The organism is Granulicatella sp. 572.rep1_STHE, from assembly GCF_001073445.1.
Classification (GTDB): domain Bacteria; phylum Bacillota; class Bacilli; order Lactobacillales; family Aerococcaceae; genus Granulicatella; species Granulicatella adiacens.
The window spans coordinates 1-57671 of record NZ_JVBO01000045.1 but is presented as its reverse complement, the minus strand read 5'-3'; the positions used below and the strand labels follow the sequence as shown (position 1 = coordinate 57671).

The 57671-nt window shown below is 38.2% G+C and carries 53 protein-coding genes, 1 pseudogene and 1 other annotated feature (1 of these 55 running past the window's edge); of the genes and pseudogenes, 6 read left to right on the top strand and 48 right to left on the bottom strand.

From position 1 onward, the window contains the following. A protein-coding gene (locus tag ADH99_RS09720) for an Asp23/Gls24 family envelope stress response protein (protein WP_039849201.1) crosses the window boundary here: on the bottom strand, positions 1–62 show its 5' end (the start). Its footprint begins 301 nt before the window's first position; the window shows 62 of its 363 coding nt (coding positions 1–62); it begins with the start codon at positions 60–62; its stop codon lies off the left edge, out of view. Between the two features lie 247 nt (positions 63–309). On the opposite strand from ADH99_RS09720, the gene rpmB reads away from it, so the two are divergent. Next, positions 310–498 carry a 50S ribosomal protein L28 gene (gene rpmB / locus ADH99_RS09715; RefSeq protein ID WP_006703478.1) on the top strand — a complete coding sequence of 63 codons (189 nt, stop codon included), beginning with the start codon at positions 310–312 and terminating at the stop codon, positions 496–498. A 772-nt stretch (positions 499–1270) separates the two neighbouring features. Here the strand turns inward: rpmB and ADH99_RS09710 are convergent. From ADH99_RS09710 to ADH99_RS09655, 12 genes are all read right to left on the bottom strand, one after another. Then, positions 1271–1660 carry a bleomycin resistance protein gene (locus tag ADH99_RS09710; protein WP_005607249.1) on the bottom strand — a complete coding sequence of 130 codons (390 nt, stop codon included), beginning with the start codon at positions 1658–1660 and terminating at the stop codon, positions 1271–1273. A gap of 106 nt (positions 1661–1766) precedes the next feature. Next, entirely contained in the window at positions 1767–2438 is a 672-nt protein-coding gene (locus ADH99_RS09705; protein ID WP_049554501.1) for a thiamine diphosphokinase, read from the bottom strand. 11 nt (positions 2439–2449) lie between these two features. After that, the gene (gene rpe, locus ADH99_RS09700) at positions 2450–3094 is read right to left on the bottom strand and encodes a ribulose-phosphate 3-epimerase (protein WP_049554502.1); all 645 of its coding nucleotides are present in this window, start codon (positions 3092–3094) and stop codon (positions 2450–2452) included. A gap of 16 nt (positions 3095–3110) precedes the next feature. Then, the gene (gene rsgA / locus ADH99_RS09695) at positions 3111–4001 is read right to left on the bottom strand and encodes a ribosome small subunit-dependent GTPase A (protein WP_049554503.1); all 891 of its coding nucleotides are present in this window, start codon (positions 3999–4001) and stop codon (positions 3111–3113) included. A 139-nt stretch (positions 4002–4140) separates the two neighbouring features. Next, entirely contained in the window at positions 4141–8568 is a 4428-nt protein-coding gene (locus ADH99_RS09690) for a GbpC/Spa domain-containing protein (protein ID WP_049555941.1), read from the bottom strand. A gap of 731 nt (positions 8569–9299) precedes the next feature. Further along, the gene (locus ADH99_RS09685) at positions 9300–10487 is read right to left on the bottom strand and encodes an acetate/propionate family kinase (protein ID WP_049554371.1); all 1188 of its coding nucleotides are present in this window, start codon (positions 10485–10487) and stop codon (positions 9300–9302) included. 53 nt (positions 10488–10540) lie between these two features. Continuing rightward, complete coding sequence (locus ADH99_RS09680) at positions 10541–11509, bottom strand: class I SAM-dependent methyltransferase (RefSeq protein WP_049554370.1); 969 nt, start codon at positions 11507–11509, stop codon at positions 10541–10543. A 359-nt stretch (positions 11510–11868) separates the two neighbouring features. Beyond that, on the bottom strand, positions 11869–12159 hold the full coding sequence (gene rpmA / locus ADH99_RS09675) for a 50S ribosomal protein L27 (RefSeq protein ID WP_005607260.1): 291 nt from the start codon (positions 12157–12159) through the stop codon (positions 11869–11871). Between the two features lie 22 nt (positions 12160–12181). Beyond that, a complete protein-coding gene (locus tag ADH99_RS09670) occupies positions 12182–12514 on the bottom strand; it encodes a ribosomal-processing cysteine protease Prp (RefSeq protein WP_049554369.1) in 333 nt (110 codons plus the stop codon). 5 nt (positions 12515–12519) lie between these two features. Further along, on the bottom strand, positions 12520–12828 hold the full coding sequence (gene rplU / locus ADH99_RS09665; protein ID WP_005607264.1) for a 50S ribosomal protein L21: 309 nt from the start codon (positions 12826–12828) through the stop codon (positions 12520–12522). 15 nt (positions 12829–12843) lie between these two features. Further along, positions 12844–12919, bottom strand: a sequence feature (ribosomal protein L21 leader region). A gap of 611 nt (positions 12920–13530) precedes the next feature. After that, positions 13531–15150: a chaperonin GroEL gene (groL, locus tag ADH99_RS09660; protein WP_049554368.1), complete on the bottom strand. Its 1620-nt coding sequence runs from the start codon at positions 15148–15150 to the stop codon at positions 13531–13533. Between the two features lie 14 nt (positions 15151–15164). After that, entirely contained in the window at positions 15165–15434 is a 270-nt protein-coding gene (locus tag ADH99_RS09655; RefSeq protein WP_005607270.1) for a co-chaperone GroES, read from the bottom strand. 151 nt (positions 15435–15585) lie between these two features. Here ADH99_RS09655 and ADH99_RS09650 point away from each other — a divergent pair, with 151 nt between their 5' ends. Next, positions 15586–15849, top strand: coding sequence for a hypothetical protein (locus ADH99_RS09650; RefSeq protein WP_039849205.1), 264 nt, complete (start codon positions 15586–15588; stop codon positions 15847–15849). Between the two features lie 73 nt (positions 15850–15922). On the opposite strand, the gene ADH99_RS09645 is transcribed toward ADH99_RS09650, so the two are convergent. Beyond that, positions 15923–16312, bottom strand: coding sequence for a DUF1310 family protein (locus ADH99_RS09645; protein WP_005607274.1), 390 nt, complete (start codon positions 16310–16312; stop codon positions 15923–15925). Between the two features lie 292 nt (positions 16313–16604). Further along, positions 16605–16973: an EXLDI protein gene (locus tag ADH99_RS09640; protein WP_005607275.1), complete on the bottom strand. Its 369-nt coding sequence runs from the start codon at positions 16971–16973 to the stop codon at positions 16605–16607. Between the two features lie 183 nt (positions 16974–17156). Here ADH99_RS09640 and ADH99_RS09635 point away from each other — a divergent pair. Next, positions 17157–17334: pseudogene (locus tag ADH99_RS09635) on the top strand (tyrosine-type recombinase/integrase); the annotation flags it as partial. Between the two features lie 95 nt (positions 17335–17429). On the opposite strand, the gene ADH99_RS09630 reads toward ADH99_RS09635, so the two are convergent. Then, positions 17430–18059: a redox-sensing transcriptional repressor Rex gene (locus ADH99_RS09630; protein ID WP_039849269.1), complete on the bottom strand. Its 630-nt coding sequence runs from the start codon at positions 18057–18059 to the stop codon at positions 17430–17432. Positions 18060–18316: 257 nt separating this feature from the next. Here ADH99_RS09630 and ADH99_RS09625 point away from each other — a divergent pair, with 257 nt between their 5' ends. Next, positions 18317–20266 carry an ABC-F family ATP-binding cassette domain-containing protein gene (locus ADH99_RS09625; protein WP_049554366.1) on the top strand — a complete coding sequence of 650 codons (1950 nt, stop codon included), beginning with the start codon at positions 18317–18319 and terminating at the stop codon, positions 20264–20266. A 91-nt stretch (positions 20267–20357) separates the two neighbouring features. On the opposite strand, the gene ADH99_RS09620 is transcribed toward ADH99_RS09625, so the two are convergent. The 5 genes from ADH99_RS09620 to uvrB all read right to left on the bottom strand — a co-directional run bounded on the left by ADH99_RS09620 (position 20358) and on the right by uvrB (position 28017). Continuing rightward, positions 20358–22103, bottom strand: a complete 1746-nt coding sequence (locus ADH99_RS09620) for an ABC transporter ATP-binding protein (RefSeq protein WP_049554365.1) — start codon at positions 22101–22103, stop codon at positions 20358–20360. Next, on the bottom strand, positions 22100–23830 hold the full coding sequence (locus tag ADH99_RS09615) for an ABC transporter ATP-binding protein (protein ID WP_049554364.1): 1731 nt from the start codon (positions 23828–23830) through the stop codon (positions 22100–22102). The genes ADH99_RS09620 and ADH99_RS09615 overlap by 4 nt, the downstream gene beginning before the upstream one ends. Positions 23831–24347: 517 nt before the next feature. Then, positions 24348–25340 (bottom strand): aspartate-semialdehyde dehydrogenase, encoded by a 993-nt coding sequence (locus ADH99_RS09610; RefSeq protein ID WP_049554363.1) that lies wholly within the window; start codon positions 25338–25340, stop codon positions 24348–24350. Between the two features lie 37 nt (positions 25341–25377). After that, positions 25378–26022 (bottom strand): MmcQ/YjbR family DNA-binding protein, encoded by a 645-nt coding sequence (locus tag ADH99_RS10145; protein WP_005607282.1) that lies wholly within the window; start codon positions 26020–26022, stop codon positions 25378–25380. A gap of 12 nt (positions 26023–26034) precedes the next feature. Then, entirely contained in the window at positions 26035–28017 is a 1983-nt protein-coding gene (uvrB, locus tag ADH99_RS09600) for an excinuclease ABC subunit UvrB (RefSeq protein WP_049554362.1), read from the bottom strand. A gap of 181 nt (positions 28018–28198) precedes the next feature. On the opposite strand from uvrB, the gene rpsT reads away from it, so the two are divergent. Beyond that, positions 28199–28453 carry a 30S ribosomal protein S20 gene (rpsT, locus tag ADH99_RS09595; protein WP_049554361.1) on the top strand — a complete coding sequence of 85 codons (255 nt, stop codon included), beginning with the start codon at positions 28199–28201 and terminating at the stop codon, positions 28451–28453. A gap of 447 nt (positions 28454–28900) precedes the next feature. On the opposite strand, the gene ADH99_RS09590 is transcribed toward rpsT, so the two are convergent. The 24 genes from ADH99_RS09590 to ADH99_RS09475 all read right to left on the bottom strand — a co-directional run bounded on the left by ADH99_RS09590 (position 28901) and on the right by ADH99_RS09475 (position 55026). Further along, positions 28901–29179, bottom strand: coding sequence for a hypothetical protein (locus tag ADH99_RS09590; protein WP_049554360.1), 279 nt, complete (start codon positions 29177–29179; stop codon positions 28901–28903). Between the two features lie 40 nt (positions 29180–29219). After that, positions 29220–30239 (bottom strand): DNA polymerase III subunit delta, encoded by a 1020-nt coding sequence (gene holA / locus ADH99_RS09585; protein WP_049554359.1) that lies wholly within the window; start codon positions 30237–30239, stop codon positions 29220–29222. 47 nt (positions 30240–30286) lie between these two features. After that, positions 30287–32614: a DNA internalization-related competence protein ComEC/Rec2 gene (locus ADH99_RS09580; protein ID WP_049554358.1), complete on the bottom strand. Its 2328-nt coding sequence runs from the start codon at positions 32612–32614 to the stop codon at positions 30287–30289. Next, complete coding sequence (locus tag ADH99_RS09575) at positions 32611–33255, bottom strand: helix-hairpin-helix domain-containing protein (RefSeq protein WP_049554357.1); 645 nt, start codon at positions 33253–33255, stop codon at positions 32611–32613. Before ADH99_RS09575 ends, ADH99_RS09580 begins: the two co-directional genes overlap by 4 nt. A gap of 59 nt (positions 33256–33314) precedes the next feature. Continuing rightward, entirely contained in the window at positions 33315–34358 is a 1044-nt protein-coding gene (locus ADH99_RS09570) for a SepM family pheromone-processing serine protease (RefSeq protein WP_160313177.1), read from the bottom strand. After that, positions 34345–34878, bottom strand: coding sequence for a pantetheine-phosphate adenylyltransferase (coaD, locus tag ADH99_RS09565; protein ID WP_049554355.1), 534 nt, complete (start codon positions 34876–34878; stop codon positions 34345–34347). Before coaD ends, ADH99_RS09570 begins: the two co-directional genes overlap by 14 nt. Position 34879: 1 nt before the next feature. Next, complete coding sequence (gene rsmD / locus ADH99_RS09560; RefSeq protein WP_049554354.1) at positions 34880–35455, bottom strand: 16S rRNA (guanine(966)-N(2))-methyltransferase RsmD; 576 nt, start codon at positions 35453–35455, stop codon at positions 34880–34882. A gap of 511 nt (positions 35456–35966) precedes the next feature. Continuing rightward, positions 35967–36398: a NusG domain II-containing protein gene (locus ADH99_RS09555; RefSeq protein ID WP_049554353.1), complete on the bottom strand. Its 432-nt coding sequence runs from the start codon at positions 36396–36398 to the stop codon at positions 35967–35969. Further along, positions 36382–36816, bottom strand: a complete 435-nt coding sequence (locus tag ADH99_RS09550) for a hypothetical protein (protein ID WP_049554352.1) — start codon at positions 36814–36816, stop codon at positions 36382–36384. The genes ADH99_RS09555 and ADH99_RS09550 overlap by 17 nt, the downstream gene beginning before the upstream one ends. Before the next feature lie 180 nt (positions 36817–36996). Then, the gene (locus ADH99_RS09545; RefSeq protein WP_049554351.1) at positions 36997–37917 is read right to left on the bottom strand and encodes an ABC transporter permease; all 921 of its coding nucleotides are present in this window, start codon (positions 37915–37917) and stop codon (positions 36997–36999) included. An 18-nt stretch (positions 37918–37935) separates the two neighbouring features. Beyond that, the gene (gene opp4B / locus ADH99_RS09540) at positions 37936–38898 is read right to left on the bottom strand and encodes an oligopeptide ABC transporter permease (RefSeq protein WP_049554350.1); all 963 of its coding nucleotides are present in this window, start codon (positions 38896–38898) and stop codon (positions 37936–37938) included. 2 nt (positions 38899–38900) lie between these two features. Beyond that, on the bottom strand, positions 38901–39845 hold the full coding sequence (locus tag ADH99_RS09535) for an ABC transporter ATP-binding protein (RefSeq protein ID WP_049554349.1): 945 nt from the start codon (positions 39843–39845) through the stop codon (positions 38901–38903). Further along, entirely contained in the window at positions 39845–40846 is a 1002-nt protein-coding gene (locus tag ADH99_RS09530; RefSeq protein WP_049554348.1) for an ABC transporter ATP-binding protein, read from the bottom strand. Before ADH99_RS09530 ends, ADH99_RS09535 begins: the two co-directional genes overlap by 1 nt. Positions 40847–41157: 311 nt before the next feature. Next, positions 41158–42942, bottom strand: a complete 1785-nt coding sequence (locus ADH99_RS09525; protein ID WP_049554347.1) for an oligopeptide ABC transporter substrate-binding protein — start codon at positions 42940–42942, stop codon at positions 41158–41160. Positions 42943–43136: 194 nt separating this feature from the next. Beyond that, positions 43137–44936, bottom strand: a complete 1800-nt coding sequence (locus ADH99_RS09520) for an oligopeptide ABC transporter substrate-binding protein (RefSeq protein WP_049554346.1) — start codon at positions 44934–44936, stop codon at positions 43137–43139. 299 nt (positions 44937–45235) lie between these two features. Beyond that, positions 45236–46216 carry a hypothetical protein gene (locus tag ADH99_RS09515; protein ID WP_049554345.1) on the bottom strand — a complete coding sequence of 327 codons (981 nt, stop codon included), beginning with the start codon at positions 46214–46216 and terminating at the stop codon, positions 45236–45238. Continuing rightward, a complete protein-coding gene (locus tag ADH99_RS09510) occupies positions 46203–47390 on the bottom strand; it encodes a hypothetical protein (protein ID WP_049554344.1) in 1188 nt (395 codons plus the stop codon). The genes ADH99_RS09515 and ADH99_RS09510 overlap by 14 nt, the downstream gene beginning before the upstream one ends. Before the next feature lie 11 nt (positions 47391–47401). Next, the gene (locus ADH99_RS09505) at positions 47402–48289 is read right to left on the bottom strand and encodes an ATP-binding cassette domain-containing protein (RefSeq protein ID WP_049554343.1); all 888 of its coding nucleotides are present in this window, start codon (positions 48287–48289) and stop codon (positions 47402–47404) included. A gap of 382 nt (positions 48290–48671) precedes the next feature. Next, a complete protein-coding gene (locus ADH99_RS09500) occupies positions 48672–50465 on the bottom strand; it encodes an oligopeptide ABC transporter substrate-binding protein (RefSeq protein ID WP_049554342.1) in 1794 nt (597 codons plus the stop codon). 258 nt (positions 50466–50723) lie between these two features. After that, entirely contained in the window at positions 50724–50966 is a 243-nt protein-coding gene (gene acpP / locus ADH99_RS09495) for an acyl carrier protein (protein WP_049554341.1), read from the bottom strand. A gap of 180 nt (positions 50967–51146) precedes the next feature. Next, positions 51147–52040, bottom strand: coding sequence for an ABC transporter ATP-binding protein (locus tag ADH99_RS09490; RefSeq protein ID WP_049554340.1), 894 nt, complete (start codon positions 52038–52040; stop codon positions 51147–51149). Beyond that, positions 52033–53079 (bottom strand): ABC transporter ATP-binding protein, encoded by a 1047-nt coding sequence (locus tag ADH99_RS09485; RefSeq protein ID WP_049554339.1) that lies wholly within the window; start codon positions 53077–53079, stop codon positions 52033–52035. Before ADH99_RS09485 ends, ADH99_RS09490 begins: the two co-directional genes overlap by 8 nt. Before the next feature lie 10 nt (positions 53080–53089). Continuing rightward, on the bottom strand, positions 53090–54082 hold the full coding sequence (locus ADH99_RS09480; protein ID WP_049554338.1) for an ABC transporter permease: 993 nt from the start codon (positions 54080–54082) through the stop codon (positions 53090–53092). Further along, positions 54082–55026: an ABC transporter permease gene (locus ADH99_RS09475; RefSeq protein ID WP_049554337.1), complete on the bottom strand. Its 945-nt coding sequence runs from the start codon at positions 55024–55026 to the stop codon at positions 54082–54084. Before ADH99_RS09475 ends, ADH99_RS09480 begins: the two co-directional genes overlap by 1 nt. 147 nt (positions 55027–55173) lie before the next feature. Here ADH99_RS09475 and ADH99_RS09470 point away from each other — a divergent pair, with 147 nt between their 5' ends. Beyond that, positions 55174–55491 carry a hypothetical protein gene (locus tag ADH99_RS09470; protein ID WP_049554336.1) on the top strand — a complete coding sequence of 106 codons (318 nt, stop codon included), beginning with the start codon at positions 55174–55176 and terminating at the stop codon, positions 55489–55491. 40 nt (positions 55492–55531) lie between these two features. Here ADH99_RS09470 and ADH99_RS09465 read toward each other — a convergent pair whose 3' ends face one another. From ADH99_RS09465 to ADH99_RS09455, 3 genes are read right to left on the bottom strand one after another with little or no spacing between them, the layout of a single operon-like run. Further along, positions 55532–55831, bottom strand: a complete 300-nt coding sequence (locus ADH99_RS09465; protein ID WP_005607343.1) for a YlbG family protein — start codon at positions 55829–55831, stop codon at positions 55532–55534. A 12-nt stretch (positions 55832–55843) separates the two neighbouring features. Beyond that, positions 55844–57058, bottom strand: a complete 1215-nt coding sequence (locus ADH99_RS09460) for an FtsW/RodA/SpoVE family cell cycle protein (RefSeq protein WP_244266355.1) — start codon at positions 57056–57058, stop codon at positions 55844–55846. A 12-nt stretch (positions 57059–57070) separates the two neighbouring features. Continuing rightward, positions 57071–57343, bottom strand: a complete 273-nt coding sequence (locus tag ADH99_RS09455) for a DUF1507 family protein (protein ID WP_005607346.1) — start codon at positions 57341–57343, stop codon at positions 57071–57073. Positions 57344–57671 lie beyond the last annotated feature (328 nt).

Sequence of the window (57671 nt, the reverse complement as noted above, 5' to 3'; positions counted from 1 at the left end):
GTTGCAATGACTTCATTGCTCAGTTCAATTTGTCCATTTTCTGTTTGAATTTTTACTGTCATACGAATACCTCCCATTGAATGTATAAAGGTTTCTGCCTATTTTTAGACAGATTGACACATTATTTCTATACTATAATATCACATTCCTACACGATTACCTAGCTTTTTATCAATTTTTAAAAAGGGGTTAATCTCTATAACCGACTCACTTGCAATCTTACTTCAACTATGCTAAATTATTTAAGTATATGATTTAGTTCAAAATTATATCAGCTGATAATGAATTAAATAAAGGAGGAGAATGAAAATGGCTAAAGTATGTTATTTCACTGGACGTCGTTCTGAAACAGGTAACACTCGTTCTCACGCTATGAACGCTAACCGCCGTACTTGGAAACCAAACTTACAAAAAGTTCGTGTTTTAATCGACGGCAAACCTAAAAAAGTATGGGTTTCAACTCGTGCATTAAAATCAGGTAAAGTAGAACGTGTTTAATACAGAGCACTATTAAAAAGAGCTTAGGCGATATCCCTAAGCTCTTTTTGTTTTTCTAAAAATAAATAAGCCGAAGGCTTGAAAAGATAAATGAAACTGCTAAAAGACATTCAAAGATATTTGAAGGAATGCATAGCGGAATTTAGTGTAATGGTACCGGCAGGAGCCTAAAGTCTCCTCGCCTACCAAGCTTCAAACCAAGGCTAAGCGACAAGTCGCTAAGCCTTGATAATTCACATTGGTTACTTATTCATTACACTAACCGCTATTTCCTCAAATATCTTTTTCTGTCTCTAGAAGTTTTCGCTCTTTTCAAGCCTCTTATAAACCAAAGAGTTAGGATCCGCCACTCTTTTCAACTCTACTTTACCTGAGATTAATGCCAGGAAACCAAGGGACCATGGGTGGTGCTTCTCATGGAGTTAGGTGGGTGTGCATTTTTTTGATTTATTTTTCAAAAAAATGGAGTTTGTGAAAAGGTTATAAGATAGAGGTTTGAAGCAGTCTCAAAGGAAAGAAATCTATTTTCATTATTTGTAAATTTATCCGTCTGTTGAGGTTTTATCCGCTACAAAAAGCTTAAAAATAAGGATGATAGAGGCTCTATTATTGAAAACAACGGTGAACGAAAAAATTCCAAAATTCACTTATAAGTGAATTTTGGAATTTCAACTAAGATTGTGAAAAAACATCGCACGAAACAGTGCGATGTTTTGTTCTATTTTATATTATATGTTGCTTTATCCTCTGCAACCATTGAAACTGGTATTTGTTAATTTGTAAATCTCAACAAATACCCATTTGGATCTTGTATTAAAAACTCTATTTGCATTTCTTCTATCCCATTAACTTGATATATGTTTCTAGTTAGTTCTCTGTATAATTCTATATTCAAATTATTCACTAATTTATAAAGCTCTTCAATATCATCAACAGCTATTGAAAAATTTATTCCTCTTCCTAATGGATATACTAGTTCACCTATATTCCAACCATCATCGTGAATTTGTTCAAACATAAACTGACTATCTTGAAATGACATGAAAACAAATTTATCTTCAGTACGTTCATATTCAATTTTAAATCCTAATTCTCTATAAAATTTTTTAGTCCGTTCAATATCAAAAACTGACAATTCAGGAATCATCCTATTAAAATTCATGTTTCCTCCTCGACAAATTATAAATTCCCAGCTCTACAAGCGAAGGATTTAATTATTTTTTCTTTTTTGGTGTAAGTAATTCATCCTAATTGTGCGATATTTTATCTTATCTCCAATGATCTCGGGTTTGGGCGACTAGGATAAGTCCTTTTGCAAAGGAAATGGTCATCTTGTCTGCTGTAAATTCATTGCTGACAAGTGCCACTGGGTATTCGTAGCTTTTTGAATCGAGGGTGTATTTAACATTTTGTAGAGTTAAATTTTCCACAGGAGTCATACTAATAAAGGAAAGGTACTTCGTAAAGTCCATCTTTTCAATCGTGTACGTGCCTGGCTGAATGAAATTCACGACATTCGTTGCATCCTCGAATACCACATATGGAATCAGCGGTGCTAAATCTGGTCGCATCATCGTCCACAAGGTACTAATTGCGTGGTCCACTCGTCCGCCAAAAGAACCGAGTACATGAATCGGTATACCTTCGTAATGCTCCTTCACCCATAACAAGGCTGCCTCAAAATCCGTATCGTCTTTTTCAGAAGGGAGCTGGACAATAGTACCTGCTGCTTCATGAATCAAGTCGCGCTGTTCTTTAGTGACAGAATCAAAATCCCCAATCGCTACTTCCATGGGAAGATACTGATCTAGTAAACGTAGAGCGCCACCGTCGACGCCGACAAAACGGAAGTCTTCATAAGATTTGCCGTATCGATTTTCTAAGAGCGCCTTGATATCCTCTTTGGTGTTGGGTCCTCCCAAGACAATCACAACTTCCATCTTCGTCCCTCTTATGCTTCTTTAATTGAGTCAATCGCAGCTTTGATATCGTCTGCGTAGTAAACATATGAACCGGCAACGGCAACGTCTACCCCTGCTGCAGCGCAAAGTTTCGCTGTTTCGCCGTTCACTCCGCCGTCCACTTCGATTAAGTAGTGGTAGCCTTTTGCTTCGCGTAATGCGACTAATTCGCGGACTTTATCTAATGTTTCTGGAATGAATGATTGTCCTCCGAAACCTGGGTTAACCGTCATCACTAATACTAGGTCCACTTCGCTTAAGACTGCAGAGATGGCACTAACGGGTGTTCCTGGGTTGATTACGACACCGGCTTTTACGCCTTCAGCTTTAATCGCTTGAAGCGCGCGGTGGATATGTGGTGTTGCTTCCACATGAACAGAGATATAGTCTGCTCCTGCTTTTGCGAATTGCGGAATGAAACGTTCAGGATTTTGGACCATTAAATGACAGTCTAATACTAAATCTGTTACAGGGCGTAATCCTTCAACGATGTTTGGTCCTAATGTTAGGTTTGGCACGAATTGTCCGTCCATCGCATCGATATGAATCCAGTCTGCTCCTAATTTTTCGACTTTTTTAACGTCTTCTCCTAATGTTGCAAAATTTGCGCTTAAAATGGATGGTGCTACTTTCATGTTCTGTCTCCTCTGACTATTTTTTTCGTTTATATACTGGTTTTCTTTGATCCAGTTCTTCATAAAAATTCAAATAATGGTCGTATCTCTCTTGCCAAATGTCTCCTGATTCCACTGCTGCAATCACGGCGCAATTCGGTTCATGTTGGTGCGAACATTCTCTGAATTTACATTCATGTTCTACTTCGACAAACTCTGGGAATAAATGTGGTAAATCTTCCTTCTCAATCCCCATAAAATCAACCGTGCTGAATCCCGGAGTATCCGCAATCCACACGCCTTCGATTTCATGAAGCGATACATGACGAGTCGTATGGCGTCCACGCCCTAACGCATTCGAGATTTCTCCCGTTTCTTGGTTTAAATCTGGAATCATCTCATTAAGAAGCGTTGATTTCCCTACTCCAGATTGTCCAAGAAAAATCACTTTCTGACCTTTCAAAGCTTCCAAAAATTGCGTCTTATCTTTCATCACTTCTTGTCCAAAAAAGACAGGGTATCCGATTTTTTGATACTGTTTCCGGATGTCCTCAAGCTTTTCTAAACCTTGCGCTGTTAACAAATCGGTCTTAGTAACCATGATGATTGGATGCACCTGTAATCCTTCAAGGTATACGAGGAAGCGATCCACGAGATGCGTTGAAAATTCTGGTTCAACCGCAGACATCACAATAATGCCAACATCGACATTGGCTACAGGTGGTCGGACTATTGTGTTTTTTCGTGGTAGGATTTTCGTGAGCGTTCCCTCTTGAAGATTACTACTTTCAAATTCAACCACGTCTCCTACTAGAGGCGATTGTCCTCTTTTGCGGAAAACTCCACGCGCACGAGTTTGATAAATCATTCCATCGGATTCAATGTAATAAAATCCACTCAGCGCTTTAATAATAACTCCTTGTGACATAAGTGCTCCTTAAAAGTGATTTATTCCTATTATAAAGGTTCTGAACGTTCGTTACAATTGATGTAAAGTTTTAGCCCAATTTCTCGTAGAATAAAAGAACCCCATAAGTTAGAAACGAGCCTAACCTATGGGAATTCTATTATTGATTTGTCTTTTTAGAGCGTTTAAACACGAGTCCAAAAGCAGAAAGTCCAATTGCCCATCCAAATAAATTGAATACTTGTAAATCTTGGGCACTTGTTCGTGGAAGTTCAGCTTTAGGAACTTCCTCTTCTACTTTGTCTGGATCTTGTGGCAGTGTTAACTCCGGAAGATCATAGCTTGGCGCATCATTTGGCACCTCACCAATCACACCCTCCGGTAACTCTACACTTGGCGCATCTTTTGGCTTTTCACCTACGACTAATTCGTAGTAATGAGTTGTAATCCCATCTTCTACTTTTGTTTGTTTCGTAAAGTAGTATTTTTCACCCTGTAAGAAGGTTGGAGCTGGTTTCGTTCCTACGACCGTTTCCGCAATTTCTACTTCTTGATTGTTCTCAATCGTCACGAAACGAGTGATTTTCAACTCTTCTTTACGATTTGGATCTTCTAAAGGCTTAGCCCCTAACACTAAATCATAGTAATGAGTGGTGATGCCGTCTTCTGTCTTCGTCTTCTTACTGAAGTAGTACTTCTCGCCTTGTAAGAACGTTGGTGCTGGTTGAGTTCCTTCAACAGTTGGTGCTACTTCTACTTCTTGTTCGTTTTCAATCGTTACAAAACGCGTCACGATTTTTGGAGAAGATTCATTCGGGTCACCAGTAGGCTTCTCTCCTGTTACTAAATCATAATAGTGCGTCGTAATACCATCTTCCGTCTTCGTTTGTTTATTGAAGTGATATTTCTCTCCTTGTAAGAACGTTGGCGCAGCTTGAGTGCCTTCAACGGTTGGTGCTACTTCCACTTCTTGTGTGCCTTGAAGCGTCACAAAACGGGTCACCGCTTTTTCCTCTTTTTGGTTTGGCTCAACAGCTGGCTTCTCTCCCGTTACTAAATCATAGTAGTGGGTCGTGATGCCATCTTCCGTCTTTGTCTTCTTACTGAAGAAATATTTTTCGCCTTGTAAGAACGTTGGCGCTGGTTGAGTTCCTTCAACAGTTGGCGCTACTTCTATCTCTTGTGAGTCTTGAAGCGTCACAAAGCGTGTCACCGCTTTTTCCTCTTTTTGGTTTGGTTCAACAGCCGGCTTGTCACCTGTTACTAAATCATAGTAGTGCGTCGTAATGCCGTCTTCTGTCTTCGTTTGTTTATTGAAGTAGTATTTTTCACCTTGTAAGAACGTTGGCGCAGCTTGTGTGCCTTCGACAGTTGGTGCTACTTCCACTTCTTGTGTGCCTTGAAGCGTCACAAAACGGGTCACCGCTTTTTCCTCTTTTTGGTTTGGCTCAACAGCTGGTTTGTCTCCCGTTACTAAATCATAGTAATGCGTCGTAATGCCGTCTTCTGTCTTCGTTTGTTTATTGAAGTAGTATTTTTCACCTTGTAAGAACGTTGGCGCAGCTTGTGTGCCTTCGACAGTTTCGGCTACTTCCACTTCTTGTGAGTCTTGAAGCGTTACAAAGCGCGTTACCGCTTTTTCTTCTTTTTGGTTCGGTTCAACTGGAGGTTTATCACCTGTTACTAAATCATAGTAGTGAGTGGTAATCCCATTTTCCGTTTTCGTCTGTTTATTGAAGTGATATTTCTCTCCTTGTAAGAACGTTGGAGCTGGTTGAGTTCCTTCGACCGTTTCAGCTACTTCGACTTCTTGTTCATTTTGAAGCGTTACAAAGCGCGTTACCGCTTTTTCTTCTTTTTGGTTTGGCTCAACTGGAGGTTTATCGCCTGTTACTAAATCATAGTAATGCGTGGTCACCCCAGAAACTGTAGTCGTAATGCCATTATAATGGTATTTTTCACCTTGTAAGAAGGCTGGAGCTTCGTGCACGCCTTCAAGCGTTGGAGAAATTTCTACTTCAGTGCCGTCTTGAACAGTAACAAAGCGAGTAGACTCTCTTTCTGTTGATTGAGTGTAAATAACATGGTATAGAACCGTTTGACTTCCATCACCCATTTCAACACCTTCTCCACCTGCGACTTCAACATTTTTTCCAGTCCATTGTGCAGGAATCTTTTTCTTATAATCTTCCATCAAATTCGCTGACTCACGCCAGTACGCATTCGTTACCCCATAAAATGGATAGGCTGATTTCCAACGAGTCGGTTTCCATCCAGATACTCTTGGATGAGGAACTTCTTTTGTCACTAAGCCAACAATCTGACGTTTTTCTCCTACCCGTTCTAATACTCCTTCGCTGTTCGGACGATAATTATAATATTCATACACATCATTACTCTCTTTCGCATTGACTCGCTCTCCGTTTCGAGTAACAAATAACTCCCCATTTTCATGGAAATTTCGATATAATTCTTCCTGTTCAGCTTTTGTTAATAGTCCATCAAAATAGTAATCAGAGCTAGAATGATGTTCTAGATCTTCTACTTTTAATTTAGTGAACGTCTGTACATTACTTGGCGCAATTTCTCGACCTGTATCATCCGCATAAGTGATATGTTGATGGTATTCTGTCTTTTTCAAGACCTTATTAGGAACTTCCGCAATCCATCTTGTTGTTTGTACTTTCGGAACATTAATCAATTCATCGGGATCTGTTTCATCCCCTTCAGGCGTTGGAACATCTAATGTATCGTAGTTTAGATCCATTGAGACATATTCTCCAGTTTTCCCAAAGGTCGTGCTGAAAGTAAATTGATTCGTTTTGCTTGCGACTGCTACCGTTCCGTAATACTTGGTTCTTCGGCTATTCTGCCATCCGTATTTGTCAAGACTATCGCCTGCATAGTGGAAATGAGATCCATTTTCCACATACATATTATCGCCAACTGAATATAATTCATTTCCTTGGCGTGTAATAGAAGACCCTGGAATTGGAACAATTTCATCTTCTGCCCCGATTGTCACAGATTTCTTTTCGTCTATTTGTTCATAATTAAATATTGGAACATAAACGACATGCTCATATCCCTTATCTCTACTAATATGATAATGGCCTTTAACGACTCCTTGAGCATCTGTTTCCGGAATGACTTCTTCTGTTATTTCATCGCCTAAGATTGGTGTATGTGTTTCCGTCCATCCTTGCACTCGGTGGAACGTTACCTTTTGATTTTCGTCTCGACGATAGACGCTCCATTGTGACGTGTACGCTTGAGAATAGTTCATATATTGATCTTCAATTTGATCATTGTATTGAATACGCGCCACTAATCCAGTAGGGGTATAGCTGTCTAAAACTTTACGACTGGTACCGTGCGTTAAATCACTAATCGCATATAAATTACTTCCTGTATTATTTACAATTTCGTGTCCATTTTCATCGTAGTAACGAATCTTCACATTAATCGTTAAAGGCTTATCTGTTGCACGGTCTGCCCCAGCTGTCACACTCAGTTTTCCACCTACATTTTTAATCCAAAGTAACGCTTTTTGCTCTTCGTAAGGGGAGCTAACCAATGTATACTCATGATCCATTCGAGTCACTTGCTTGCGTTCTCCATCAACGGTTAAATACGTACCTTCCAATCCTCGTTCAGAAACGGTGACGGGTTGCCCTTGTTTTAGAACCGCCACTTGTCCATTCGAATGTTCTTCTGGAGCATTCGTCGTTGTTTGCATATTTTTAAAGCTCAATTCGTCTAAACTATTAATATATTTTACAGCTTCTGCAGGATAATATTCTGAGGCGGACACGATGGTTTTAGCCCCGTATTCATACCCGCGAATCACCGTTTGATTGTTCACAGCTTGTCGTAGGTCGTTTCCTTCGAATTGGTAACTTTGAAAATCTTCCGTAGCATATTCATGTTCTTTCGATTCACGTTCATACTGTAGACGATTTGAAATGCGATTCTTTTTATAATTCTTTAGTCTTTCTTGATTATTTTCAATGAAATTTTCAATGATATTAGCTTCATATGAAGATTCTCCCGAAATATCATCGGAACGTCCGACAATGCGATCGGTATATTCAATTTCAAATCCAGCTTTTTTTGCTTTTTCGATGGCGTTATAATAAGAACTTGATAATCCGCTATTTGGAATATCATTCAAAACAAGCCGTTTAGTGGCTCCTTTTACCTCTACATTTCGAGGATCACTTACCCCTACATTTGTATACTCATTGGACTCTGGATGTTCCCGGTTATCTTCAGGAACACGAGGAGTATTCGTACGATCTTTCTCCTGATCTTTCGGACTTACTGGTTCAAAATTTGGTCGACCTTGATTTGGTTGATCGTTTAAAGATTCGCCAGGTTCTGGTCTGGCAACGGATTCTCTAAATTCCATTTCTGTCGTTTCGCTAGCTGAAGTCGTTGGCGTAACTTGTTCTGAAGGCACTTCATCCGCAGCAACTCCCGGAAGAAGTAATAGATTTGCCCCAATCATGACTGAAAAAACACCTAAAGTGGTTTTTCTAATCGAAAATTTTTCTTTTTTCCCTAACATTTCTTTATAGCTTTTCAAGTGATTTCCTCCCATTTCTAAACTATTTTAAAAAAATCCCCATCGAATCAACACCCCTGATTCTCATCCTACCTTTTACGATTCAATCCAGTTCCCCCGTTCCCGAATAAAATATATATGTGATTCGTTCACTTTAAATAAGTGAAACTATTTCCAAAAAATTCAATGAATCATTACATAAAATAAATTATTTTCACCAAATCTTCAAAAACACTAACAGTCCCATTTTAGTACAAATGGCTTTAAAATAAGAAATACTTTGCTTACAGCATAAAAAGGTTCCATATTTTTTTAAGGTTAATGGAATTTTCCACCCCTCTTAAAAAAATATAGAACCCCTTTAATTCAAATATTTTTCCATTTTCCTCAAAAGCACTTTTCTCTTAGTTAACTGAGAAGGATTTACACCTAACTTCAAAAGCACTTGTCGCGTACTCAATGAGGAGGATTTACGCAATCATCTCCAAAAGCACCTGTCTCGTATTCTACTGAGAAGGATTTACGCAATCATCTGCACCTTTGAAGAGAAACGGATAAACCTTGGATTTTATAGTAGGGATAGTAGGGAATAAGAATCGAAATGAAATAGAGCCCCACAGCGGATGTTCCGCCATGGGGCTCTTTGAATTCGATAGGCAAGAGACTACAGGCTCGAGCCGGTCTCCTACAATCACTACTATAAACAAATCCAAGGATTTAGAAGTTTCTCTTCAAACCTTCGGTTTGTATTATTATTTGCGTAAACGTTCGATGTCTCGCGCAATCTCAACCTCTTCATTAGTTGGGATGTTTAATACTGTAACTTTCGCACCTTCAGAAGAAATGATTGCTTCTGAACGAGTATCGTTACGCTCAGGATCGATATCGCAACCGAACCAAGTTAAACCATTGATGATACGAGAACGAATTGATTTAGAGTTTTCACCGATACCAGCAGTGAAGACGATAGCGTCCACACCGTTCATAACAGCAACATATTGTCCAATGTATTTTTGAACGCGGTCAACGAAGATTTCTACTGCAACTTTAGCATCTTCGTTTGTTGCACTTGCGGCTTCAACGTCACGCATATCGCTTGATACACCTGAAAGGCCTAATAGACCTGATTTTTTGTTTAAGATGTCAACCATTTCATTAACGTCTGTAATGTTTAATTTGTTCATTAAGAATGCTACTAATGAAGCATCGATATCACCAGAACGAGTACCCATTGTAACCCCTGCTAATGGAGTGAATCCCATAGATGTATCTACAGATTTTCCGCCATCAACCGCAGTAATTGAAGCACCGTTTCCTAAGTGGCAAGTGATGATCTTTAATTCTTCAACTGGTTTACCTAATAATTCAGCAGCACGGCATGAAACATAGCGGTGGCTTGTTCCGTGAGCTCCGTATTTACGAGCTTTGAAGTTTTTGTAGTATTCCATTGGAATGCTGTATAAATAAGCTTTTTTAGGCATTGTTGTATGGAATGAAGTATCGAATACAGCAACACTTGTAATGTCTGGTAAGATGTGTTTGAATGCGCGCATTCCTACCGCTTCTGCTTTGTTGTGTAATGGAGCAAATTCTGCTAAGTCTTCTACTTGTTGGATAACAGTGTCATCTACTAAAGCTGAATCTTTGAATAATTCTCCTCCGGCAACGACACGGTGACCCACACCAGTGATTTCATCGAATGAAGAAATAATGTTTAAAGCTACTAATTGTTCTAATAATTTTTCTACCGCAACTTCGTGGTTTGGAATATCTTCTACCACTTCAAATTTTTGGTCGTCTCCATAACTGATTGAGAAGATTGAATCTCCTAATCCGATACGTTCTACTAACCCTTTAGCAACCACTTCTTCTTGTGGCATATTAAATAATTGGAATTTCAAGCTTGAACTTCCTGCATTAATCGCGATTGATTTTGACATGCACATTCTCCTTTAATTTAAAATTAAGCCCGCATCTGGGTCTAACGGATTCATTATAACATTTCTTGTGCCCATTTTTCGAATGTTAGAGTGAATTTTCTGAATTTTTCTCTGTTTTTAAATTCTGGGATATCCCCTAGAAGGACTTGGCTCACTTGTTTAGCAGATTTCCCTCGTTTTTGTACAATGAGTAAAGACTTACTAAACTGCACATCTTTAAATAAATTGCGTGGGAATGAGAGCATTGCTTGTACATATGTTTCCTTTTGCAAGTAAGCCAGTAACGTTTCCCCTTCGACAGTCTCAAATAGATTTGTCGGAACGATGAACAATCCGATTCCAGCTTCCTTCAAATAACGAATATGCTGTTCGATGAGTAAATGATGGGCAAAAGAATGACCTTCTTCATTTTTTGTCTCAAAACGAGCGGCATTGGCATCGACTGGATAATATCCAATCGGCAAATCACTCACTACGAAGTCTTGTGGATCCACAAGTAAATCTTGTAATCCATCTTGCAAGGAAGTCTTCACATCCAATTGTTCTAATGCGAAGGCTTGTAAAGCTAAATGCACAAGCACTTCATCATTATCAATAGCCGTCCCTTGGGCTGTTTTACCAGCAGATTGTAGGAATAACAAAATTGTACTTAGTAAGTTCCCACTTCCTGCCGCAAAGTCCGCAATTTGTAGCGTCTTATCTTTCTTCGTCATTTGGTCAATCATATACGCTACGAGTAAGCCAATCGCATCTGGAGTCATTTGATGGTTGGTTTGTAAGCCATCTTCTTTAGCAGCTTTCAAGAACGCGAATTGAATCATCCGGCGAATTTCTTCACTCGAATAACTTGCTAAATCTAATTGTTTATACGCTTTGTTAAATTCTTGGACCACTTCGTTACTTGGCAGGCCTTCGACTTGTTGCGCAGTGTTGTCATTGACAATATTTTGTAAGGTTTCCCCTAGCGCTTCTACATTCGAATAGCCGATTTCTTGATGAAGCAGCTCTACTGCTTTTGCCAATTCCTCGAATGCTTGAATTTCTTTTCCCGCTTCGATAAAAATCCCTCCTTCTATTTTTAAGAGTTTCTCTGCTTTGAATAATATGAAATAGGTTCATTCACATTTTTTGCTAACAAAACTACGCAGAACGTTCAGATTCTATAATAGCAATACTAGCGATGTACTCAATGTGAATGATTGACTCTGGAAATTCATTTCCTAGAGTCAGTTTGAAGCTTGAGAGGAAGGAAGACACAAGGCTTCCTCCGATACAGCTAGTATAGCAATTATAGAGAAATCTGGAAAGTTCGCAGTAGTTTTGTCACTTCTCAAATTTCCTAAAAAAAAGGATGTGACTGAATGTCACATCCTACTCATTATTATTCAGCAGCAACTACTGGATAAACAGATACTTGTTTTTTGTCACGGCCTTTACGTTCGAAACGTACGATTCCGTCAACTTTAGCAAATAAAGTATCGTCTCCACCTCTACCTACGTTTTCACCTGGATGGATTTTTGTTCCACGTTGGCGGAATAAGATTGAACCACCTGAAACGAATTGTCCATCAGCACGTTTAGCACCTAAACGTTTTGCTTGTGAGTCACGTCCGTTTGATGTAGAACCGCCCCCTTTTTTATGGGCGAATAATTGTAAATTCACTTTTAACATAGTTGTGCACCTCCTTGATTGATTATGCAACAGTTACAGCTAGAAAGTTTTGATATTCCGATTGAATATCTTCTAACCCTAGTAATAGACTATTTAATAAAATTTGAGTTGTATGTTCTTGGTCTTTCGTCAAGTCCTCTACAACTTCCATATATAAGTAACCACCTTCAACCTCGTCAACTTCGACAATCGGTTGATATCCTGCTAACTTTTCAATGCTGTTCACAGTTGTAATGGCCAGAGCCGATACCCCTGCGCAAACGATATCCGAACCATGTTCACTATAGTTTGCATGTCCAGTCATTTCAAAGGAAACAATTCGCTGGTTCTTTTTGTGTACAGTCACTTGAATCATCGTGATTAAGCGTTGATTGCGTCAATAACAACTTTTGTATAAGGTTGACGGTGACCTTGTTTACGGTGTGAGTCTTTACGACGTTTGTATTTGAAAGTTACAACTTTCTTTTGACGGCCTTGTTTTTCAACAGTTCCTTCAACAGTTGCACCTGCTACGAATGGAGCACCAACTTTAACGTCATCTCCACCTACAAATACTACTTCTTCGAAAGTTACTTTGTCGCCAGCTTCTGCGTTTAATTTTTCAACGTAGATTGCTTGACCAACTTCAACTTTAACTTGTTTTCCACCAGTTTTTACGATTGCGTACATATTGCACCTCCTATATTTTAGACTAAGACTCGCCAGTTTAAAGTGCCGATTCCGGTCTTTTGTACTCTAATCCGAGCGGTTGTAGCTGTGGTGCTTCACAATTACAACACGACTATTTTAGCAAAAATGTACGCCCCCGTCAACCATTGTGACTAGCATCTCCGTAAGTTCCTTTTAAAGCTTTTGAGGTGAGAAACTACAGGCTCAAGCCCGTGCCTCGTTGCATATACTATAGAGAAATCCTCGAGGGTTCGTAGCATAACTCGCCTTCTCTATTCCATCCTCTTTTTTATAAGTGTTACCAAAAAAATTGTTCAAAACAGAGAACCCGAAGGATTTTATAGTAGCAGTAAATCCTTCAATGTTCGAAGTTTTTTCTACCCTCTCTATTCCTTCCTCTTTTTATATAACAACTCAACAAAAGTGTTCAAAACGGAGAACCCCGAGGATTCCATAGTATTGGCAATGGGAGTAAGCATTCAAAGTGAATTATGGACTCTTAAAAATTTATTTTTTAGAGTCCATTTGAATCTTGAAAGAGCTTGAGACTTCGGCTCAAGCCGGTGCCTCATTGCATATACTATAGAGAAATCCTCGAGGGTTCGAAGTTTTGAACGAAGTTCATTTTTTAGTAAGCACCTTTCGGTGTTTTATTCCAAAAAGAAAAAGAGGGGTGAAAAAATTTCACCCCTCGTCCTTAGTTTACATCATACCCATGCCTGGATCCATTCCTGGCATTGGTGGTGCTACTGGAGCTGGTTTGTCAGCTACCACAGCTTCTGTTGTTAATAATAATGCTGAAACAGATGCAGCATTTTGTAGTGCAGAACGTGTTACTTTCGTTGGGTCAACAATACCTGCTTCAATCATGTTTACCCATTCATCTGTAGCAGCATTGTATCCAATGCCTTTTTCTTCAGATTTCAAACGAGCAACAATGACTGAACCTTCAAGACCAGCATTTTCTGCGATTTGACGTAATGGTTCTTCTAATGAACGAGATACGATTTTCGCACCTGTCGCTAAGTCGCCTTCTAATTCAAGAGCATCTACTACTTTTTGAACGTTCACAAGAGCGGTTCCCCCACCTGAAACGATTCCTTCTTCAACCGCTGCGCGAGTGGCGTTTAAGGCATCTTCAATGCGAAGTTTTTTCTCTTTTAATTCTGTTTCAGTAGCGGCACCGACTTTAATTACGGCAACCCCACCTGATAATTTAGCAAGACGTTCATGTAATTTTTCACGGTCGAAATCACTTGTTGTATCTTGTGCTTGTGCGCGAATTAAAGCAACACGGTTCGCGATTAAGTCTTTAGAACCTGCACCTTCCACGATTGTAGTGCTATCTTTAGAAACCACAACTTTACCAGCTGTCCCTAATTGCGCTAATGTTGCGTCTTTTAATTCTAAGCCAAGGTCTTCTGTAATGACTTGAGCTCCTGTTAACACAGCGATATCTTCTAACATCGCTTTACGACGGTCACCGAATCCTGGAGCTTTTACAGCTACCACGTTAAATGTTCCGCGTAATTTGTTTAATACTAATGTTGGTAAAGCTTCTCCATCTACGTCATCCGCGATGATTAATAACGCACGTCCTTGTTGAACGATTTGTTCTAATAATGGAATGATTTCTTGGATGTTTGACACTTTTTTATCTGTGATTAAGATAAATGGATTATCTAAAGTTGCAATCATCTTGTCGTTATCAGTTACCATGTATTGTGATAAGTAACCACGGTCAAATTGCATTCCTTCTACAACATCTAATTCTGTTTCAATCCCTTTAGATTCTTCGATTGTAATAACGCCGTCGTTCCCCACTTTTTCCATAGCTTCAGCGATTAATTCACCAACTTCAGCTGAACCAGAAGAAATTGCCGCCACTTGTGCGATGGCTTCTTTTGATTCGACTGGACGAGAAATGCGGTGTAATTCTTCAACCGCTGCTTTTGTCGCAAGTTCAATCCCTCGACGGATGCCTACTGGGTTTGCGCCAGCTGTTACGTTTTTCAATCCTTCACGAACGATGGCTTGTGTTAAAACTGTCGCTGTTGTTGTACCGTCACCGGCAATATCGTTTGTTTTGGATGCGACTTCAGCCACAAGTTTTGCACCCATATTTTCGAAATGATCTTCTAATTCGATTTCTTTAGCAATCGTGACCCCATCATTTGTAATCAGCGGAGACCCGAATGCTTTTTCTAATACAACATTACGTCCTTTTGGTCCTAATGTTACTTTTACTGTGTTTGCTAAAACGTCCACACCGCGAAGCATGGCACTTCTTGCATCTTCTGCAAATTTAATATCTTTCACCATTGTGATATCCTCCTTTATTCAACAATTGCGATAATGTCTTTTTCTTTCACGATGATATATTCTTGACCATCCAATTTAACTTCTGTGCCTGAATATTTCTCGAATACGACTTTATCGCCAACCGCCACTTGACGGTCTTCTGCAGCAGTGAATTCACTTGTCGCGATTACTTTTGCAAATTGTAATTTTTCTTGAGCAGTGGTTGGTAGGAATAATCCCCCAGCAGTTTTTTCTTCTTGCTCTACCATTTGAATAACAACTCTATCTTTTAAAGGCTTTAACATATAAAATCCTCCTTACTCTTTTTTAGCACTCGAAAACCATGAGTGCTAACTCATAGTTTTATAATACTCATTTGGTCAGGAAAAATCAAGAATAAATACTTGCTTATTTCTCAAGAATTATGTAAGATTTTGACAAGAAAGGATGATTGTGATGACACGAAAAAGTTTCTTTAGAAAACTATATTTTGAAATCATATTAGCCGTCCTCTTTATCTTTCTAGCAACGACGCATTATCCTGGAAATGGATTTGACTTTATCACATTATTCTGCTGTCTATTCGCAACGACAAGCATCGTAACAAGTATCAACATGCTTCGCACCTATAACGAGTTGAAAAAACTCGCCAACCTCATCGAGAAACTTCCCGATGACGAGGATTCACTAGACGATAAAGAACCAAAAGAAAAGCACTAATCACTGCATCAACGCAAACGATTAGTGCTTTTTATGTTTTTAATTCTTACTTTGTACGAAAAGTTCTCATTTCTTACTGCTTATTTTTTATCAAGTCTGAGACTTCCTTTGAGTATCCCGTTGAGGAATGTTCGAACTGTCCTGTATTTAGATTTTTAGTCAGACTAAAACTCATGCTTAATTTCTTATTGGAGTTTAAGTATATTTTAAAGTATATTCCTCCCATAGGGTTATGCTGAATAGACTCTACATCAATTTCATAAGACTCAATAGCTCCGCCTTCTTCCAACGCTTTGTTGTCTAAGTCTTTTAATTGATTTTCAATCGATTCCTTCACTTGCGCACTTTGAACTAAAGTGACCATTTCATGCTTCTTTACCAGATTCAACGTTACAAATCCACCGATGATTAACGCGATTACCGCAACGATTCCAAGCATTCCACTACTGAATTTCTTTTTCATTTTCTTCAGCCCCCTTATGCATTTAAAGGTTCTACTTGTTTTGTATAGTATATCATGAATTTTCGCATTTTTTGAATACTCTTATTTTTATACAAAAAGGCACTGGTCCTATGTCAAGATTTAGTACAAATTAAAATGAGAGGTTCTACCTGCTAAGATGCCAGAAGAACATTTGTCTTATTATAAAGTGCTTCAAGCTCGTTTCGACAAAGTGTAACAGTATAATTATCCAAGTTTCTTATAGATCAACCTGAAAAGGTTGCTTATATAATTAATATAAGTAAATACAGTACTATATATCCAATCTTTCTACGATCTCTCCATTTTTTTCTTTCAGTATGAGCTTTTTAATAATCTTTTCATCAAGGTACTTTGAAAACGAATTTAAGTCCTGTGATACCTCAAATACGATATTTCGTTTCATTTCATTTGTATCAAAATTAGAATCATATTTTCTCTTATCACTCCAATAATTCCAATTCACATCTGTTCTTTCATAGTAAACATAATTTTTCTTTTTAGTACTATAAATCCTTTTAGAGGTCAATGTCTTTTTGTCTTCAGATGTAAAAACATCAGAATACAGCTTTATTCCATAAAAAACTTTGTATTCGCTGATTTTATCATTGGAAACATTTAGTTTAATTTCTTCATAGTCCATCTTATACTCACTCCTTATATTTAAATATTTTTAGGTAAAGCCGGTACTTTTTAAGACTTAATATTCAATATATTTTTTTCTTTTTATTCTAATACTACAAGTGTATAATATTTACAGCAAAAAGACAATTGGTCCTTTGTCAAGATTTAGTACAAATTAAATTGTATTAAAAATGGGTTCGAAATCATTTCTATTCATGGTTTTAGGCACACTCATTATAGCTTACTTTTTTGAAAGTGGCGTACCTATGAAAGATGTTCAAGAACGGTTAGGACATTCTGATATTCAAACTACTATGAATATCTATACACACTTAACAGAAAATAGTGCTAAATTGTTTGCGAATTATGTGGGGTTTTAAAATATCTAAACACATACCTAAACATACTAGACAATTAAAAAAAATAGGCATAATAGAAACCTTGTTATAAAGGCTTTTCTATCATGCACTATCTTCTATTTTTGATTATCGAGGAAATAAATCAGTGTTTGAAGTTCGTTTGTTAAGTCCACGTTTTGAACTCGAACGTTTTCTGGAGCGTTTAATCGAATTGGTGTGAAGTTTAAAATGCCTCGAACATTTGCTTCTACAATACGATCTGCTGTATCTTGCGCCACATCTTGAGGAACGGTTAGAATCGCTACTTGAATTTGTTGAACTTTTAATTGTTCAATCATTTCATCCATGCTATACACAGGAACTCCTGTTTGAATCGTTCCGACGATATCAGGGTTCACATCAAATGCTGCACTGATTCGAACATTATTGCTTTGGTGGAAATTGTAGTTTAGTAACGCTTGTCCTAATTTACCAACACCTACTAAAGCTACATTTGTTAAGCGATCTTGGTTTAACGTATGGCTGAAGAATTCCAATAAGTATTCTACATCATATCCATATCCACGTTTTCCTAAAGCTCCAAAATAAGAAAAATCACGACGAATCGTTGCGCTATCTACTTTTACAGCTTCACTTAATTCAGTTGATGAAATACGACGTTTTCCTGCATCATGCAAGAAACGTAAATAACGATGATAAATTGCCAAACGTTTTGCAGTTGCACGTGGCACTTCGATTTCTTTCATTTCTTTATAATCTTTCATGTCTAAGACTCCTTTTCTTTTACATCCATGCGTATTCTATCACAACGATGTGAATTTTCACAAATACTTTGTTTGCTCCTCACTTACTCCTATAAAATCCGCTTATATACAGCAATACTTGTACGATTTTATTCACAACCTGTTGTTTGTGAATGTGAAAACAATCTTGAATTCTTTTCAATATTGTCCACCTCTTTTTTATGATAGAATGAGATGAATACTCACTGAAAGGACCTATCATGATACTACTACAAGGACAAGGACTCGCTCGAACGTTTGCAGATGAAGTCCTATTTGAAAATATTACGATTCATATTCAAGAAAATTCGCGGATTGCCATCGTCGGACGTAATGGTACTGGAAAATCAACGCTGTTAAAAATGTTGGCTGGTATCGAAGAACCTTCTCTTGGCTCTGTCTCAAAGAAAAAAGACTTATCCATCGGTTACTTAGACCAATATGCGGCCATCGATTCAACAAAAACCGTTTGGGAAGAGATGATTCATCTCTACGAAGACGTAGAAATTTTGAAGAAACAAGCACAAAAAGCGGCTGAACAACTCGGAGATCCCGACCTTCTTAGTGACCCTGCAGCCTACGAACTTGCCTTAAAACGCTATGACCAACTGCAAGAAGATTTGAACCAAAAGAACGCGTATGGATACGAATCCGAAATCCGTACCGTCCTTCATGGATTCCGTTTCTATCCAGAAGACTACGACCAACCGATTCAATCGCTCTCTGGTGGTCAACGTACTCGTTTAGCCTTAGCGCGTATTTTATTAGAGAAACACGACTTACTGATTTTAGACGAACCGACGAACCACCTGGATATTGAAACTTTAACATGGTTAGAGGACTATTTACGCTCTTCCAATTGCGCTCTTGTGATCGTATCCCACGACCAATATTTCTTAGACCGTGTGTGTAATGAAGTTTACGAAATCAGCCATAAAGCCTGTGAATATTATAAGGGAAACTACTCACATTACTTAGAAGAACGCGAACAACGCTATTTACTGAAGCAAAAAGCTTACGAAAAGCAACAACAAGAAATTCACGACTTAGAAGAATTTATCGCGAAAAACTTGGTGCGCGCCTCAACCACAAAACGTGCGCAATCGCGTCGTAAGAAGCTCGAGAAAATGGAACGCTTAGAAAAACCAAAAGGCGATCAGCGCTCTGCTCGATTTGAATTTACCGTGGAACGCGAATCCGGAAACCAAGTATTACAAGTAAACGATGCTTATATCGGCTATGACCACGAAGCCTTGAGCGGTCCGATTTCCTTCCAAATTCGCAAGCGTGAAGCCATTGCGATTGTGGGGCCCAACGGAATTGGGAAATCAACCCTCTTGAAGTCGATTACGGGTGAACTTCCTTTAATCAAAGGATCGATTGACTTAGGAGCTGGCGTTCAAGTTGGTTACTATGACCAAAACTTGGCTGGCCTTTCTACCAACCAAACCGTTCTAGAAGAGCTTTGGTCTCGCCATTCAACGATGCCTGAAAAAGATGTGCGTTCGATTCTTGGAAGTTTCCTATTCTCCGGAAGTGACGTTGAAAAAACAACCGCTCAACTCAGCGGGGGTGAAAAAGCCCGACTAGCCCTCTGCAAACTGTCACTGGAGCATGATAATTTCCTACTGCTCGACGAACCAACCAACCACTTGGATATCGACAGTAAAGAAGTATTGGAGGATGCTCTCATCGATTACGATGGTACGATTTGTTTCGTATCGCATGACCGTTTCTTTATCAACAAGATCGCAACGGCCATTCTTGAAATCGAAGAAACAGGAAGCACACTCTATTTGGGCGACTACGACTACTACCTTGAGAAAAAGCAAGAGAAAGAAGAACTCGCCGCACTGCAAGAAGCCAAGAGTGCTGAAGCAACAACAGCTCAGCCGATGACAGAAGCCAAAGCTAGCTACCATGCCTCTAAAGAAGAACAACGTCAAATCCGAACGCTCACTCGACGTATCGAGCAACTCGAAACCGAAATGCATGATATCGAAACGGCGCTAGAACAAGTGCACGAGGCGATGACGCTGGAAGAAAACTATTCTGATCCAGATAAATCTGCTGCCCTCTCAACTGAAGAAGCTGCCCTTCTTGAACGTCAAGAAACGCTTCTCGCCGAGTGGGAAGAAGCATCTCTAGCGCTAGAAGAATTCAATCCATAATCATTTAAAATTATCATATATGATAATTTTCTACTTTCAGCAAATCAAAGAAGCGTAGACTCTATAAAAAGAGTCTACGCTTCTTTTTAGTTTAATGTTGCCACTGACTTTGATAGAGATTGTAGTAAAAACCACGTTGCTCCATCAAGCTGGCATGATTTCCTTTTTCAATGACATGTCCGTCTTTTAAGACGAGAATCACATCTGCTGTACGAATCGTCGACAAGCGGTGCGCTACGATAAAGCTCGTGCGTCCTTCCATCAAATGTTGGAAAGCTTCTTGAATTTTCAATTCGGTACGTGTATCGATAGAAGACGTTGCTTCATCTAAAATCAGCATATTCGGTTGTCCCATCATGACACGCGCGATGCAGAGCAATTGTTTTTGCCCTTGTGAGAAGTCCCCACCGTCATCTGAAATCACCGTATCATACCCTTGGGGAAGACGGCTCACAACCCCATGAATATGGCAGAGTTTAGCGATGCGAATCATCTCTTCTTCGTTAATCGTCGGGTTTCCCATCGTGATGTTCTCACGAACAGTTCCCGTTTGAAGCCACGTTTCTTGAAGCACCATTCCGAATCCATTACGCAATGAATGGCGCATGATGTCTTCAATCGAATGGCCATCGATGGCTAATTTTCCACTATTAATTTCATAGAAACGCATCAATAAGTTAATTAATGTTGTCTTCCCACTTCCGGTTGGACCGACAATCGCCACGCGTTGCCCTGGTTTAACATCCAGCGAGAAGTCTTCAATCAGCGGTTGGCCTTTCACATAAGAGAAGTCCACATGGCTAAATTCCACTGCTCCGTCAAAGCTTTCTGGAGACACAGCACCTTCCCGCTCTGGACGTTCAGAAGGTTGTTCTAATAGTTCAAATACACGGTTGGCACAAGCTATCGCATTTTGAAGTTCGGTAATAACCCCTGAGATTTCATTGAATGGTTTCGTATATTGGTTAGAATAACTTAAAAAGGAAGAAAGTTGTCCCACCGTTACGCCTCCTTGAATGACAAAGAAGGCTCCAAAGACGCCTACTACGGTGTACACCATATTGTTCACAAACCTTGTACCTGGATTAGTAATCGCTGAATAGAAAATGGCCTTTAGAGAAACATCCGTTAACTCCTTATTAATCACCGAGAAGTCCTCGATGACTTTTTCTTGTTGCTGGAAGGCCGTCACCACTCGTGTCCCCTCAATCATCTCATTCATATAGGCGGTTTGGTCTCCACGAATTTCAGATTGTTGTTTAAAGAAATGATAGGATTTTTTCGCGACAAAGCTAGCCATTACAAAGGATACTGGCGTTATCACCACTACCACGAGCGTTAGTGTCACATTCACGCTCAGCATAAACACTAAGGTTCCTAGTATCGTCATCACACCTGTAAACAACTGCGTGAATCCCATCAACAGTCCATCCGCAAATTGATCCGCATCCGCGATGATACGGCTCTCGATTTCTCCAGCTGGATGAATATCTAAATAACTGAGCGGTAATGTCTCGATTTTTTCAAGCGCGTCTCTACGAAGGTCACGCACAACCGAGTAAGTCATCTTGTTATTGCTAAGGTTCATAAACCACTGCGCAATAGCTGCCACTGCCGTAAAAAGTGCAATCTGCCATAGGATGGCAAATAGTCCTTCATAGAAGACTTGCCCGGTGTCCAGCATTTGGTCCACGGCTTCCCCGACTAATTTTGGAATCATTAACGTCCCAAATACATTCACACTTGCCAAAAGAATGGACGCTACAAAGTAAATTCGGTAGCGACGGATGTAGCGGAGGACTTTACGGACGGTTTCCCATTGAGTTTTCTGTCTCACGCTTCATCCTCCTTTGGAAATTGTGAATAGTAAATTTCTTGATAAATTTCGTTATTGGCTAATAGCTCTTCATGCGTGCCCTTGCCGACCAGATTCCCTTCATCAAGCACAAGAATTAAGTCTGCGTACTGCACAGAAGCCGCCCGTTGCGACACGATAAAGGTTGTTGGACGTGGCGTTTGGTTCTTGATGGCCTCACGTAATTTTGCATCGGTCGCAAAGTCTAATGCCGAAGCACTATCATCTAAAATTAAAATTGGTGCTTGTTTCGCAATCGCACGGGCAATCGTCATCCGTTGCTTTTGCCCACCTGATAAGTTGCGTCCATTTTGTTCAATGCCATAATCCAGTCCGCCTTCTTTCGTTTCAACAAATTCGCTGGCTTGAGCGACACCGAGTGCCTGTTCTACGACTTCACTTGAAGCAGATGCATATCCAAAACGGACATTGTCGGCAATCGTTCCACGGAAGAGTTGCGCCTTTTGCAAGACCATTCCGACTGCGCCACGAATCGATGCAAATCGGTAGTCACGAACGTTTTCCCCGAACACCTCTACACTTCCCTCGGTCGCATCATAGAAACGAGGAATCATATTCACAAGAGACGATTTCCCACTACCAGTTCCCCCGATAACGCCGATAGTTTGTCCTTTTAAAGCAGTGAAAGAAATATGGTTGAGGGCTGCATTTTGGTCCCCTTGATATGTCAGCGTCACGTCTTTAAACGCCACAGCCAACTCATTATCTGTATGAACGTCTTTGGTTCCTTCGACCATATCCGGTTCCATCGATAAAATATTGTCAATACGCTCAGCACTCGCAACGGATTTCGTCATTAACACGATAAGATTGGCTAATTTTACAAGCTCCACTAGAATTTGTGACATATAGTTTGTTAAGGCGATGACGTCCCCTTTCGACAACGTTCCTGTATCCACTTTTATCGCCCCACTATATAAAATGACGATGAGCGCTACATTCACAATCACAAACGTAATAGGGTTCATAGCTCCTGATAGAGCACTCACCTTTTGCTGCGCCTGATTCAACGCTTCGGTATCTTCTCTAAAGGTATGAATTTCTTTTCCTTCACGGTTAAATGCTCGAATCACACGAACGCCTAGTAAATTCTCGTGCACGAGACGCATAATACGATCTAGTTGCCCTTGAACACGGCGATACATTGGAATCGTCCAATAAATAATCCCGAATACAACGACTGCTAAAATCGGCACCGTAATGGCAAACGTCCACGCCATTTCCACATTCACGACAAATGCCATTACAATCGCCCCACCGACGATAAACGGTGAACGTAGCAACAGACGCAGCGCGATGTTTAACCCGTTTTGTACAAGATTCATATCGCTCGTCAAACGTGTCAGTAAAGTGTCATTTCCGAGCGCATCTAGTTGCGAGAAACTGAAGTATTGAATCTTTGAAAAGAGCGCCTGCCTCACATCGGCCGTAAATCCAGTCGCCGCTTTTGCTGCATAATATTGGGCCGTAATGGACACGACGACCCCTAAAATCCCAAGGACGATTAAAATGGCTCCTTGACCAAGGATTAAAGAGGTATCTTGGTTTCCAATTCCTTTGTCAATGATGACTGCCATTATAAGCGGTACTAATAACTCCAAAATTGCTTCGAATAATTTAAATAAAGGTGCCAATATTGTTTCTTTCAAATATGGCTTTAAATAAGGTTTTAATCGATTCACAATCATACTTCCTTTTACATCAATAGTACTTTTATTGTATCACAATTTATGCCGTGCAAAAGCAGAATCCCTCGCTTCCTGTTTTTGATTATAAAGGATGTAACAATTATGTTACGTAACAAAAATGTTACGCTCACCTTTAAATTTCTAAAAATGCATCATTTTTAATACGTATCATAAACGATACATCTCATTTTTCCATCCTCAACAAAACCTTTTTTAACCTAACCGTTGAGTGTAGTGGAGTAAATAATCATTAGAAGACTGGGTAACTTTTGCTTATTAGAAAGTTGATTACGAAAAATCTTACGGATTCTATAATAGCCATAACGTGGAATGGCATTAAATGCGCAAAAGGGAGCGTAGGAATTTTATTCCGTACGCTCCCTTTGAGGCTTTAAAGGTGAGAGACCTAGGCTCGAACCGGTGCAACGTTATAGCTATTATGAAGATATCCGTAAGGATTTGGAGTAATCAACATTATTCACTATACTGTCACCCAAGTGCCCAGTCTTCTATTTCATTATTTACGTAAATTGTGCGCTTCAATGTACTCCGCAATTTGGATAGCATTGCTCGCAGCACCTTTACGAATATTGTCGCCCACACACCAGATGTGGAAGCTGTTTGGTTGTGAAATGTCACGGCGAATACGTCCCACGTACACTTCATCATGTCCAGTTGCTTGTAATGGTGTTGGATACACATTTTCCTCAGGTTTATCTAATACGATTACGCCTGGTGCTTTTGCTAATAATGCACGAATTTCTTCCGGTGTTGTATCTTTTTCGAAAGTCACATTGATTTCTACAGAGTGTGAGTTATATACAGGTACACGCACACAAGTGGCTGTCACAGCTACATCGTCTGACAAGCCAAGAATCTTGCGAGTTTCTTGAATCATTTTCATTTCTTCTTTTGTATAGCCGTTTTCTAAAAATACATCGATATGAGGCAATACATTATTGTAAATTGGGTGTGGGTAGTTTGTTGGAGCCTCCCCTTTTTCCCCGTTTCTTAAATCGTTAATCCCTGCTTGTCCAGAACCTGAAACAGCTTGGTAAGTTGTATAAGCCACACGTTTTAATCCAAATGCATCATGCAATGGACGTAATGGCACTACCGATTGAATCGTTGAGCAGTTTGGATTTGCAATAATTTTGCGCTCTAATGTTGGTGCGTTACATTCCGGTACGACTAAATCAATCTCTGGATCCATTCTCCATGCGCTTGAGTTATCGATGACAATCACGCCGTCACGTTCTGCGATGGGCGCAAATTTCAATGAAGTGCCGCCTCCTGCTGAGAAGATGGCGTAGTCAATATCACGCTTGAAGGAGTCTTCCGTTAATTCTTCGACTACATACTCTTTTCCTCTAAACTGTAGTACTTTTCCTGCTGAACGTGCTGATGCAAGTAGATATAAGTGGTCTACTTGTAAATCACTTTCTTCTAAACGTTCAATCATTTTTGTTCCAACGACCCCTGTCGCTCCTACAATTGCAATATTTACCATAAAAAAATCTCCTTTTGCTAAAACGCTATGTTGAAAATTATAACGAACCTCTTTTAGAAAGTAAAGAATTGTCTTTCTTTGCAACACATTTGTAGCTGAAATAAATACACTCTTTGATGAGTGCTTCATCTGTGCATACATTCAGCGCAATTGAAATCCAATGCTTTTTATTCATATGATACACTTCAAAGAAACCTTCATTCGTTAATAGCTTTTCCTTCGTGTCAGGATCAATTTTCACATTCAAGATTAACACTCGCTCTTCACTTGCAACCCCTAATTTATGGAACGGGATTTCCGTCATCAAGGCATAGCACTTTCCTTGCTCTTCTACTCTAAACATCGTCGCTGAAGACCTTTTGAACGGTTGAGAACTAAAAGGGACAATATTGCAATGAATCCAATCCGTCCATTTTTCCTTTGTGGCGCTCAGTTCTCCTTGAAGAGGATGAATCCACTTGGTAGCAATTTCACCGGCTTCTTCTCGAAGAGCTTGGGCAATACTACTTCCTGTTGTTTCTACATCAAACAAAGTGTATCGTTCATTAAACTCATCTAAAACAATGATTTCTAATCCTTTTTCTTTTGTGGCACTGACAATATAGAAGGAGAAACCTTCTATATTGCTAAGAATTGTTTCTCCTTCATGTTCTGTCAGGTCTTCTTTTAAATTCCATTTCATTGAATAAACCTCTTATAATTTATACTCAGCTCTTAGCTCTAAAATCACATCACGCAGATCAGCCGCTTTTTCGAAATCTAGTGCTTTGGCAGCTGCACGCATATCCAATTCAAGCAACTCGATGGCTTCGCGTCTTTGTTCTTGCGACATTTTCTTGAAGTCTTTTGCGGTGCTTGGAGCATCTTCTTTTTCCACTTCATGTGTAATCGCGATTAAATCACGAATATTCTTCACGATGGTCTTCGGAACGATGCCGTGTTCTTTATTATAAGCCTCTTGCACACTACGACGACGGTTTGTTTCATCAATCGCTCGTTGCATAGAGTCGGTAATCTTATCGGCATACATAATCACTCGGCCATTTGCATTTCGTGCGGCACGTCCAATCGTTTGCACTAAAGCTCGCTCACTACGTAGGAAGCCTTCTTTATCGGCATCTAGTATCGCCACTAGAGAGACTTCTGGTACGTCTAGACCTTCACGAAGCAAGTTGATTCCGACCAATACATCGAATTCTCCTAATCGCAAGTTTCGGATGATTTCAGTACGTTCCAATGTCTTAATATCACTATGAAGATACTTCACTTTAATGCCTACTTCTTCTAGGTAATCGGTTAAATCTTCAGACATTTTCTTCGTAAGCGTCGTAATAAAGACACGCTCATTCCGTTCAACACGTAAATTGATTTCACTAATTAAGTCATCAATTTGCCCTTTAATTGGACGAACTTCCACAGGTGGATCGAGCAAGCCTGTCGGACGAATGATTTGCTCAGTGACTTTTGGCGTATGTGCTAATTCATATGGACCTGGAGTCGCCGAAATATAAATAATTTGTGGAACTTTCTCTTCAAATTCTTCAAATCGTAACGGACGATTATCTAGCGCACTTGGCAATCTAAATCCGTACTTAATTAACTGCTCCTTACGCGCTCGGTCCCCATTATACATTCCACGAATTTGAGACATTGTAATATGAGACTCATCCACCACAAAAAGTGCATCTTTTGGAAAGAAATCAAGCAATGTATACGGTGGTTGACCTGGCTTTCTTCCATCCATATGGCGAGAGTAGTTTTCAATCCCATTACAATATCCCATCTCAAGGAGCATTTCAATATCGTAATTGGTTCTTTGCTCTAAGCGCTGTGCTTCGAGTAACTCATTATTGTCCCTTAATTCTTTTAAGCGGAGGGCGAGTTCTTCTTTAATCGTTGCAACCGCCTTAGAGATTTGGTCTTCATTCGCGACAAAGTGAGTTGCAGGGAAGATTGGAACATGCTCTACCGTTGCCTTAATTTCTCCCGTCAACACATCTACTTCTTTAATCGCTTCGATTTCATCTCCAAAAAACTCGATTCGAAATGCCGTCGCATCATGTCCAGCGAGGAAAATTTCGACTACATCGCCTCGAACTCGGAATGTTCCCCTTCTGAAATCATAGTCGTTGCGCTCAAACTGCATTTCAACTAAACGACGCAGCAATTCATCTCTTTCTATTTCCATTCCTTCACGAAGAGACAATACATGATCGCGGTAGTCTTCTGGATTTACCAACCCATACATAGAAGATACAGAAGCAACTACAATGACATCTCTTCTTTCTAAAAGCGCGCTTGTCGCAGAGTGGCGCAACTTATCGATTTCATCATTGACACTCGATTCTTTTTCAATATAAGTATCACTAGAAGGCACATAGGCTTCTGGTTGGTAGTAATCATAATAAGAAACAAAATATTCGACCGCATTCTCTGGAAAGAACTCTTTTAACTCTCCATATAATTGCCCTGCTAATGTTTTATTATGAGCTAACACTAATGTCGGTTTATTTACTTCTTTAATTACATTAGCAATCGTAAATGTCTTCCCAGTACCTGTCGCACCAAGAAGTGTCTGTTCTTTAACGCCCTTATTAAGCCCTTCCACTAATTCCTGGATGGCCTGAGGTTGATCTCCTTGTGGCGTATACGGAGCCACTAGTTTAAATTCATTCATACCTTCACCTCTTTTTTCGATTCTTTTCCATTATACCATCAATAAACAATATTTACCGCCAGCTTGCACACTCCCAACCCTGTACCTTGCTTGCATTTCATACTGGACTTTTGTATAATAGTCCGTGTTGGAAACAACTGATCAGTGATTATACATGTAAAATGAAAGAGGGGTGAACCCATTGCCAAATATCGCATCACAAATCAAACGTGTTCGTACTAACAAAAAGTCAACACTAGCAAACAACTCACAAACTTCTGCTATGCGTACTGCTATCAAAAAATTCGAAGCTGCAGTAGCTGAAGGTGCTGAAAATGCTGAAGAATTATTACGTGCTGCTCACAAAGCAATCGACGGAGCTGCTTCTAAAGGATTAATCCACAAAAACAAAGCTTCTCGTGACAAATCACGTCTTACTGCAAAATTAAGCAAATAATAATTAGCCTGAGAATTGATCTCGGGCTCTTTTTTTATGCTCAAAAATAGGAACGCCTCACGGGTAACGAATGAAGAGCTTGGAACATCCCCTTCGAACTCCTCTGGATTTTTCATCGGTATCATCATCATGGCACCACCTTGAGCCGAAGTCTCAAGGTTAGCAAGCTTCAAACTGAGGCTAAGTGAAATTCACTAAGCCTCAGTAATTCACATTGCTTTCTAGTTCATGACGATGATTCCGATGAATCCAGGGAGTTCTTCGTTTGTGTTCTACTCTAATACGGTATCCGTGAGGCGTATATTATTAGAGATGAAAAAGAAGTCCGAACAATAGGACTGCTCCGGGAAAGAAAAGAGAGCCCGGGCAATTCAAAGGTTAAGGGAAAGAAAAAAAGAGAGTGCCGGGGAAAGAGGTTTGGATTCCTCCCCTGGCACTCTGCTTTTATTAGACAGATAAGTCATCGATAAATTGTTTGGCTTCGGCTAAGCCCATTCCTGTTTCGTCACGTAAGTCTTTGATTGCTTGAATAAGGCGACCGTCGCGTTTTAATGTACGTAAGTGTTCTTCGAGTTCTTCTGGGATATACTCTACTTGTTCGTTAGATGAACGATTAGTATTCGAATAGGAACTTTCTCTATTAGAAACATTGTTTGTTTTTACCTTTACATAACTTAGTAATACTAACACTACAACTGCAGCGATAATAATAATCATTGGACTCATACATATTCCTCCATATTGTATATTTGAATTTTATTGTTTTCTACGCGCAAAACTGTAAGATAAACCATTCCAGTTGCATCTCTTTAATGCCTACACTTGTCTTTAGAGCATATTCTGTGTCGACCAATTGCATAAAGGCCTTTTCTAAAAGGGGCAACCCAAATCTTCTGGATTGTTGCAGGGCTATCTTCACACGGTACGGATGTACGCCCAGTGTCTTTTGGATTTCTGGCTCTTGATACCCTTCTCTTTTCAAGTAGGACACTTGAAGCAATAATCGAAACTGACCTAGAAGAATCGCATTCATCTTTAAGGGGTCTTCTTTTTGTAGTAACATATCGTGATAGATTTGGAGCGCCTTGACTCCTTCTTTTTTCAAAATCGATTCCCCGAGTTCAAAAATATTCTGTTCCAATGTTTTGGCGACTAAACTCTCGACTAATTCCAGTGGTATCATTTTTGTATCAATGGAAGCAATCATCAGTTTATCCAATTCTTTCATACTATTCGTTAGTGAATATTGCGTTTTAACGAGTAATGTCTCCAGCGCTTCTTCTTGGATTGTGTACTGGTGGTTACGCAGAGAATCTTGAATATACTGTTTAACATCTCTCTCCGTTAGTTCACTAGCATCTAATAAAACCGCCACTTTCTTTAACTGTTTCACGATTTTCTTTCGTTGATCCAACTTATCATACGGAGCAAAGAATACCATCACAGAACTTTCCATCGGATTTTCTAAATAGGCTTGCAACCTTTCTAATTGATGATCCATTGATTTTTTCTCTTTTTCCCCTGTAAAAAAGCTTGGATTATCAACCAGTACTAATCTTCTCTCTCCAAAAAAAGGAACCGACTCTGCATCTTGAATAGCTGTTTGAATAGAGACTTCCTCCATATTGAATCGTCCCACATTCAAGTCTTGATCTTCAGGAGCCACAATGGTCTCTAAAAACACTTTCCGTGCAAGTTCTTGTAAATACGGTTCTTTTCCTTGAACTAAATAAACCAGATTCACTTGCCCGTTTTTAATGCGATCGAGTTGTTTCTCAAATTCCATCTTTCCGCCTCCTGTCCTTTAAGTTTATCTTGAAACGTGGACTTTGTCTATTCTTTCAATTTTTGACGTTTTTTCGAGAGTTTCGTAGAAATTTCAATCTGTTCTTTTCTAAAATCAAGACGAATTTGTCCATCTTGATCCGTGCGGAAAATATGAGCGTGTATTCCATTTAACCTTCCTATCGTCTCGATTGAAGGATGGCGATAACGATTATTCTTCCCGCAAGAAACCAAGGCAATAGAAGGGGAAGCTTTTTCTAGCAATGCTTGGCTTGTAGACGTTCGGCTTCCATGATGCCCCACTTTCAAAATTGAGAAATTCAAGTTGGGAGCATCCTTTAGAATATTGTCTTCTACTTTTTCAGAAGCATCGCCAGTGAGTAACACGGTATGCTTTTGAATCGTTAGAAGCGCTACAATTGAATCGTCATTTTCGCCTTTGGAAGTATCTTTTGGCCACAGAATTTGCCACTTCATTTGGTTCCATTTCCACTCATTTCCCGAAGAAACCAACTTCCACCGTATAGACGGATAGTCTCTTTTCATTTGTTGCATCAACGGAAGTTTCTCCATCCCTCTTCCAATCACCATTTCTTTGATTTTAATATGCTGTGCGATTGCTTGAAGATTTCCGACATGATCTTCGTCTCCATGAGAAAGCATTACTTGCGACAATTCTGAAAGTCCTTCTGCTTGAAGAGCAGGAATGACGGTTGTGTCTCCTTGAGGTTTTCTCTTGCGCCTTTTCCATTCTTCTTTGGAGGCAAAATCGCTCAATCCACCCGTATCGATTAATGTCGCTTGATTCCATCCTGGAGCCATTACTAAAATCGAGTCTCCTTGTCCGACATCTATCATTATTAATTCATTTCCCCAATGATAGGGAACTTCTATCAGAAGTAAAATAAGAGCCCCCAAACAAAAGAGTCCTTTTTTTACCGTCATCTTCCTTCGTTCATATAGCACAAGAGCGAAAAGAATCAGCAAAAAATAACCGATCCACTCCCATGATTCCCAAATCCCAAATGTAAACTTTGTAAAAGTGAACTTCTGACAAAAGGTTAATACTTGAGTGAGCCCCGAAAGAAGCGCTTCTCCTAGAAAGCAACTAATAGCCACAAAATCCCCCCACCCCGATAATACCGCAATCAAATAAATCGTTAATAAGGGGAATAGAACCCCTTCAAACAATAGGGAGAATAATGCAGTAAGGACGATGCTGAGAATATTCCAATAAAAGAAATATTGACAGACGAGTGGCAAAGCTATAACACTCACTCCTATTGGAATCCACAATGAAGCGTTGACTTTAGGAAGCACACTCTTTTGCCACTTGGATAATAAAAGAATTACTGCGCTAAGAACATAGCTTAATTGAAACGCGACATTCCAAAGAATTCCTGGCCAAAGGAGGATTGAACCAATCACCATCCCTAAAAGGCTCCACAGTTGAGAGTGATGACGAAGAGGTGTCCATCGTTTCAAAAGAATCGAGAGAATCACCATTCCAATCGCGCGTGTCCCACTAATGCCCCATCCGATAACAACCCCATAGAACAGAACAAAGCACATTAATACACCATCCGTTTTCTCGCGGGTAATCCCGCACCTCCAACAAAACTTTTGCAGAACCGAAACCATTAGCGAAATATGAAGCCCCGAAATCGCTAATACATGCAGGATTCCTAATTGTTTGTACTGTTCCCAAACTTCTTCATCAAAACCTGATTTATCCGCAAGAAGCAATGCTAATGAATATTGTTTGACCTGGTTTTCCTTCTGCGTGCGCACTTGATGTAGCAACCAGAAACGAAGATTTTCAATAGCAGCATGGATTCCTTTGACAGCGACTTTTCTACTTGATAGGCTCTCAATTTTGAAAGAATGAAGAATCCCCAAACTCAAATAGTGATTTTTCGCATCGAAATTCCCTTTATTTCGAGCAAGTTCGATTTCCTCAACAGTTCCTTCGACAGATACCTTTACCACATGATTCAGTTCTAGAAGCACCTTTTGCTCCTCTTCTGAAGTAAACGTATAACGAAAAAATACTCTTTCACTCTTTCCTTCTGCTTCTAGAAGTGCAGTTCCTGTTAACAAATCCCCATTCACTTTGAGGTGATGGGGATTTAATATCATTTGCCCATGAAGAGGTTGTGAAGGGTGAAAAGGAGTTTGTGTAATAGCCTGGACATAATAGAATGAGCGAATAGAAAAAATTCCAACGACTATTAGACCCATTGCTTTTTTTCGTACTGATTGTTCACGGATAAGACCCACTACGATTAGCAGTAAAGGAAGAACAAAACCTACTTTCCCGACTGAAAAAACAATCATCGCCGTCCCAATCACGCATGCAAGAACAAAGTAAATCATTGGACAATCACTCTTTCCTGAAATGATTCATATAATTTCTTACCAATCCCTCTCACTTTCATCAGCTCTTCTTTGTTTTTAAAGGACCCATTTTTCTTTCGATATTCTATAATGGCTTCTGCCTTTTTCTCCCCAATCCCTTTTAATGTCTTCAATTCTTCAACGGTTGCTGTATTAATATTGACTTTACCTTCTTTTCCAACTTCCTTTTTTTGAGACGTGGGCGCTTGATCGAGCTCCGAATTCACTTCTTCTCCCTTTTTGGGGACTACAATCACCATTTGATCCTCTAAGAGTTGCGCTAAATTCAATTTTTGATCATCTGCTAATGGAGTGAACCCTCCTGCAGCCTCAATGAGATCTTTCACTCTATTTTCTGCTTTCATTTGATAGACTCCGGGGTGGTGAACTTCTCCTTTTACATCTACATAAATGACGGTCGAAATAGTTGTTTTATCTTCTACCTCTTGAGGCAGAATGGTTGTCTCCGCTAGGGATGTGGCAGCTTCTTCCACCTCTTCCCCTTGGCGATTCATCCAAAAAAGCCCCATCCCGATAATGAGGCAAATACATAAAACACCAACTTTTATTTTCGAATCCATTTCTTCCCATTTATCTTTCCATGCATCAAAAAAAGCCATTTTTCTCACTCCTTAAAAAGATTACTCCAATTAAAGATATGAGAAAAATGACTCTCCTGTTATAGATTTTTTAGAATCTCAATCGCTTCTTGTAAAGTTTTCACAGGATAGATTTTAATATCTGTCCCTAACTTTTCAGCTGCTTCTTTGACTTCTTCGTAATTTGTCTTTATATCTGGATAACGCTCACGCATCTCATCCGTAATTTCATCATCCGGTGCTAGGAAAACAGTCGCTCCGGCTTCAATCGCAGCTACTAATTTTTTATCAATCCCACCGATTCTTCCAACTTTTCCGTCTAATTCAATCGTTCCAGTTCCCGCAATATTATGTCCTTTTTTCAAATGGCTGTTTGTAATTTGATTATAGATTTCAAGCGTAAACATTAAACCACCTGAAGGACCACTAACACCATGCGGATCAAATTCAATCGACGGATCCGAAGTTACGTCTTCATCAATCTCTCCATCAAATCCTAAACGAATTCTACCAGTACGACTGTTCATTTTTAATTGTTCCCGAATGAGTTGGGATTTTCCATCGCGTTTGACCATCAGCGATAAATAATGACCTGGTTTCAATGAAGAAAGATAATCTTGTAGTTCTTCAAGACTCTCATCCGTATTTTCAAGTCTCTTTCCATCAATTGTTTCAATGATATCTCCGACTTTTAATTTATCACGGAAATTAGAATTTTGATCCACTCGAGTGACAAAAATACCGTTGACTTTACTTTCTACTGACTTTCCAGCTGCTTCAAAGGCGACACGAACTGCTTTTGAACGAGCATTTCGCATACTGAACTCTTGTAATTGATTATATTCTTCTGGAGTATAGTTTCCAAATACTTTTTCTTCAGGTAAAATCTCATGATGTTTGAAAAATTGTTTTAAAGAAGTTAGGACGGTTGCTTGCTCTACATAGACCGTCAGCACTCGCAGTGTCCCTTCATCTTCATCTTTTGTCCCATTGACCGTTAGAAACTGAGATACATCTTCAGCCGTTCCGGGAGATTCAATGACGTAAGGAATGGGAATGAATGAAATAATCGCTAACAGAATAACTGTTAAAATAATATAAAAAAATTTCTTAGTCTTCGACATTTGTAATCTCCTCATCCATTCTAATTTTTCGTTCTGGCGTATCCTTATACTTTTCTTCTAAGGCGCTTTTCACAACTTCAGGGACAAAAGGACTGACATCCCCACCAAAACGTGCCAATTCCTTCATCATCGAAGAGCTTACAAAGCGATACTCTTCCTTACTGAGCAAAAGAACCGTTTCAACTTCCCCGTTTTGAACACGGTTATGGGATGCAAGAGTCGCTTCATATTCGAAGTCAGTTGCATTTCGAACCCCGCGCACAAGAACGCTTGCTCCTAACTTGGCTGCAGCCTCTACGGTTAATCCTCCGCTTACGGCTACCACTCTAGCATTGGATACATGCGCAATCACTTTTTCAACCAGTAATTTTCGCTCGTCTAATGAAAATAAATAATTTTTCTGAACATTATGAGATAAAACCACAATGACTTCATCGAAGAGCTCACTGCTTCGCTCGATAATATCTAAATGCCCATTCGTAATCGGATCGAAGCTTCCTGCTACTACCGCTTTTCTCATACTAAGCCTCCTCTTCGCTAGTCGCACGGTCAAAGAACACTAAGGCTGTAATCCCGTACTCCACGCGCTTATATTGCTCAAATTCTAAAATTCGCTCTGGAAGTTGCACTTCCTTGTCCACCTCGCAGACAATCACACAGTCTGAGGAAAGAAGGTTGAGTTCTTGCAACTGCTCAATGTCTTTTACAATTTCTTGCAAGCGATACGGTGGGTCCATAAACACCAACTCGAACGGTTCAAACGCTGGGTCACTTGCAATGGTTTTGAGTCCTTGTTTCACGTTTTGTCGTTTTAAATGAAATTGCTCGGGCGATTTTGTAATCTCGATATTTTGCTCAATCGTCTTTTGTGCAAGGCGATTATTCTCGAATAGAAACGCACGGTCCATCCCACGAGAAACGGCCTCAATGGCAACGGCTCCACTTCCACTGTACATATCGAGCATGACTCCTCCGTCAAAATAACCGCCTAAAATATTGAAGAGCGATTCTTTTATCTTGTCAGTCGTCGGACGAGTATTTTGGCCCGGTACTGCCTTTAAGCGTCTTCCGCCAAATTCTCCTGAAATAATTCGCACAGTGCATTCCTCCTTATTTCACTATAATACCATATTCCAGCGCTCTTTCGTGAGTTTTTTATAAAATAAGTGCATCAACTGCTTGAAGGATTTCTTTTGGTGCTTCTTGAGTGATGGGGGAATGACGATGAATCGAATCCTTGCGGATTTTTTATAATAGCGGTAATGGGGCACCGGCTTGAGCCATGGTCTCAAGCTCTTTCAAGATTCAAACGTACTCTAGAAAATAAATTTTCAAGAGTACGTAATTCACTTTGAATGCTATCCCCCATTACTGCTATTATAAAATCCGCTTGATTCTCCTCATCGTCTACTTCATAGAGAATATCTTACTAGTAAGATATTCTTACTCAAAAACTCCGAAATAGGCTTGGGTTATAAAAAATGCACTGTTTGATTTTAGTCTATTTGGCAAACGCTAAGGCAACGGGCAAAATGCTCTCCTCCTTGGAACGGGAACTGTCGAGAAATCAAAAAAGTCCGCTACAACTGCAGCGAACTTTACATTGTTTTATAACGGAATAATGGTGTCATTATCACTATTGGCAGGTTCGGTTGAGACAATTTCAATCATCAAGCCATGCGGTAAGCAGATGCTGGTCTGCCCTGGTTTAGAAATCCAGCCCGTATTCACAGCAATCTGATCAGGGCTATTATCCTCTTTATCTCTAATTCTAGTTCCATCAACTTCGATAATATTATATTGATTATCATGAGGTTCAAAATAAAACTCTTCACGAGGCGTGTTTTCGCTCAACTCGATGCGCTGAACTTCCTCCCCATCAATGGTAATGATGGCATATATTTTGGCTTCCTCTTTGACGGTTGCTTGTTGGTAAGCATAAATTGCATTTGGTAAAAATGATAAGACCAATAACACGAGCACAATAATAATGTCGAATGGCTTTATCAAATCAGAATACTTCTTAAATATCGTTCTCATCCTTTAACTCTAATAATGTTCTTCGTACTTCTGAGGCAATTTTTGAACCAATCACGAGTAATTCATACAAAGTGAAAGTTTCAAATGGAGTTACTCTTCCCACATAGCGAATAAAAAGTTCACCGTCTGGATCCATGAGTAGCGTATAGTAGGCCACTAACTCCTGGTTTAAGCGATTAATGGTAAAAAGTACATCGAATAAATCTAAACCTAAGTCTTTTCCATTTCCGATTCCTTCATAAGTGATTTGGTAATCGGTACGGTCCTGGCTATCATCAAACAAGACGCTAAACGGAAACTCATCTTCTCCTTCTGAATAGAGACCCAGAAACGCAATTCCGTCATTGCCTAAATCTTTCTTATCCAGTTTCAATTCACGGTTCTTTAGTACCGTTTCAAATGATTCACTTACGTACATCGTGGCCACTCCTTTCTCCATTTGTATTCTCTATTTTACTAGATTCCCTTCTATTTCACAACCAAACATCAAAAACCTAAACTTTTCTTCTCTATTAGGTACGAAAAAATTTTCTGTTTTGCCTTTTGCGCACAAAAAAAGAGACTGAAGTTTCCTTCAATCTCTTTTGCTGTTTTATGATTAACCTAAACGTTGGCGAGAATCCGCTGCACGTTGTAAGGCTTGACCAACATAGTTGATACATAACATCATGATTAAGATTAAGATTGTGGCTGGTAACCAAACCCATAATTTGTTTTCAATGATGTCCGCATTTTTCGCTGCAGAAATTAATGTACCAAGCGATGGTGTTGTAAATGGCAAACCAAAACCTAAGTAAGTTAACCCTGTTTCAATACCAATGTTCCCTGCTAAACGTAAGATTAAGTTAACGATAATTAATGAACTTAAGTTTGGCAAGATTTCACGGAACATGATTCGTAAGTCACTTGAACCTAAAGTCTTAGATGCATTTACATAGTCTAAACTTGCTTCTTGAAGAGTACGTGTTCTGAATAAACGAGCAGAACCTACCCAATAGAAGGCTGTCATGATAAATACGAAGTGGAACATTGTGTAGTTTGGAATCACTGTTACGAACACGATGATGATCATCAATGTTGGTAAGATCATGATAAAGTCAACGACACGCATTAAAGTTGTGTCCACCCATTTACCGTAGTAACCAGAAATCAATCCAACGATGATACCGATGATACATGTCAAGATTGTAACTGAGAAACCGATTAATACTGAGTTACGAGCCCCGATAATTAATAAGGCTAAAACGTCACGACCACTTTCATCTGTCCCTAATAAGTGAGCATTTGTTGGTGCTTTATAACGACCTAAAATGTTTACTTTAAGAGCTGTATCTTCATTAATAAACATTGGTCCAATAAAGATCACTAAGAAAATTAACACTAATAAAATTAACGCTGTTAAGGCAATTTTATCTTTTAAAAACTCCCGTACAATAACCTGAAAACCAGCAGGCGGTGTAGATACGGTGCTTTCTTCAACGACAGTTTCTTCAACTGTATTTACATTATTTTGCTCCATTTGCTACTCCTCCTTTTATTATTGTACACGGACACGTGGGTCTACAATACTCATAATAATATCTGATAATAGCGTACCTAAAAGTGTCGCTGTACCAAATAGTAATAGTAACGCTAAGATTACTGAGTAGTCACGTCCTAAGATTGATGATACGAATAAGTTCCCCATCCCTGGATATGAGAAAATGTTTTCGATAAACACAGAACCACCGATTAAACCAGTGAATTCATATCCTAAGAAAGCTGCAATCGGTAAGATTGAGTTACGGAAGATGTGGCGGTTGAACACAACATTTTCAGGAACCCCTTTCGCACGTGCAGTACGAACATAGTCTTGGCTTTTCGCATCGATAACCCCTGTACGTAAGTATTGAATCGTACCAGTAGTTGAAAGAATCGCCATCGTAAACGCTGGTAGAATTAAGTGGTGGAATTTGTTCAAGTAGTAAGCTAATGTTCCGCTCACGACGTCTGAATCGACAGAACCACGAGTTGGGAACCAACCTAATGTATAACCAAATAACCATAATAATAATAAGGCGAATACGAATACTGGGATTGAGTAAGTAATGAATGTATATACTACGATTGCTTTGTCAGCCCAAGAGTTTTGGAAACGACCTGCAATCATCCCTAATGGTAATGCAATTAAGTAAGTTAAAATCAATGTTAATAATGATAACCAAACTGTGTTACCAATACGTTCACCGATTAATTTTGTAACTTCATATTTGTAAGTATAACTTTGACCGAAGTCTCCGCGGAAAGCTTTAGAAATCCAGTTCCAATATTGTACAGGAAGTGGATCATAGAATCCAGATTTCACACGTAAAGCTTCAATTGTATTTGGATCCGTTTCTGGAGTAATTAAACCTGTAAATGGATCCCCTGGCATCATCTTCGCGATTAAGAATGCTAACACACTAAGGATGAAGATTTGTGGCAACATCAATAACACACGACGTAAAATGGTTTTCCACATAATTAGTTTCCTCCTTTTGGATTTAATGCAACAGCATGTGTGTCTGAGATTTTTTGTAAGTCGAATACACGACCGTTTTCATCATAATAAAGTTTTTGATTTTCTTGATAGAATTTCTCAGCTTCTTTACGACGAAGTTTGTTTGCTTCACGGTTTTCTGGATCGATAACCGGAATCGCAGATAATAGACGTTTTGTATAAATATGTTGTGGATTTGCATAAATATCTTCAGCACGTCCAGTTTCAACGAAACGTCCACGGTACATAATAAATAACTCATCACACATATGTTTCACAACCCCAAGGTCATGTGAGATGAATAGATAACTTAAGTTAAATTCATCTTGGATACGTTTCATGTAGTTTAACACTTGCGCTTGTACAGATAAGTCTAACGCTGATACTGGTTCGTCGGCGATGATTAAACGTGGGTTACTTGCTAAGGCACGAGCAACACCGATACGTTGTCTTTGACCACCTGAGAACTGGTGTGGATATTTTAGTAATGCTTCTTCAGATAATCCGATGATTTCCATTAATTCGATGACACGTTTTTTCTCTTCTTCTGGAGATAAACGTTCGAAGTTTCTTAACGGCTCAGCTACGATATCTAAGATACGTTTTTTAGGGTTAAAACTTGATAGTGAATCTTGGAAGATCATTTGTACGTTACGGTTATAGTCTGAAGTACGACGACGTGCTTTGTTTGTTACATCTTGCCCTTCGTAAATTACTTTACCGCTTGTTACGTGTTCTAGACCAATAATCGATTTACCGATAGTTGATTTTCCAGAACCTGATTCTCCAACAAGACCGTAAGTTTTCCCTTCTTCAATTTCAAGTGACACCCCGTCAACCGCATAAACATGATCCGTTACTCGGTTAAAGAAGCCACTACGAATCGGATAGTGAACTTTTAAATCTTCAATGGTTACAAAACCGCTCATTATGCTTCCTCCCCTTCAAAATGGAAATGTTTATAACATGTACAACGAACGAAGTGATTTGGCCCAACTTCGTGAAGTGTTGGATCTTCTTCGTGAGCGTCCGCTGAAATCCACGGAATACGTGGAGCAAAACGGCAACCTTTACGTGGTAATTTTGGTAATGGCGGCACTGTTCCTTTGATTACGTGTAATTCTTGACCTTCTGAACCCGCTTGTGGGATCGATTGTAGTAATGAACGAGTGTAAGGATGTTTTGGATTTGTAAATAATTCAGCAACTGGTGCCACTTCTACAAATTGTCCAGCATACATCACGGCTACACGGTCAGCAGTTTCTGCTACTACCCCAAGGTCGTGAGTGATTAAGATGATACCTGATTCAGTTTCTTTTTGGATATCATTTAATAAGTCTAAGATTTGCGCTTGGATGGTTACGTCTAAGGCAGTTGTTGGTTCATCAGCAATGATGATTGGTGGCTTACATGATAATGCAATCGCGATAACCACACGTTGACGCATCCCACCTGATAATTCATGTGGGTATTGTTTGAAAGTACGTTGTGGGTTTGGAATCCCTACTTGTCCTAACAATTCTAATACACGTTCTGTACGTTCTTTTTCATTTAAATCTGTATGATAATAAAGAGCTTCGTCGATTTGAGCACCAATCGTCATCAAAGGATTTAATGAAGCCAATGGATCTTGGAAAATCATTCCGATATCATTTCCGCGAATTTTGTTATATAACGCTTCATTTAAGTTTACTAAATTCACATCATTATAAATAATGTCTCCAGTAATCTTTGTGTTGTTTTTATTGTGTAATCCCATGATAGTTGTCGCTAGTGTAGATTTCCCACATCCTGACTCCCCAACAATGGCCAAAATTTCATTTTTTTCTAATGTAAGTGATACATTATCTACTGCATCATAAAAATCATCTTTGATACGGAAACCAACGTGCAAGTTATTGATTTCTAATAGTGGCTTATCAATTGTCAAATCCGATTCCTCCTTATTTTTTGTAGTGTAACTATTTGTATTTTAAAATAATAAACATTGCTTCTATTATACGTTGCTTCCAGCTTGAATGCAAATTGTAAGACAATTCCAGCGCAAATACAACGTATTTTTAGTTTACCATGAATTAGACTTGAATGCTATTATTTATGAGCAAAAAATTAACTTTTCTCATGTTATTTTAATTTTGATTGATTCTAAAAAATGAAACAATAATCTTCCAATTGATCTTTCTTTTAAAGCTTTTTTCTATAGGAACAAAAAAGACTGGCTGAGCCAGTCTTTTCGAAACCTTATTTCGCTGCTGTATCACTCGTTAATTCGACTTGATATAGAGCTGATTTTTTATTACCTAAGTTAACATCGTAGTATTTCACACGTTTGTTAACAGCTGTAATCGATTCTCCGACTAACGTTGGGAAGATAAACGCTTTATCATGAACGTATTTTTGCCATTCTTTGTAGAACTCAATGTTTTTCGCTGAGTCAAAGGCTTCTGTTGAACTGATTTTCTTCATGATTGCAGTTCCTTCTGGATCTACATAACGTTCAAAGTTAAATTTCGCTGTTTCCCCGAACAATCCTTCTGGGTTTGGATCGTAACCTGTTGACCATCCTGCTGCAAACACATCGATTTCTGGATCATCCGCTTGGATTTTATCATAGAATGAGTTCAATTCAATCGTACGTCCTGTGTACAGTTGAACGTCTAACCCGATTTCTTTCCACCAGTTTAAGTATTGTTGTACTAATGATTCGTTGGCTTCGTCACGTGTACGAGCAGCAAAAGTAATTTTCAACTTAGAACCGTCTTTGTTTTCACGAAGTCCATCTCCATCCACATCTTTATATCCTGCTTCATCCAATAATTGTTTCGCTTTTTCAGGATTGTAAGTAAATCCTTCTTGATCTTTATTATAAACATCTTTAAAGAACGGAATGATAATCGAATTTGAGGCATGTTGTAATCCGTTATACAAGTTTTGACCCGCTGCTTCAACATCTAGTGCATACGCCATCGCTTGACGTAGGTTTGCATCACTCATTTTTGCATTTGGATCTGTTACATTTTTACCTGAAGCAGTATCATATTTTCCTAAGTGGAAACCGATATATTCATAGGCTGATTCTTGTGAACTTAAGAAAGTCACATTTGTTAAATCTTTATAAGCTTCATATTGCGCGTTTGGCATTGTCGCGATATCGTAATTCCCAGCTTTCATTTCTGACACGATATTATCTGGTGAAACGACTTCCATTACGACTTTATCAACTTTTGCTACACCTTTATAATAGTGTTCATTTGGAACGAGTGTCACAGATTCACCGGCTACAATAGAATCAATTTTGAATTGTCCAAGACCAACGAATTTTTTACCACGAACGTAATCACTTTGTTCCCACTCCGCTTCAGGAATATCTTTAAAGATATGTTTCGGCATGATGTATGCAGAAACAGAACCTCCCGCTAATTGCATTGAAGGGCTCATTTCTTTGAAGTGAATTTTCACCGTGTAATCATCCACTTTTTCAAGGCCTGAAACACTATCTGCTTTTCCATTGTGATATTCTTCCATCCCGACAACATTTTTAAAATCACCGTCATAACGAACACCTGTATAGTCTTTATTTCCGATAGCTTGATAAGCGAAGATATAGTCATCGATTGTTACTGGTTGGCCATCAGACCATTTGTACTCTTTTGAATTTAAAGTAACCGTTGCTGTTTTGTTCTCAACATCAAATTCAATACTTGCTAGACCCGTATTGGTTAATTTACGGTTCTCATCATATTCAAACATGCTTTCATCTATAAGACCCCCGATAGTTGAATCAGTAGTGACTTGAGATAACTCATCTGCAAAAATTCCAGAAAACGGTGATGAAGATACGATAGCATATTTTAATGTGCCACCTTTAATCGGTGTGCCTTCATGAGTGACTTCTGATGCATACTTCGTTTTGGCTGTACCGGCTTCAGTACTTGTTGACGACGAACTACTATTATTTCCACCACAAGCAGCTAAGGTTAAAGCTGTCGTTGCAGAAAATAAAATCATCATTTTTTTCTTGTTCATATTCATTCTCCGTTCTTTTGTTTTGCTCTTATTTCGAATCCATAAATTTATGTTGGGAATATAATACTTGATTTTTTATCAAATTGCAAGTGTTTTTTAATCTTATTTTAATTTTCATCATTTTTTACTCATTTTTGAAAATTTTTCAAAAACAAAACAAGCCTAGGAAATTTCCTAGACTTGTCTTCATTTTATTATTTTGCTCCATCTTCAGAAGTCAATTCGATTTGGTAAACTTGAGATTTAGAACCACTTGTTGCAATTGAAGTGTCATAGTATTTCACACGTTTATTAACAGCAGTTACACTATCCCCTACTAAAGTTGGAATCATGAAAGCTTCATCTTTAGCATATGCTTGCCATTCTTTGTAGAACTCTTTATTTTTCGCATCGTCAAAAGCGTCTGTTGAAGAAATTTTCTTCATAATTTCAGTACCTTTTTCATTTACATAGCGAGAGAAGTTAAATTTAGCTGTTTCACCAAACAAGTTAGATGGGTTTGGATCATAACCTGTTCCCCAACCACCAGCGAACATATCGATTTCTGGATCATCTGCTTGAATTTTAACGTAGAAGTTATTTGATTCAATTGTACGACCTGTATAAAGTTGTACATCTAAACCAACTTCTTTCCACCAAATTAAGTATTGTTGGATTAATGATTCATTCGCTGCGTCACGAGTACGCGCAGCAAAGTTAATCGTTAATTTAGAACCATCTTTATTTTCACGGATTCCGTCACCATCAACATCTTTATAACCCGCTTCATCTAATAATTGTTTTGCTTTCTCTGGGTTATAAGTAAATCCTTCTTGCTCTTTGTTATATACGTCTTTGAAGAATGGTAAGATGATAGAGTTTGTACCATAGTTCAATCCGTGATATAAGTTTTCACCAGCTGAATCGATATCTAATGCATAACCGATGGCTTGACGAAGAGCAGGATCGCTCATTTTTGCTTTTGGATTCGTTACGTTTTTACCTTGTGATTTATCAAATGTTCCTAATTTGAATGAAATGTATTCATAAGAAGGCGCAAATGAGCTTAAGAATGTTACGTTTGTTAAATCCTTGAATGCTTCGTATTGAGCACTTGGCATGCTTGCGATATCGTAGTTCCCAGCTTTCATTTCTGAAACGATTGAGTCTGGAGAAACTACTTGCATCACCATTTTATCTACTTTAGGACGACCTTTATAGAAGTTTTCGTTTGCTTTTAAGGTTACAGATTCCCCTGGCACGATTGATTCAATTGTGAACGGTCCTAAGCCGACTACTTTTGTACCACGAACATAGTCACTTTGTTCCCAATCTTTAACTGGAATATCTTTGAAGATATGTTTTGGCATTGTGTATGCTGGAATTGCACCACCTGCTAATTGCATTGATGGTAACATTTTTTCAAAGTGAATTTTCACTGTATAGTCATCCACTTTTTCCACACCAGAGATTTTATCTGATTTGCCTTCGTGGAAGTCTTTCATTCCAACAATGTTTTGGTAACGGTCATTATAACGAGACCCTGTATAGTCTTTATGACCGATTGCTTCGATTGCAAAGATATAATCGTCGATAGTGAACGGTTGTCCATCTGACCATTTATAGTCTTTTGCATTTAATTTTACAGTTGCTGTTTTCCCTTCAACGTCTAATTCTAATGAAGCTAAACCTGTATTTGTTAATTTACGGTTTTCATCGTATTCAAACATTGATTGGTCTACTTGACTTGCAATTGATGAGTCAGTCGTGTTTGTTGATAATTCATCAATGAAAATACCACTGAATGGTGAAGCTGCTACTAAAGCGTATTTTAATGTTCCGCCTTTAATTGCAGTTCCTTCATGAGTAACTTCTGAATTGAATTTTGATTTTGAACTTGCTTTTGCTGGTTCAGATGAAGTGTTTCCACTATTTCCATTATTAGCATTCCCACATGCTGCTAATGTTACTGCTGCCGCTGCAGCTGATAAGAATAATAAGCTCTTCTTTTTCATTTTTCCTCCACTCTCAGACTTCAAGTCCATCCTAACTACAGATGAATTGTCTGACAAATTAATTCTTGATGTTAATTTTAACAGAATTTTAATTATTTGCAAGTGAAATATCGAAAATAATTTGTCAAATTTAAATACTCCAATCACTTATCATACAATCCACTTATAATTAAATAACATACTTATAAAAAATTTATTGCAACATAAATAAAGAGCTCAGCACCCTGAGCCCTTTATTTTTATTAGCAAGATAAGGTAAATCAACAACATCTTTTGAAATCAAAAGAACCTCACTCCATTTATAGGTTTGTCAAAAGATGATAAAACGAAATCCAACTAGTTGGCAAAAAGTTAATCCACTCACTTGTATTTATAATGGAAAGAAAATATCCTAACTCTATAATATTGGTTATTAACGATTTCTTTACAATTTTTATCTTGGTTAAACCATAAAAGATTGCTACTATTACAATAGATTGATATACAATCATAGGAATAACAATTTCCTTTAGCGACATAATATTCCAACTTCCTTGCATTTTGCTAAAAACAGTAATAGGTATTACAAATATGGATTCTTGCAATAATACTCTACAAAACAATTCGAGTAATAAAATATAGAAAACAGATGGTATTAAGAATAAATGTGAGAGATAATTCCACAGTCTACTCTGATTAATTTTATTAGAAGATATTGGGATTACTCTATAAAGTTTCGCTTTTCTATCATTTATCTCCATTTCTCTATTAATTAGTACTACACTTATCAACAATAGAACACTAATAAGCAATAGCTTTATAGCCACCTCCAAATACGGGGCTACTTTGTTATACTTTTTAAGGTTGATGTTGTGATTGATTAGATAATCCGTTATTTTTGCAGACTTTTCTACACCTGCTTTTAGAGCTGCAATTCTTTCCCTCATTGTTTCAGGCAACACATTTAATAAGCTATCAACACTTTCAACCCTCTGATTATTAAATTCTCCTAATTTGGAATAATTATCATTACGGTACGCAATATACAAATTACTGATTAAGAAGTTGAAATGTTGTACTTGTTCTTTCAGTTCATCGCTAATCGTCTCTCCACTATTTTCAATATCCGTTAGATTTTGCAATACTATTTCCTTAATTTGATAATCTTCTTTCAGAAATATAGCATCAGTTCCGACACTTGATTCAAATATAAACAACCCACTTAACAAAAGTAAGACAAATCCACAAAAAATCAGTGTCGGCCTGAAAATTAGTTTATGTACCCACCTACTTATTCCCATATTTACATCTCCTATCTTGTTGCTTAATGATTAAGATTAGCAAAATAAATAGCAAACAAATATACATAAATATGCTCTTGCACGCATCCATATAACTAAAAGGAAAATTGTAGATCAGTGATTTATTTCCGTTTAGAGCAGACACGGTATCAATATAATAGATTGGACTCAACGCCGGAAAATATTGGTGCATTGAAGAATGAATCATCATTCTTTCCAAAAATAGTACAAATAGAATGAAAGATGATGAAAAAATTTTAGATTTTGTGATTTGAAATAGGATGGTGGCCATCATAATAAACAATAAATCTAACAAGAATACAATAAATAAAATAGGAATCATGAAGTAGAACACTGAAACACTTGTCACTTCATTATTCATACTAAAAATTACAATTGATGGAACTATGTGTGGATTGATAGTCTTAGTAAGAAGTAACATAACAAACACAAGTATCGCTACGAAAACTTGCACCCCAAATACTAAGCACGTAGAAATTATTTTTTTCTTAATTTGATACGAAATAAAGGATTTAGGTAGAGTTTTCCAAATAGAATCTTTCACCTCAAAACGTAAAATAATATCCATCATTAGTACCACTATTAAAAATAAAATCAGAAAGAAATTAGAAAATAAATTATTCTCGCCAATTATTTCATAAAAATCACTTTTTAGCACATCAGAAAAAGACAACTCTTTGAGTTTGGAATTATAAAATTCCAATTTATGATGGTCTCTAATGAAACTTCTCTTCACATTCTCTTTAGCCGTCTTAACAGGAACATTATCTACTTCCATTGCAGTACTTCCGAGCCCAAAAAACTCTGGAAAGTTTTCATATACTGTTTCGCCATATTTAGAAGCATTACTAGAATACTTTATATAATCACTAAGATTATTATCTAGTAAACTTTGACTAAATAGATTAACATTATGAATAAACTCATAAAATTGTTGATAATCCTTTCCCTTCTCTCCACCTGAGCTTTCTAAGTTTTCAAACCTTTTGTTTAATTGTAAGGTCATCATTGCGCCACTTCGATATTCTTCCATAATTTCATCATCGGTTTTAATTTTAGGAAGAATTATCACAATCGCTATAATTAAAAAAAACATCATTCTCTTTATAAGAGTTTTCCAATCAAACATGATTTTCCATATAAAACTAAGCATGAAAACCACCCCTAACCATACAGGCTTCTATAAATCATACTTATTTTTTCTCTTCCCAACGATATTGAAGTGACTCCTGAGTTTTCTTCTAATAATCCGTCCAAAATCATCTTTATTTCAGTATTATTTTGAGGAGAAAAAACAATTTTATTGTCAGCTAACAACTCTACCGGATAAGGCTTCTTATAACGATTCAAATGTAACTCATCAATAAATTTTACTACCAATTTCTTATTATGGTTGAGATCAACTGCTTTTACATCAATTAATTTACCGTCTTTCAAAAATAGTACACGATCATAGCATTCATCGAGATTTTCTAATAAATGGGAAGCTAACAGCACAATGTTCCCGTTATTCTTTAAATCAAAAATAACAGATTCAACCTTTTTTACATTTTCTTGATCTAAACCGTTCAGAACTTCATCAAATAGGTACACTTCCGCACCACTAATCAAGCATAAAGCTAAACATAACTTTTGTCTCATTCCTAAGGAATATACACTTACCTTCTTCTTGATGTAGCCACTCATTCCTAGCAGTTCTTCAATTTGAATGATATCATTTTCCTTCTTCCCCCAACTGGATGCAAATAGTTCCATATGATCACGGCCAGTTAATTGTTCATATAAATCCATTGGCTCTAGCATTTTCGTTACAATAGCTTTATACTTGATATTCATTCCCGCATTTAACCCACTATACTGAATCTCACAATTTGAAGAAACAATATTTCCAGCTATGATATCCATTAGGGTACTTTTTCCATACCCATTAGGTGCTACTATTCCAACAATCTCACCTAACCCAATCTCAATCTTATTTTTTAAAAATATAGGATTAGATGGAGTATATGAAAACTGTTCAATATTTATTTTTAGAGATTTCGTTTTGTCCATCTTGCTCCATCACCTTTCTTCTAATAAGGATTTTTTCGTACAACAATAAATTTCTTGCTCTGAAGGGTTCGAAATAATACTAAATCAATTGCTTAACATTTGAATTATCATTATTATTCCTTTGGCCGAAATCGATTAAAGCGCTTTCAAACCTCGCTATAAATCAACTCCTATCCACATTAATCATATCTGTAGAAAAATAGAACAAATAGATTTGTGACTACTTTAACAAGTATATTTTACTATGTTTATAATAAAAGTCCAGAATAAACTGTCGACTGGTTTTATTTTGTAATAATTACATATGAAAATATTTATAGAAAAAAATTATACATAACGCAAAAAAGGCCTCGCATTTACGAGACCTTTGAATGGAATCCAATTATTTATCAGCAACACCAGAATCAGAAAGTAATTCTACTTCTTCCCATCCTGTTGATTTACCTTGAGCAATATCTACATGTTTCACACGTTTGTTTACTGCTGTTAATGAGTAAGTGTTGAAACGTGGAACTTGGAATGGATTTTCAAATACGAATTTTTGCCATTGTTTGAATAATTCAACACGTTTAGCTTGATCGAATGAAGCTTCAGAAGCAATTTCTTCGATTAACTTGTTGTGTTCATCGTTCACATAGTGTGAGAAGTTGAAACGAGCTTTTGGTCCGTATAATCCATCTGGGTCAGGGTTGTAACCAATTGTGAATCCACCTAACCACATATCGAAGTCATCCGCATACTTTGTTAATTTTTCAGCATATGCGTTGAATTCTAATGCACGGCCGTTTAATAACTCTACGCGTAGACCAACATTTTTCCACCATTCGATGTATTGTTGAATAACAGCTTCATCTGTTTGGCTTCCTGTAGGAACTAATAATGTGATTGTTAATGGTTTACCTTCTTTGTCTTCCACATAACCATCGCCATCAGTATCTTTATAACCTGCGTCTGCTAAGATTTTCTTAGATTCTTCTGGGTTATATGTGAATCCTGGGACTTCTGATTTATCCGCATAGATTTCACCGAAGAATGGTGTTAATAATGTATTTGCTTCAATACGTAAACCTTGATAAGTTTCGTTTGCCACTTGTTCATTATTTAATGCATAAGCGATGGCTTTACGTAAAGCTGGATCACTCATCTTCTTAGAAGGTTCAAATACATGTTCTGCTTTTTCTTTATCAAAGTGACCCATGTTAAAACCAATATAAGAAATACTGTTTGTGATGTTACCAAGCAATGTGACATTTGATAAGTTTTTATACGTATCATATTGTTCTGGAGGCATTGTAGCAAAGTCATATTTTCCAGCTTTCATTTCTTGAACGATAGAATCAGGAGATACAATATCTGCTTTTAGGCCATCCACTTTAGGTTCGCCTTTGTAGTAATAAGGGTTTTTCTTGAATGTTACAGATTCCCCTGGAACTACTTTGTCAACGATGAATGGTCCGTTACCCACAACTTTAGTACGAGCCGCATCTGAAGCAATTGCTTGTTCATAAGTCATATCTTTGAAAATATGTTTCGGCAAGATATTACTCATAATAGCATTTCCACCTTTTTCTAAAGCTGGATATACTTCTTTCAAGTGAATAACAACTGTTTGGTCATCCACTTTTTCAAGTCCTGAGATTTTATCTGCTTTTCCTGCGTGGAATTCTTCCATACCAACAACATTTTCAGCATTTTCATCGTAACGAACACCGTTATAGTCTTTATTACCAACAAATTCATAAGTAAAGATATAGTCATCAATTGTTAACGGTTGTCCGTCTGACCATTTGTAGTCTTTAGAACGGAATTTTAATGTTACAGTTTTCTTTTCTCTGTCTAAAGTGAATTCCATCATACCGCCATCTTTTTTGATGCGTTGGTTTTCATCGAATTCGAATAAGTTTGCAAAAGCAAAATCTTCTAATGCACCGTCGGCATTGTCGATTGATAGTAATGGGTTAATTAATCCTTTAAATGGTGAAGCAGATACAATCGCATAGTTAATTGTTCCGCCTTTTACAACTGTCCCTTCATTTGATACTTCAGTTGGGAATTTACGTTCTGCTGCTTTTGAAGCAGACTCCCCACCAGCGTTATTCGCTTTGTTATTATTACATGCAGCTAATGTTACTAATGAAGCAGCACCTAATAAACCAGCAATTGCTTTTTTGTTCATGTGTTTCCCTCCAAGTTTGGATTTGTTTTTAGAATATCTTAGATTTTACTCTTATTCCCATCTCACTGCAACCTTAAATATTATCTCTCATTATTTTTTTATTATTTTTTCATTTGTTTTTAATTGTAAAAACCGCACCACTTCAATATTTTGTACACATTATGTAGAAATTGTCTTTAATTTGTGAACATCATGAATATTTTATTTCTTTGTTAATAAAAAAAGGATGGTAGAAAAATCTACCATCCTTTTCGAATATTAAGCTTGATGTTCAGTGATATAATTCACTGCGTCTCCAATTGTTGTGATGTTTTCTGCATCTTCATCAGAAATTTGAATTCCAAATTCATCTTCTAATTCCATAACTAATTCCACGACATCTAGTGAATCTGCGCCTAAGTCTTGTTGGAATGTCATGCCTTCCGTTACGGTTGAAGCATCAACACTAAAACGGTTTGCAATCAATTGAGCTACTTTATCAAAAACTACTTGATTTGACATAACTTTCTCTCCCTTCTCATTAAGGTTTCCTAGGAGGAAATGCAATCAAATCCTCAAACCTTATTCATCCGCATTTGAAAGCGGACTATCTATTAATTCAGATAGTACTGTTATTTTACAGAATTCTACCAAAAATGTCTATAGCTTCCATAAAAAGTACGATTTTCCTCTATTTCTTCATTATCTCAAAACGAAATGACCAGGTTCCACTTCTTGCAGAGTAGCATTCTCATCGAAATCTTCACCTTTATAAACAATTCGTTTTCGATTTTTCTCTTCACGAGGATCTGGAAGAGGAATAGCAGATAGCAAACTCTTCGTATAGGCGTGTTGCGGATTCGTATAGACACATTCCGCAGAGCCCATTTCTACAATACGGCCACGATACATGACAGCAATCCGGTCACTAATATATTTCACCATGGATAAATCATGAGCAATAAAGAGATAAGTGAGTCCTTTTTCTTTCTGGAGTTTCTTTAGCAAATTCACAATTTGTGCTTGAATCGAAACGTCTAGTGCAGAAATTGCCTCATCACAAACGATGAATTTTGGATTTAAGGCGAGCGCCCTGGCAATCCCGATTCGTTGACGTTGACCTCCTGAAAATTCATGCGGATAACGGTTGGCATGTTCTCGGTTGAGCCCCACTGTTTCTAGCAACTCATCGACCATTTGGTTTCGTTCTTCTTTTGTTGAAGCCAAATGATGAATATCAATACCTTCTGCAATAATATCACGCACCTTCATCCGGCTATCTAGTGAAGCATAAGGATCTTGGAAAATCATCTGCGCTTCTTTTCGAAACTCAAGAAGTTCCTTCCCTTTGGTTAGTGTCGCAATATCTTTCCCTTCAAAAAGGATTTCCCCATCTGTCGGTTGGTATAGGCGTAAAAGTGCTCTTCCTGTTGTTGATTTTCCAGAACCTGATTCTCCTACTAACCCGAAAGTTTCCCCTTCGTATATATCAAAGGAAATATCATCAATGGCTTTTACGACATTTTTCTTTGTGCCAAAATACTGCTTTAAGTGTTTTACTTCAACCAGTTTCTTTTTGTCATTTGTACTAGTCATTAGACGCACCTCCTTCTCCAAAAAAGATTTTACGTCTTCTCAAAATCTCCTCAGGCACTTCTACTTTTGGCGCACGTGGGTCCAAAAGCCAAGTAGCTGCAAAATGCGTCTTAGACACTTGGAACATAGGAGGTTCTTTTATGCGGTCGATTTCAAGCGCCACATCACTACGAAGTGCAAAGGCATCTCCCTTAGGTGGATCTAATAAATCTGGAGGTGAGCCCGGAATCGCGTAAAGAATATCTCCGGTATGTAAAGTCGGCATCGAACGAAGGAGGCCCCATGTATACGGATGTTGGGGATTATAGAAAACTTCATCAGAAGTTCCGACTTCAACAACTTTACCTGCATACATAACAGCAACACGGTCTGCGACATTTGCCACAACCCCAAGGTCATGCGTAATAAAGATAATGGCCATTTGGAATTTACATTGAAGTTCTTTTAATAGCTCTAAAATTTGTGCTTGAATCGTCACATCTAAAGCCGTTGTTGGTTCATCGGCAATTAAAATATCAGGATTACATGCTAATGCAATCGCAATCACAATCCGTTGACGCTGACCACCAGAGAATTGGTGAGGATATTGCTTCATCCGTTCTTTTGGATTTGGAATTCCTACAAGCTCTAGTAATTCTTCTGCACGTTTATACGCTTCTTCTTTTGAAGCCTTTTCGTGTTTAATAATCACTTCCGCAATTTGTCGTCCAATTTTCATGGTTGGATTCAAAGAGGTCATTGGATCTTGGAAGATCATCGCAATCTCTTTCCCGCGAATGGATTGCATTTCACGTTCGCTTTTTTCTAAGAGATTCTCTCCTTTAAATAGAATAGAACCTTCTTTAACCATCGCGTTGTTCGACAACAATTGCATCACGCTTTTAGCAGTCACACTTTTTCCAGATCCTGATTCTCCTACTAAAGCTAGAGTTTCCCCTTTTTGCAAAGTAAGATTAACTCCACGAATCGCTTGTACTTCTCCTGCGAAAGTTTTGAAGTGGATTCGTAAGTTTTCAATAGATAAAATTGTTTCGCTCATTCGAATCCTCCTAATCTTTCATTTTCGGGTCAAATGCATCACGAAGTCCGTCTGCTAACAAGTTAAAGCTAATCATTAAGACACAGAGAACTCCTGATGGGAACCACATTAAGTTTGGATAAATACGGAATGTTTTATATCCTCCATTAATCAGCGAACCGAGTGACGCATCCGGAACTGGAATCCCAATTCCTAAGAAGCTTAAGAAGGCTTCAAAGAAGATTGCTGAAGGAATTGAAAACATGGTTTGAATAATAATCAAGCCTGCCATATTCGGTAGTAAATGCTTGAAAGCAATTTTCCAAAAGCTTTGCCCTAAAGAACGAGAAGCTAAAATATATTCAAGATTTTTTAGTTTTAATGTTTGCGCACGGACAACACGAGCCATTGTTACCCAACTCGTAAACCCAATCGCAACGATAATCGAAACGAGACCTGGTTTCATCACTAATAACATTAAAACAAGAATAATTAAGTTTGGAATTGCTGAAATAATTTCTAAGAATCGTTGCATAACGGTATCTACCCGTCCTCCAAACCATCCAGAAATAATTCCGTAAGTCACTCCGATAGTAATATCAAACAAAGCCGCAGCAAAGGCGATAATTAATGAAGTTTGTGTCCCGTATAAAACACGTGAAAATAAATCTCTTCCTAAATTATCTGTCCCAAAATAGAAGTTGACTCCTTCAGGAACTCCTTGTTGCGCATACACATCTACTCCATTTCGAAGGCCGCTAAAGAGTCCAGGAATACGAGCAGGTAAATTCGCAAATTGCGCATTTTGTTCGAGAGGATCAAACGGAGCAATCACTGGAGCCAAGATAGCTAGCAAAATAATCGCTAGTACGATGACTAGAGAAAATACCGCTCCTTTATTTTTCGTTAATCGTCTCCAAGAGTCTTGTAAAAAGTTTAAAGACGGAGAAGCGATTTTTTCTCGGTCAGCCGTATGACTCAAATCTACTCTTTGGAATAAGTCTTTTTCAGATACTTCTGCCATTATACTTCCCCTCCTTCATCTGTAATACGAATACGAGGATCAATCCAAGCGTATAGTAAATCGACAATTAAAATCACAAAAACTAACAATGTTGAATATAACATCGTTACTCCCATAATCGTTGGATAGTCATTCGTTAAAATGGACTTCACGAATTGCTCACCGATACCAGGGATAGAGAAAATATTTTCAATAACCATCGATCCTGTCATCAATCCTACGAGCATCGGCCCAAGAATCGTCACGAGTGGAATAATCGCATTTCTAAAACCATGTCGAAATGCCACTTCAAAACGAGTAAGTCCTTTTGCTCTGGCAAGTTCAATATAATCCGAATGCAATACTTCTACCATTTCCGTTCTTACAAAACGAGCCGAATCGGCAATCGGAGAAATCGAAAGTGCTAGTGTCGGTAAAATTGAGGAAACAAAACCTTGATTCCATAAAGCAATTGGTAAAATAGGGAAAATCACCCCAAACAACAATTGTAAAACGACAGCGAACACGAAACTTGGAACAGAACGACCGATAATCGCAAAGAACGTCGCTAGAGTATCCACCCAAGTATTTTGTCTCATGGCTGCTATCATTCCCAGAAGAGAACCCACAATTGTTCCAAAGATCAACGCTTGGAATCCAAGTTGGAAAGAAGGTCCTACCCTAGAGAAAATCAAATTCGCTACCGTCGAATTATATTGGAAAGATTGTCCAAAATCTAAACGGAATAGACCCGTAATATAAATCCAGTATTGAACGAATACGGGTTTATCTAAACCATACTTCGCATTCATAATTTCGAGTTGAGCCTGCGTTAGTTGCTCCTCATTGGCGTATGGAGACCCCGGCAATAGTTTCATTAAAAAGAACGTAATTGTCGCAATTAAAAATAGTGTTAAAAACATGTAAAAAACACGTTTTGCGATATATTTAAGATAGTTTTTCAACCTTACACCTCCATTATTTATCTTCTAATTCTGTTTCATCATACTATCTAAAGAATTAAAGTTTCAACTAATTAGTTTCACAAAAGAAATTGCGCTTTTTTAAATGTTCTGGTACATTGTAGAGAATCAATGAAAAGGAGCAACTTTATGAAATTTGATTTTAAACAAATCGGAATCTTTTCCGGTAGCATCATTCTTCTTTGTGCACTATTCGTGAGCGTCACCAGTGGCTTCTCCTTTCTACACTTTAGCAACGCTTTATTTATGTGCGCTTTAGTTTTCTTAATGCTAGGACTTTTTGCCTACTTAAGTCGTACAGATTTTTTGAAATCATTCTCTCGTCGACTCTCTTCAGAAACAGAAGGAAAAAAATGGATTGTGTTTTCCTATTCTTCTGTCATTCTTTTTCTAGTAGTTGCCACTGTTTTGGGGGCGCTATCCATCTTTATCGGCCTCTTTTTATAAATGACAAAAATCCGTGTACAAAGTGAGTACACGGATTTTTCTATAGTCTCTCTGAAGCTTTTTGTTCAGCTTTCTCTTTTTCAATTTCTTCTCTTAATTCAGGAAGAATCTGAGTGAAATCCATTCGAATTTCTTTTCGAAGAGAAGGCTCAACTTTACGAACAAAATGGAAATTAGATAAACGTTCCATCACACTTTCTACTTCATCTTTGTTCACATATAAGTAGATATATTTCAAACGCTTTGAAATATAATGAATATTTCCAAATCGCTTCAATTGTTTAATTGGTTTCAATGTATACAACCAAACAACGAGTGCTTGTCTTTCTTGTTGTTCCATTCTTTCTCCCTTCTACATCGCTTTTAATTCTATTGGTTGTTGTTCTTCTTCTGGAGTTGCTTCTTCTTTTGGAGGAGTTGGTTCTTTTTGTTTTTGATCATTTCGAATAGCCCAAAGCACAAAGCCCACCCCTACACTAGAAGCTAGGAAGCTAGATCCTCCATAACTGATAAGTGGCAACGGAACCCCTGTTAACGGTGCAAATCCGACTAGCGCACCGATATTAATTCCGGATTGGATTAAAAATAAAATCGCTACTCCATAACATAAGTATTTTGCAAACAGGCTTCTACACTTGTTTCCTTTATAAATCATCGCAATAATGAACCCTACAATTGCCAGCATCAAGACAAAAATAACGACAAATCCCAGTTCTTCTCCAACAATAGCTAAGATAAAGTCCGTATGGGCTTCTGGAAGGAACCCTGTTTTTTGAACAGAATTTGATAGTCCTGTTCCAAACCAATTCCCTCTAGACAATCCTAGAAAACCTTGAATGGATTGATATCCTGAACCCGTTGCATCTGACCACGGATTATGAAAAGATGTAAAACGACTGACTTGATAGGCTTTTAGTCCGATTTTTTCAAAAACAGACGAATCTAAATACGTAATTCCATATAGAAGCGCAAAAACTGCACCCCAGGAAGCTAATGCACGATTAGAAACACCCGTCATTAACCCTAGTAAAAGGGCCACTGCAACAACAATTATCCCCGTCCCTAAATCGGGTTGAAGCATAATCATTCCAAAAAGGAAGATAGTGACAGCAGCTGGGACTAAATAGAATCTCCAATCTCGTTTACTTCTTTCATTCTTACTATATAAATAAGCAGAAATCCAAATTACAAATAGTTTTACTAATTCTGACGGTTGCAAATTAAACACTTTTAAGTTAATCCAACTCTTTGCCCCATTTATTCCTTTCGTGAATAATACGACAACCAGTAGTATAAAAATGACCCCAAAAGTAGCGCCCATCACTTTTTCGCTCTTCATCCATTTCTCTGGAAGAATGGAAATTCCTAGCGCCAATAGCACCCCAAGGACGATATATAAGAGCTGTTTTACCATAAAAGCTTCGGAGTTTCCTTGATTGACTAAGGCATAATAACTACTTGCGCTATAGACCATTACTAGTCCAAATACAGAAAGTAATACATATAATCCCATAATTAGCGGATCTACTTTTAGGAGGCGTTTCATTTTTTCATGAAAATTTAACACGAGAGTCCTCCTCTACTTTTGGTACGTTTCTTCATAGATTTGGGTATACATATCATTTAAAGCATACTCCAAATCCGCCATAATTTTATGTCCTTCATTTGCATGGATTAAATCCATCGCTACAGCAAATTCTACTTGTTTTGATAAACCGAATAATTGTGTGTCGATAATCTCTTCGAAAGCAGGGCATTTCGCCAAGCAAAGATGTGTTTTTTGTTTTGAAATCAGTTGATAGATTTGTTTTGCATTTTCTGTCAACTGAACTAAAGCAGGATTTTGAGTCATCTCACATTCCCCTTTCCGTTATGCATATACTATTCTAGTATACTTGCATCCATAAAAAAATACCACTAATGCAAGTGGAATTTACTGAAAATTTAGAGTTCGCTTTGGTGTTCTTTATAAAAGAAATGATTCCGCCTTTCCCAACGGATGTCTTCATCATCACTGTAACGTTGCACCGGTTCGAGTCTGTAGTCTTGCACCTTCGAAGCTTCAAACTGGGAGTAAGACCAAAGACAAAACATGACTCACAGTGTGAGTCATGTTAGCTTTGTAGTCTTACCCCCGCAAGGCTGATTAGAATTAAGCGAATCACAAGTGATGAAGCTTG

Excerpts from the sequence above, each read along its gene's own strand:
- rpmB (WP_006703478.1), top strand. The coding sequence starts at position 310 with ATGGCTAAAGTATGTTATTTCACTGGACGTCGTTCTGAAACAGGTAAC.
- ADH99_RS09710 (WP_005607249.1), bottom strand. The coding sequence starts at position 1,660 with ATGAATTTTAATAGGATGATTCCTGAATTGTCAGTTTTTGATATTGAA.
- ADH99_RS09705 (WP_049554501.1), bottom strand. The coding sequence starts at position 2,438 with ATGGAAGTTGTGATTGTCTTGGGAGGACCCAACACCAAAGAGGATATC.
- rpe (WP_049554502.1), bottom strand. The coding sequence starts at position 3,094 with ATGAAAGTAGCACCATCCATTTTAAGCGCAAATTTTGCAACATTAGGA.
- rsgA (WP_049554503.1), bottom strand. The coding sequence starts at position 4,001 with ATGTCACAAGGAGTTATTATTAAAGCGCTGAGTGGATTTTATTACATT.
- ADH99_RS09685 (WP_049554371.1), bottom strand. The coding sequence starts at position 10,487 with ATGTCAAAATCAATCGCGATTAATGCAGGAAGTTCAAGCTTGAAATTC.
- rpmA (WP_005607260.1), bottom strand. The coding sequence starts at position 12,159 with ATGTTAAAAGTGAATTTACAATTATTCGCCCATAAAAAAGGGGGCGGT.
- ADH99_RS09670 (WP_049554369.1), bottom strand. The coding sequence starts at position 12,514 with ATGATTCAAGTGACTGTACACAAAAAGAACCAGCGAATTGTTTCCTTT.
- rplU (WP_005607264.1), bottom strand. The coding sequence starts at position 12,828 with ATGTACGCAATCGTAAAAACTGGTGGAAAACAAGTTAAAGTTGAAGTT.
- groL (WP_049554368.1), bottom strand. The coding sequence starts at position 15,150 with ATGGTGAAAGATATTAAATTTGCAGAAGATGCAAGAAGTGCCATGCTT.
- ADH99_RS09655 (WP_005607270.1), bottom strand. The coding sequence starts at position 15,434 with ATGTTAAAGCCTTTAAAAGATAGAGTTGTTATTCAAATGGTAGAGCAA.
- ADH99_RS09650 (WP_039849205.1), top strand. The coding sequence starts at position 15,586 with ATGACACGAAAAAGTTTCTTTAGAAAACTATATTTTGAAATCATATTA.
- ADH99_RS09645 (WP_005607274.1), bottom strand. The coding sequence starts at position 16,312 with ATGAAAAAGAAATTCAGTAGTGGAATGCTTGGAATCGTTGCGGTAATC.
- ADH99_RS09640 (WP_005607275.1), bottom strand. The coding sequence starts at position 16,973 with ATGGACTATGAAGAAATTAAACTAAATGTTTCCAATGATAAAATCAGC.
- ADH99_RS09630 (WP_039849269.1), bottom strand. The coding sequence starts at position 18,059 with ATGAAAGAAATCGAAGTGCCACGTGCAACTGCAAAACGTTTGGCAATT.
- ADH99_RS09625 (WP_049554366.1), top strand. The coding sequence starts at position 18,317 with ATGATACTACTACAAGGACAAGGACTCGCTCGAACGTTTGCAGATGAA.
- ADH99_RS09615 (WP_049554364.1), bottom strand. The coding sequence starts at position 23,830 with ATGATTGTGAATCGATTAAAACCTTATTTAAAGCCATATTTGAAAGAA.
- ADH99_RS09610 (WP_049554363.1), bottom strand. The coding sequence starts at position 25,340 with ATGGTAAATATTGCAATTGTAGGAGCGACAGGGGTCGTTGGAACAAAA.
- ADH99_RS10145 (WP_005607282.1), bottom strand. The coding sequence starts at position 26,022 with ATGAAATGGAATTTAAAAGAAGACCTGACAGAACATGAAGGAGAAACA.
- uvrB (WP_049554362.1), bottom strand. The coding sequence starts at position 28,017 with ATGAATGAATTTAAACTAGTGGCTCCGTATACGCCACAAGGAGATCAA.
- ADH99_RS09590 (WP_049554360.1), bottom strand. The coding sequence starts at position 29,179 with ATGAGTCCAATGATTATTATTATCGCTGCAGTTGTAGTGTTAGTATTA.
- holA (WP_049554359.1), bottom strand. The coding sequence starts at position 30,239 with ATGGAATTTGAGAAACAACTCGATCGCATTAAAAACGGGCAAGTGAAT.
- ADH99_RS09580 (WP_049554358.1), bottom strand. The coding sequence starts at position 32,614 with ATGATTTACTTTGTTCTTGCATGCGTGATTGGGACGGCGATGATTGTT.
- ADH99_RS09575 (WP_049554357.1), bottom strand. The coding sequence starts at position 33,255 with ATGGCTTTTTTTGATGCATGGAAAGATAAATGGGAAGAAATGGATTCG.
- ADH99_RS09570 (WP_160313177.1), bottom strand. The coding sequence starts at position 34,358 with ATGTCGAAGACTAAGAAATTTTTTTATATTATTTTAACAGTTATTCTG.
- coaD (WP_049554355.1), bottom strand. The coding sequence starts at position 34,878 with ATGAGAAAAGCGGTAGTAGCAGGAAGCTTCGATCCGATTACGAATGGG.
- ADH99_RS09555 (WP_049554353.1), bottom strand. The coding sequence starts at position 36,398 with ATGAGAACGATATTTAAGAAGTATTCTGATTTGATAAAGCCATTCGAC.
- ADH99_RS09550 (WP_049554352.1), bottom strand. The coding sequence starts at position 36,816 with ATGTACGTAAGTGAATCATTTGAAACGGTACTAAAGAACCGTGAATTG.
- ADH99_RS09545 (WP_049554351.1), bottom strand. The coding sequence starts at position 37,917 with ATGGAGCAAAATAATGTAAATACAGTTGAAGAAACTGTCGTTGAAGAA.
- opp4B (WP_049554350.1), bottom strand. The coding sequence starts at position 38,898 with ATGTGGAAAACCATTTTACGTCGTGTGTTATTGATGTTGCCACAAATC.
- ADH99_RS09535 (WP_049554349.1), bottom strand. The coding sequence starts at position 39,845 with ATGAGCGGTTTTGTAACCATTGAAGATTTAAAAGTTCACTATCCGATT.
- ADH99_RS09525 (WP_049554347.1), bottom strand. The coding sequence starts at position 42,942 with ATGAACAAGAAAAAAATGATGATTTTATTTTCTGCAACGACAGCTTTA.
- ADH99_RS09520 (WP_049554346.1), bottom strand. The coding sequence starts at position 44,936 with ATGAAAAAGAAGAGCTTATTATTCTTATCAGCTGCAGCGGCAGCAGTA.
- ADH99_RS09515 (WP_049554345.1), bottom strand. The coding sequence starts at position 46,216 with ATGGGAATAAGTAGGTGGGTACATAAACTAATTTTCAGGCCGACACTG.
- ADH99_RS09510 (WP_049554344.1), bottom strand. The coding sequence starts at position 47,390 with ATGCTTAGTTTTATATGGAAAATCATGTTTGATTGGAAAACTCTTATA.
- ADH99_RS09505 (WP_049554343.1), bottom strand. The coding sequence starts at position 48,289 with ATGGACAAAACGAAATCTCTAAAAATAAATATTGAACAGTTTTCATAT.
- ADH99_RS09500 (WP_049554342.1), bottom strand. The coding sequence starts at position 50,465 with ATGAACAAAAAAGCAATTGCTGGTTTATTAGGTGCTGCTTCATTAGTA.
- acpP (WP_049554341.1), bottom strand. The coding sequence starts at position 50,966 with ATGTCAAATCAAGTAGTTTTTGATAAAGTAGCTCAATTGATTGCAAAC.
- ADH99_RS09490 (WP_049554340.1), bottom strand. The coding sequence starts at position 52,040 with ATGACTAGTACAAATGACAAAAAGAAACTGGTTGAAGTAAAACACTTA.
- ADH99_RS09485 (WP_049554339.1), bottom strand. The coding sequence starts at position 53,079 with ATGAGCGAAACAATTTTATCTATTGAAAACTTACGAATCCACTTCAAA.
- ADH99_RS09480 (WP_049554338.1), bottom strand. The coding sequence starts at position 54,082 with ATGGCAGAAGTATCTGAAAAAGACTTATTCCAAAGAGTAGATTTGAGT.
- ADH99_RS09470 (WP_049554336.1), top strand. The coding sequence starts at position 55,174 with ATGAAATTTGATTTTAAACAAATCGGAATCTTTTCCGGTAGCATCATT.
- ADH99_RS09465 (WP_005607343.1), bottom strand. The coding sequence starts at position 55,831 with ATGGAACAACAAGAAAGACAAGCACTCGTTGTTTGGTTGTATACATTG.
- ADH99_RS09455 (WP_005607346.1), bottom strand. The coding sequence starts at position 57,343 with ATGACTCAAAATCCTGCTTTAGTTCAGTTGACAGAAAATGCAAAACAA.